Source organism: Vibrio sp. 1S139 (genome assembly GCF_041439475.1).
Classification (GTDB): domain Bacteria; phylum Pseudomonadota; class Gammaproteobacteria; order Enterobacterales; family Vibrionaceae; genus Vibrio; species Vibrio crassostreae_C.
Genome location: NZ_JBGOOD010000034.1, coordinates 1 through 52229 on the forward strand (window position 1 = coordinate 1; position 52229 = coordinate 52229).

Sequence of the window (52229 nt, forward strand, 5' to 3'; positions counted from 1 at the left end):
TTGTGGATTTAGCACTATTAGATCATATTTGTTAACAAAGTGCGATCCCGCCCTGGTTTGCTTGCAACTTTGTAACTATGGGAACATCAGCTGCAGCCCAATCTAAAGAAGTTAGTTCATCGAGATTTAACCACAATGCTTGAATATGCTCAGTAAGTACTATCTTTCGGTTTTCGACAGGACATAAATAAGCGTGCATCGTGATATGAAAGTCAGGGTAAGCATGCTCAACCGTCATGAAATAATCTACATGTTCGATATTCAGATGCAGCTCTTCATTCAACTCTCTTTTAATGGCTTCTTCTCTCTGCTCACCTACTTCCACTTTCCCGCCGGGAAATTCAAACTTCTCATGGATATAAGCTAACTTTGAAGGACCGCGCTGAACACACAAAGTTTTATCTTCATGTTGAATAATGGCCGCTACTACTTCTATTTTTTTAACCATATTCACTTGCCCCTAACTATTCTTCTTATAATTCTCAGCCTGCTCTAGCACGCCTTTGTAAACATCATCATTGGCAACTGGTGGGAAGCCGTATTTGTGTAGCAGTAAGATTAAATCCACTTTCAACTTGGCTTTGATGTCATCGCGGCCTGCCCAGTCTGGGTATTGAGCGACATTGTCTACTGTGGTTTTCATCTCCTTCGCCAGTTCGAGCATCTTGTCATCGTCGTAAGTGAAATCGTACTTCTTGCGCATGTGGTTCAAGATATCGAGGAACGCTTTCTCTTCTAGGTCGATGCCTAGGTCTTCAAACGAGCCCATTTCTTTCACGATATCAAAGATAATGTCCGTCATTTCTTGAGAGAAGGTATCGAACTCCTCGCCATTCAACACATCATTTTCACGGCGTTCGTTATACTGCTCCACCAGCGATTGGAAGCGCTTAGAGAAGTTCATGCCTTGCAGCTGGTTGACCTTTTTAAAATCACTTATCGCCTTCTCTAACAGCTTTTGAAGCAACTGAATCTTGGTGTTTGGCAGCTTAATCTTGTTGATACGAGCTAGGTAATCTTCGTCAAAAATATCGATAGCTTCGGCGTGCTCATCACCAATCGTAAAGATCTCTTCTACTCCATCGGCACGAAGTGCTTCTGCCACTAACTCACGAACACGTCTATTCATTTGTGCCGTGTCTGGTGCATCACCTTTGGTTAGCTTAAAGATGATAGAGCGCACTGCGATATAGAAGTGAATTTGGTCACGCTCTTGCTGAGATAACAATTCACTACCACAGCAAACATCATAAGCCGCCTTCATACGGCCCACTAAAGCCATGAATCGGGTTTCGCCTTTCTTGGTTTGAAGGATGTATTCTGCCGACTGATTAAGGCACTCCAGCTGCTTACACGGCTCTCCTGTGTAATAACATGACGTATCGAGCTTGTGGAACATCTGTCTTAATAGATCGAGGTGGTTCTTCACCTCAATGACAGAAAAACGAATATCTTCAAAGTTAGTCTCATCAGCCTTTGAATACATTGCTAAGGCTTGATTCATTCGCGACTTGATACCAATGTAATCGACAACCAGCCCTTTCGCCTTGCCTTCAAACTTACGGTTAACACGTGAGATGGTTTGAATCAGGTTGTGTTTCTGCAACGGCTTATCGATGTAGATAGTATCCAATTCAGGAACGTCAAAACCTGTTAACCACATGTCGACTACAATGGCTATTTTGAAATTCGACTTAGGACTCTTAAACTGCTGGTCGAGCGATTTTCGATATTCCTTGGTTCCTAACAGGCTGTACTGATCAGGATCATCGTCTTTGCCGCGCGTCATCACCATTTGCACCATCGCAAGTGGCTTTAACTCTTCTTTCTCTTTATCAGTCAGCTCGACGCCATCAATTGATAGCTTTTCCTCAAACCATTCTGGCCTTAATATTTTGACTTGCTTATAGAAATCAAACGCAATTTCACGACTCGCACAGACAAACATCGCCTTGCCCTTTATCGTGGAACCTTCTTTAACTCGCCCTTCATAATGTTCAACAAAGTCTTTCGCCAAAGCTTCAATACGGTCAGGGTCGCCAAGAATCGCGTTCATATTGGCAGAAGCTTTCTTGCTCTCTTCTATCTGATGTTCATTGGTGCCCGCTTCTGCGCACGCTTGGTAGTATTTCTCGACCTCTTCAAGCTTGCTGTTATCAAGAATGACTTTAGCGGCTCGGCCTTCATAAACAATACGAACCGTAATTTCATCATTAACAGATTCTGTCATGGTGTAGCTGTCTACTGCATCACCGAATACATCAAGGGTGGCATCGATCGGCGTTCCGGTGAAGCCAACGTAAGTCGCGCTTGGCAGAGAGTCGTGTAGATACTTAGCAAAGCCGTATGTCTCTTTCACATCGACGGCTACACCATCTTGATATTTGATCACCACTTTCTTATCGAGGTTGACCTGTGAACGGTGCGCTTCATCAGAAATACAGATGATGTTTGTACGCTCTGAAAGCAATTCGATGTCTTCGGTGAACTTATGAATGGTAGTCAGGAACACACCACCACTCTTGATGCCTTGTAGCTTATCTCTTAAATCTTGACGGCTTTTAACTGGCACCACCATCTCATCACCAATGTAATCAGAGGCATTACAGAACTGTTTAGAAAGCTGGTCATCGAGATCGTTGCGGTCGGTAATAAGTACAATGGTCGGGCTTTCAAAATCGATGCTTTTCATCAATAGGCGAGATAGAAACTGCATGGTAAAGCTCTTACCACACCCTGTTGCACCAAAGTAAGTACCGCCTTTACCACTACCGTATGGCTTACGTTCTTTGTCGATGTTGTAGTAAAGCTTACGCGCTGCGTAGTACTGCGGGTAACGACAACAGACTTTTATCTCTTTCTTAGAGGTATCAGGGAAGAAGACAAAGTTCTTCACTACATCAAGTAATCGAGTTTGGTTAAACAACCCGGCAATCATGGTGTAGAGGGAATTAATACCCTCTTTTTCGGTAGACTCGTTGCCCGTTACTTTGCGCCACGCGTAAAAAAACTCATACGGCGCAAACAGGTTGCCCATTTTGTTGTTCACGCCATCGCTGATGATGCACATCGCGTTGTAGACGAACAGCTTGGGAATATCACGGCGATAACGAACGCAAATTTGCTTCCATGCATCAAAGATGGTCGCGTCTTTCTCTCGCACGGCACTTTTGAATTCAAACACCACCAGCGGTAAGCCGTTCACATAAAGGATGCCATCAGGGATTCGAACTTGTTCATCGACACCTTCAATCTCTAGCTGGTTAACGATTTTATAGATATTGGTATCAGTCGGGTCTAGGCGATATGTTTCTAAGTAACTAACATTACCCTCTGCAACTTCTCTATCAGTATTATCTGATTTAGATTTATTCTCTAGCAACGGGACAAACATCAAGCGTAAGGCTTGTGCCAAATGTCTTGTGTCGATTAACTCAATATAGAGGTCTTTCTTTGAGCGATCTTCACGCTTAAACAGAAAGCCATTGGTTAGCCATTGGCAGAAGGTTTTATTGCTATGGTATAAATCACTGGCAGGCAACGTTGAGATCATACGAACAATGGTGTCAATTTCGCTCTCGGTTATAGCATCGCCTCGGTACTGCTTGGCAAGGTAGCGGCGTAAGTCATCTAAGATGAGTACTTGTTCTTTGTCTTCACGCGCTATTTGTTCACCCACTACGTGTGGGTAGCCTTGCTCACCCAATAGCTCAATAATGGCCTGTTCGAGTTTGGCTTCAGTAAATTTTAAGCTCATCGCCTTTTCCTACTGCTGTTTGACGTTGTTTGTTGTTTTCTAAATTGAGTTATTTAAATTTGTTTTGTAGTAACTCGGTTTCGGGCTTTGTTCCATTTTCTCAACACCGCAGATCTTGTCACCTCCGCAGAATCAGATATATTTTGAATAATATTTCTGAATTAAAGCGAACATATTACGCTTACGCTTGTACGTGGTAGCGAGTTGCGCCACCTGACTATAAAATGTCGCCAATTGAGTAGGATGCGATTTCAGCATATTCTCTAAACGTCGAAGTAACTCTAAAGCTTGATCGTAAGCCGTATTATTGGTCTGTTCGATATAAGATGAGACTGCTCGCAGATAATAATCCAGCGTATTTTCAGGTTTATCATCCACAATATGATCGGCAAGCGAAATAAGTCCTTGTATTGATATTTTATGTTCGGCAACCCATTCGCACGCTTTGTCTAATTGCTGGTTATCGATATAGAACAGAACCAAGGCATCCGTACGATCAGAAGCTTGATTATAGCGGTCTGGTTGTTGATAGGCATTGGCAAGTAGCAGTTCAGTGCGGGAGAAAAATTCAACATCATCAATTTGGTAATTGGCTTTAAACTTCGCTAACTGTTGATAATATTGAAAGCTTGGTGATTGTTCTAACAAACGGTTAGCTAATACCCATGCAGAATGGATTTCACCTAGTTCAACATAAAGACGGAATTGAGCTTGTTCGCACGCACGAAGTTCATAATCACTCGCCATTTTTTTCGCCTTAGCTAACCAAAACTCAGCTTCTAACGGCTCTTGCTCATCAATGAACATATCAACAACTTCAAGATAATCTCGACACGTTCGTGCTATTTTTTGTTTAATTTCCGCCACTTCACGCCAATCGGAGCTGTGTTTCATTAACGGAACTGCCCATGAGCGTAAGTTCCAGCTACTCTCATCTTGCGATGCTTGATCTATCGCTTGGCGGCATAAGGTTAGAAAGTGGGTGTTAGATTGCCAAATCGCTCCAAAACTCTCTTCAATCGAAGGAAATACGTCAAATTCGTAATGGGTCAAACGCTCAAACATCCACTGCGCTTTCTCTTGCTCACTCCAATTAAGCTTTGCCAGCGTCTTTGGCATGTGTTCGTTAATCATGCTTTCAATGCCATAACGATCGCCATTGGAGTCATCAATTTGCTCTAGCACCTTATTCAACCGTTCAACAAGGTAGTTGATTAATTTCCATTGATGATCGGCGTTAAGGCTTTGCATTGATTCAATGATCATGTTCAATTGAATTTCTGCTGAGTTGAAATAATCATGGCTTTCTCGCCAATCCCAGAGCTGTTCTCGCGGTAAGGCTTGGGTAACCAACTTTTTCAGCTCGCCATATACGGCTGGCTTTTCGCGTATTTCAATTTTTGTCAGCAGTGCATTCCATGTGTACTCATCTTCTTCTAGGTATTCGAGTAGCATCTCTACCATGGCCTCTTCACCAAGGCTTTGCAGGTGATTTTTTATGGTATCTCGTTCACTACTTTGGTTTAAAGCTTGTTCTTGGTCTTGTAGGCAAAGGGCAACCGCCACGCCGTGCTTGCACAGCATTTGATATTGCGCCGCAGGGCAAGTACAAGTGCCAACCAGATCGCCAGTGAAATCGAGGCTCACTTGATAATTGAGGCTGCCTTTGACCTGTGCGGTCGCGGTGTTGCCAACAAGGTTAAGCTTGCGTACTGCACCACTGCGTGAAAGCAAGATGCCTTTTTGCAAAGTGCTTGTTTCACACAGTGTCGTCAATTCAGAAATGTCGATTTCACGAGTATTAGTTGCGTTCATTATATTATGGTTCCACCTACGCTTTGCTTTGTTCTATTTCGGATTCATCTAATTCCCACCTTCGTTATCTCAGAACCGAGGCGCGAGGTATCTGAGATCTCGCTTTTCATCCACACCAAAAACGAGATTCCTGATAAGTTCGTTCCTCACTTTCTGGAATGACGAAAGGTTACTCTGCTAGTGCTTTAGCTTGCTCTACTTGCACGTTTTCTAAATCGATTTCGCCGGAAAGCAATTTAGGAAGTAGCGTGTCACGTAGCGATGCAAGCGATTCATTTTCACCAGTATTTTGAGCCATCATAGAACACAGATTCCCAACAATGGCCTCATACTTCTCGATGATGCTTTTAGGTGGAACAACTACTTTGAAATGCTTGAGCGTAGGTCCGCTCCAACTAGGGAATGTTGAGCCTGTTGTAAGGATCAATAAGTTATTTAACTGGCTTTTAAATAGGTAATTGGCAAAAGCTGGATAATCATCGGATCGTACAGAACATACACCTCTACCTAGGCAATATTCGCCATCACTTACTACATAACGACCAGTAGTTGAACCGCGAACGCATACGATGAGATCCTTATCTTTAGACAATTTTGTAGGCGCTGTTGTCCATTTTTGAGCAACAGGGTGATAAACACCAAACTCCACAGGACCGTTCACCAAAGGCGTTCCTACATTCTGGTCATTGTATGTGGTCCCTTTAGGTGACTGACCCATAATGACATCTACGACTGATGACAATGAATCAACTTCCCATCCCTCTGGAATAAAACCCAACTCAGACTCAACTAGCTTTTCTGGGAATAGCGAGGCAGTCGCAGTATCCATACCCTCTGGCTGCTCGCCATTCATTTTGGCTTTCACTGGATCGAAGTCGACAAACCATGACTTGAAAATGGCTTGCGCCATTTCTTCTAGGGTTTGGTTTATCTCATAGTTGAGGTGAATCTTATCATCCAGCTCGCCTAAAACCGCAGCAATACGATTTTGCTCTTCTAAAGCAGGAATCGGAAACAACAGACGTTCAAGAGTTTGCAGGTTTATATTGTCTTGTACACTACCAGTAGCTTGTGCCTGAATGCGCTTCCTTAACAATCGGAATACGTACTCTATGAAGTAAACATTACACTTCGATTCATCAGCTATAAATCCAATTACGCTATCTGGAAAACAAGCTGGATAAGTAAGTATCCCTGTTTCGGCTATGTTTGCGGCTATGGTGATACACATAGTACCTTTCGGCCATAACCGACTCTGAGCTAAACCCTCTTCGCTATACGTCTGAGAGTGTTGGGTAATGCGGCCTTTAGAAGCCTTTACATCACCAGTTTGAACAAATGGGTAAGGCCCACCGTACAAGTGAGCCGCATCTCGTGGACGATGACGTGAACGCCCTCGATTTACTTCACCTAGGTCGCTGAGTTTTACCTGATACCACCCTTCAGGAACGTGAAGTTCAAAGCTCATAACCTAACCCCGCTAGGTTCTTCTTAATCTCGGCTTCTAAGGTTGCGGACTCGGCAAACTGTTTACTTAGCTTTGAAGTCAATATCGTCATCTTTTCAGCAAACGGAATGCCATCATCTTCTACGTCAGCTGCGCCAACATAACGCCCCGGAGTAAGTACAAAATCATTGGCTTCAATGTCGGCAATGGTCGCTGACTTGCTAAAACCAGCTTGGTCTTGATACTTCTCTACTTTACCGTCACCACGCTCAATACGCGCTTTGAGTTCTGCGTCATCACAACGCCAAGCATGGTATGTGTCGGCAATCAGCGCGATGTCGTCTTTAGTCAGCTCTTTATTGGTGCGGCTAATCATGGTGCCCATTTCACGGGCATCAATAAACAGCGTCTCTTTTTGGCGGTTACGGAAACCTTTGGTGGTGTTCTCGGTTTTGTCTTTAGTGATAAACCAAATGCACACAGGGATCTGCGTAGTAAAGAACAGCTGCCCCGGCAGAGCAATCATACATTCAACGCGATCGTTCTCGATAAGCTGCTGGCGGATTTCCCCTTCACCGGACGTGTTTGAACTCATTGAGCCGTTCGCTAATACAAAACCTGCCGTGCCTGTTTCACTTAACTTAGAGAGCATGTGCAAAATCCAACCGTAGTTGGCATTACCTGTTGGCGGTGTACGATAGCCAGCAAAGCGCGCATCATCGGTTAGCTCTGCTTTATTACGCCAACCTTTAAGGTTAAACGGTGGGTTAGCCATGATGTAATCGGCTTTCAAGTCTTTATGCTGATCAGCAAAAAAGGTATCGGCTGCACGCTCACCCAAATTGCCTGATAAGCCGCGAATGGCTAAGTTCATCTTCGCCAGTTTATAAGTGGTCGAGGTCAGCTCTTGGCCATAAATCGCGATATCTTTGGTGCGCCCTTCGTGCTCTTTAATGAACTTTAAAGACTGAACAAACATACCGCCGGAGCCACAAGCCGGATCGTAGATCTTACCTTGGTAGGGTTCGAGCATTTCAGCTAACAGTGTTACCACTGACTTAGGCGTATAGAACTCGCCACCACCTTTGCCTTCGGTTGCTGCAAACTTGCCTAGGAAGTATTCGTAAACACGACCGACTAAGTCCTCTTCGCTCATGTCACATTCGTTCGCCAGCGTATCGATGTTTTCAATGCTATCGATAAGTGACGCCAGCTTTTTCACTTCCAAACCTTGGCGCGAGAAGTAGTTGTCTGGCAGAGCATCTTTCAAGCTTGGGTTGTTTTTTTCAATAGTCGATAAAGCGGTATCAATGATGATGGCGATATCATCTTGCTTAGCGCGTGCTTTAACAAATGACCAACGCGCATCTTCTGGTAAAAAGAAGATGTTGTCTTGTTGGTAGAACTCTTTCATCTCAACAAAAGCTTCTTGCCCGTCGTCTATCATCTTCTGACGGCGTGCTTCAAACTTGTCGCTGATGAACTTTAAGAACACAAGGCTTAATACCACGTGTTTGTATTCAGATGACTCAACACTGCCACGCAGCTGATTAGCGGTATCCCAAAGGGTCTCTTCAAAGCCTTTGGTCGCTTTTTTAGTTTTTGAAGCGGGCTTAGCTTTTGAGGCAGTTTTCTTGTTAGCGGGTGCTTTTGCCATGTTCTTAATTACTCGAATAATGTAGGACTTGGCTCTTAACAGCAGAGCCAAGATTTATTGCGTGGTATTGTATCGTAAATGCGACTTTTTGCATTGATTAAGAGTTACTTATGATAAATAAATAGCAACTAAATTTGGGTAACTTCTCCCGTAATTTCAATATGTTTTTCAACGCTAATTGGAAACTCTTCAGTACTGAAAACCACTAACTTTTGCCCAGCTCTAGTCATTGCTACATAAAGTTTACGCATTGATTCTTGCAATACTTCTTCTCTTTCCGAATCACTCAACTCTAGATTCTTAGGCTGGTTAATTATTTGACCACAACCAAGAACGAACACCGTACCAGACTCCATACCCGTACAACTATTGATATTAAGTAGCCTAATTTTGCTGCCTACGTTATCCGCTAACTCTTTGGAGTTGTTGTAGTTAATGACCTTGTTTGAACCAATACGTTTTTCAATGTCTTGCTTTAGCGACCATGGATTATACTCTGGGCTACATAAAACCATGATCTGATGAAGAGCGACTGTTCCCAACAGCACCAGGGCTGCGAGTTCGTTCAGGAACCTCTTTTTCTCATCTTGAGCATTTCGAGAATATATAATTTGGGGTTTGTGTCCTCTTGCCATTTTTTCATAGTCAGGCTTCACGTAATCTTCAGGGCTTCCTTCGAGATCATCGAGCAGAGCGTTCGCAGCGACCATTATTTCATAAGTCGTTCTGTAAGAATGATTCAAACGCTTAGTGCGCCCTCGAACATTCAAACCTACGCTCTTCCAGCTTAAACGGCTTTTTAAGAAACCTTGGTTGGGATCAGCACAAATAAATAATTGTCCCCCCGGCGTCAATGAGCGTTTAATTAACTGTAACCAAGATGGCGCGAAGAATTGAGCCTCATCAAGCAGTATGTGATCAAACTGTTCAAGAGGCTTGTCTGATAACGCAACTTCCTTAATATACAAACTCGGTAGGTATTTCTTAACCGACGACAACCGAGCAGAAAAATCAACATATAGCTGCCAAATATGTTCTCGCTGACTTTTTTGTAGTGCAAACCCACGACCCTGTCGATCGAATTCCAAGTACTCTTCTTTGTCTTTAATTAAATAGTCATTGATGTACTCTAGTTCGGACCAAATCTGCTCATCTGTTAACGATAGTTGCGTGTAAGCTTCATTTTTATCACTTAAAACGGTCTTCTTTTCTTCTTTCATATTCGCATCGCCAAATACTGGCTTAACACGCTGATGGCTTTTACTGTACTGCTTTAGCGCAAACGAGTGAAAGGTGGTAATTTCAAGGTTATCAGGTTTACCTTTAAGCCAGGTTTCGAACCTGTACTTAATATCTTCCGTCACTGGCTTATTGTGTATCGCAAGAAGGACCTTTTTTTCCGGGTATTTTTTACAATACAAAACTGCACGATTAATTAAAATCAGAGTTTTCCCACTCCCAGCGACCCCATTTATCAACCTTACTGAAATGTCTTCCTGACCTTCTTCTTCAGAATCGACAGACTCAACCATATCTAGCCTAGTAGCCAATTCTTGATCGTAATCTAAAAAAAATGGGAGCAGCTTTGCGGTATTGTCTACGGAGGTTTTTCCTCGACGAGTACTACACTGTGCGGGAATAACCGACTCCGGAAAAAACGTGCGCTTGATTCGTGAATGTGAGTCGATTGTGAACTCGGTTAGTGCGGCGTGGATTAGTTTTTCACCACGCTCAATAAACGTTTTGTTCTCAATTATTTGTACATAATCAGAGAAAGAACTATCAACTTGGAGAGAACCGTCAATTGGGAAAGTACTTTCTTCTTCCACAATCATATTATCGACGACAGCTAGATACTGAATAGGCTTTAAACCTAACGTCAACATCGAGTCATTAAACTTCAACAATTTAGAAAGACTAATACTATCTGGTTTCTCTGAATGGACTCCAACAAACACCCAACTATTGCAAGGCCCCTCAATAATACAAGGAGCAACTTGTAGAGACTCTAATAATGACTCACGAATAAAAAATTCGTCATTGAGTTTATTGAATACCTTTTTGCAATGACGTCGATGCTTGCGGTCTAAGCCTGTAATCGTATCTATATGTGCCATTAATCTACTTCCACCTTATAACAGTGACGAACCAGAGATTTATAATCTTCAATGTTTTGTCGCACCTTAGGATCATCCACCTGTTGCAGCATGCCTTCTGGGATTTCGGGACCTACAATCACCAACTTAGTCTGGGGTCTAGTAATGGCGACATTGAGACGTTCCGCTTGGAAAAAGAATTCAGCGATAGCGCTAATGTATTGCGGATCTGAGGAGCAGAATGAAACTATAATCATTTCCCGCTCTTGGCCTTGCATCCTTTCCACAGTATCCGTTACCACTAATTTTGATCCAAATATCCCTAACTTATCCTGAAGGCAAGACTTTAGAGCTTTGGCATGACCCCGAAACGGTGTAACGACACCTATCTCTTCAGCAGATAGACCCGCTTCAACAGCCGCGGTTATCAAATCGGCCACTAACGCCGCTTCTTTTCTATTTACACTTCGGGCATTGACCCCTGGAGTTTTTATGAATACAGAAGGCCGATTGCTAGAGAGGACCTCAGAATACTTGTGAGGTTTTTTAGGTAGAGAAAATGATGACAGCGTTGGTGGTCTTTTCGATTCTAATTCGCCCTTGTAATAACAGTTACTAGGCCATTCAGTTAAGGCTGGAGACATCCGATAAGTTTGGCTTAACAATACCGAAACCTTTTCATTGCCAAGAATCATCTTAGAGAAAGCCGAACTGTCCTCAAGAACGGATTGAGAAAGTATCACAGGAGGAAGCTGCTTATGATCCCCAACGAATACAAATCGACACCCTTTTCTCATTGCCATTAACGCCAATGGAACGGTAATTTGGCTGGCTTCGTCAAAAATAATGGTGTCGAATGTAAAGCTTTCAAGTCGCTCACTACAGGTAGCAAAAGGTGTCGCACCAATCACATACCCAGTGTCCGGTATATCTTCCCATTTTGATGCGTATTCAAAATGCTGAACCTTATCACTCAGTGATTTCTTACCGCCACTCGCACAAATTTTTGCAACAGGAACCCCTTCCTCTACAATTTTATTGAGTGCATTATTGATCGCCATGTGGGTATGAGAAGTCATGAAAACTCTCTGCCCTGCCTCTACAAGAAGCTTGGCGATAATACTAATAACTTTTGTTTTACCCGTTCCGGGAGGACCTTGAATACACGCTAAGTATTTAGAACCGACACCAAGCCCAACAGCTTCACTCTGCTTTTCATTTAATCCTCGAGATTCGGCATAATCCGCAGCGTCATCAAAGTCTTCGTCATAAATCGTTTCCGTATTCAAATGTCCGGAAAGCATAGGTAGCAATACGTCTCTGCCGACTTTAGATGTTGCTACATCAACCAAAGCTTTGTCATAAAACGGTTTTAAGTCCATGCCTGCAGGGTCGGCATAACAGCCTTCACTTAGTTGTGGAAGTAAGCTTTGATCTACTTTGACTTTGAGCAACCACTCTCCATCGTTTTCAGCTTCAATAGCTACTTGGTCAAATACCTTATGGTTACTTGGGTCGCCAAGATGCAAACAAATCATGTCGCCTTCTCTAAAGCGTGATTCGTTATCACCTAATACGACTTCCAGATGATTAGACCCGGAACACCTTACTGACTCTATTCGTTGAGTTTCGCCTTTTAATAGTTTTTCTTCTAAAGGTTTCTTCCAAATTTCTAGAAGGTTTTCCATGCTAGCTTCATGTTCTGCATACACAAAAGCTTGTAATTCTTTTAATACCGGAGTGAGTTCCATACCTAGCTTACCAACGTGAATTTGTACTCAAAAATGAGAATATTCATCAATACGAATAAACTATACCTTATTTTTTGAACGGCCATCACGTCAACTACACATTAGCTAAATTGTTAATTACATCCATTAGTAGACAAAGATCATCCGATATTCTCAATCAATTTCAATGAGTAACAGTGGTTTCTAAGAGGAGGATGAGGAAGTATGGTTACTGATGAAGCCTAAAATTGAATAATTTTTGGGGCTTATCTTCTGACTTTTGTTAATAAGTTCCCTAAGTTTGCATTACATAAAGCACTATGAGCAAAACATAACATGAGCATAGCCACCCCTATGGTTATACGTCACTCTCACGTTCGAACATAATTAAATCAGACACATCACAATCAAAGTACTGACACAAAGCATCAAGAGTTTTTGTGGTTGTAGTGTACCCTTCGTCTCGAATCATTTTCGCCATGGCCGAACGCTGAATACCTATTTCGGCAGCAATTTGAGCTCCAGAGATCTTCCGTCCCTCTTCCGAAGATTTTTTCTCAATAAGTTCCTTTAAGTTATATCTAATCACACATTAATTCCTAAAAGATATAATAATGTGTCTTGATAAAACACAAAAGTGTGGTTAAGCTGATTTTGTGTCTTGTTAAAACACAAACAATGGAGGTCAAACGGACCAATTATTACTTACAGCAAAAGAGCTTGCAGGTCGTATCAAATTTAGCGCCAACTATATCAATTCGACTCTGCGAGATTCAATTTTCATCGAAGGCAAACACTACATTCGACCATTCAATGGTAGAAAAATTCTCTACATTTGGGAAGAGGTAGAGGCAGAATTATACCAATCTGCATCACGTAACCTTCAGTATATTCCAATGGCTGGCGGGAGGGTGTGTCATGGGTAGTATCAATTCACGTAGCGGTAAGCTCTATCTCGACTTCCGATATGAAGGTATGCGTTGCCGTGAGCAAACTGCACTGCCTGCAACTCAAGTAAACCAACGCAAGCTACAGAAACTGCTAAATCAAATTGAAGCGGACATTCGCCTGAGTTGTTTTGTATATAGTGAGTACTTCCCTGAGTCTAAGAAAGCTCAAACATTTTTGAAACAAGACATCCAAGCTCAAAAACGCAAACAGGAATTACTTGGTAATTACAAAACGGCAGTACAAGAGCTACAAGGAATTGAAACTGTCTTGTTCGAAAGCTTCGCACAGGAGTGGTATGACGAAAACGAAGTGCGTTGGAAAGAGAGCTATAAGGACAGTATGAAGGTCTACTTATGGTCGTACCTTGTACCCCACTTCGGGCATTTAGACGTCGCGAAGATCTCTCGACCTGACATCTTAAAGTACCGTGCTTCTTTAGTGAAACCGCGTAACAACGGCAAAAAATTATCTGCCGAGTTCATTAATCATGTCATGACACCACTGCGCATGATTTTGAGCGAAGCCGCAGATCGCTACGATTTTCGTTCGACGTTTGAAAACATCAAACCACTACGTGTTGAACGCACTAATGTAAACCCGTTTGATTTTAACGAAGTGAACTTGTTTTTATCATCGGTACGTTCCGATTTTAAAGATTACTTCACCGTCCGATTCTTCACCGGAATGCGCACCTCAGAGATCGATGGTCTGAAATGGAAGTACGTAGATTTTGAGCGTGGTTTAATTTCAGTTCGAGAAACGTTTGTACACGGCCGTTCAGACACAACGAAAACGGTGGGTTCAACAAGAGACATTCAAATGTCATCTGTTGTACTTAAAGCTATAAAATCCCAATACAAAGTGACTGGTACTAAGGAGTATGTGTTCTGCAATGCAGCTGGAAACCCTTTAGATAAAGGTAACGTCAGAGACCGAATCTGGAAGCCGACACTTAAAAACTTGGGAATGGAATATCGCCGCCCTTATGAGACTCGACATACGGCTGCAACATTATGGTTAGCAGCCGGAGAAGCACCTGAGTGGATAGCTCGCCAAATGGGCCATACCACTACAAAAATGCTGTTCACAGTTTACAGCCGATATATACCAAACCTAACCAGGCAAGACGGCAGTGCTTTTGAAAAGTTATTAGATGCTAATTTAAATGGAGGAAAGTAAATGGCTTATTCACCTCTAGCTATTCACTGCACCAGTTTGTGCTGTGACATTCTTCAGGCTCAGCGTTTTCAGAAAATCTCTCATCAAGATATTGATTGGCTATACGATGAAATTTACGAACTTATCAAGCAACGTACTGAACTGTGGCCAGATAAATTCCATCATGAACATGTCTTTATTGATTCAGTCACGCGCGGTGTACTAAAAGCACTACATCTATGTAAAGACAAACCAAATAATCGAGATGCCAGTTGGCTGTTGATTGCAATGCAATCACGGATCAGTTTTTCTTTGAAGCAATTGCATTAATGAGAGCTACTCAAAAAAGAGCCAAATGAACCCATGTTTATTTGGCTCTTTTCTATTTCCCATTTTTGAACATTTCTATACTCTGCTTGAATCTACCCTCACCTACAACTGGCGCCTAGTTCACCTTGAAATAACTCATCAGCCATCACCCGTTAACAAGAACACTATAATTTGTTGCACACCCACTTCACTGGCCGCACAAAGTTAACGTTGATAACTTGAGCCTAAGTTCTATAGTAGTTTTGCATTAACCGTATTGCTGGACCCTTCAAACCGCACCAGACTCAGATTAACGAGAGCATTCTTTTTAAAAATGTGCTGATGACTATTTCTTAAATGTTCTGTTACTCCAAACTGTAGATGCTTAGAAGGTTGTCACAGCATGGTCACCACGCGGTCACAAATCGAGTTTGAGAGATATGAGTCACTTAGCTCATCCAATAATTATTCAACGGGGAGGCAGACAAGAATGATGCTATTTAAGGTACTTTCCAGAAACGCAGACACAAAAAAGCCCACGCTAGGTGGGCTTTTTGCTTGTTCAGAAAGAACGAATTTGGTGCCCGCTACTGGACTCGAACCAGTGACACCTTGCATGTCATGCAAGTACTCTAACCAACTGAGCTAAGCGGGCGATGTTCTAGTTTCTTATTACTACCATTGTGACAAACTCAATAGTTATGCAATAAAAACAAATAAGGAATGGTGCGTCCGAGTGAACTCGAATCACCGACCCCCGCCATGTCAAGGCGGTACTCTAACCAACTGAGCTACGGACGCATTCCCTTAGAACGCCAACGATGATATCCATGATAAACAGATGGTGCAAGTATTAACTGGCATCTTGCGATTCGTTTGCTCACTTTGCAATCAAAGACATAACAACATGTCGATTTTACACCCAGATTATCGTCAAACCGCTGAAAAACAAAGTTTAGTTAGAAAAAATTCTAATCCTTGATGACAACCAATTAACTAACCTAATGTGTTCAATTTGGGATTTTTGTTGTCTATACCGTTTTTCTTGGCCTTTACAGTAACCATACAGGTATAGATCAATGCCTATATTTAGTGTCAAAAATTTTGCTTGCCCATTGGGTTACCGTAGTATTTTGATCATTATAAGTGAAAGGCACGCAGAGGCTTTGTAACTCACTGAAATACATCATTCATAAAAATCACCACGATTTTGTAATCGTCGTCATCGAATTACTAGGCCGCAATGACTAAATTCGGATTTTTCATATAAAGTGGCCGGGTTATTACCAACATACATAAATACGATAGCACTCTATAGTCGAAAAACATCAGCTACAATTAATCTCCCTCAAGAGCAACAATCTATAAGCAATTCAAAACCCAACCCCACACATCATAGCTATTTTGAATACATACAGCACAGTAATACATAATGAAATTTGCATAATGGTAAAGCGCGCCTATATTCATAACCTGTAGGAATCAATAATCTAAATTCAATGCTATACGTGAATTTATGGTTTGCGATAAATACAAGTGTGAAAAATAGGGAATAAATTATGAAAAAATCACATATCGCCATTGCAGTGGTGAGCATACTATCGACATCTGCCGTATCGGCGGCGACCATTTATGAGACAGATGAAACAGTATTCAATATCGGCGGCCGCGCAGAAGTTCGAGGGAATTTCTCTGATGCGAATAAAAGTGCTGGTAATAGTAGCACCTATAGTGATAGATCACGTGTCCGCTTAAGTGTCGATGGCACACAATAAGCGTCGGACGATGTTTCCTTTTTTGGGAAATATGAATTCGAACTAACAGAGTCTGAAGATGGCGCATCAGATGATATCGGCATTAACACTCGATTCTTATATACGGGTGTTCAAACCAATCACGGTAACGTCTATTATGGCCACCAAAATAATGCCGTTACCTACTTAACCGATTGGACGGATATGGCTGAAACCTTCAGCGGCTATATCAATGAATACACGGTGTCGACTGCTGATCGAGCAAAAAATGTTTTACGTTATGAACTGACAAGCGACAACATCACCTTTCAAATTGATGGCAATTTCAATTCAGATAGTGAATCAGCACAAAGTGACGGCTTCGGTGCAGTTGTCGCCGGCAGCACTTCGATTGGGTTAGATATTGGCGTCGGTTATGCGTCAAGTGATGAAACCTATGGCGTTGGGACAGATACAGAAACTTCTGATGCCTATATTGGTGCGGTTAAGTACACCAACGATCAGGGGGTTTGGTTCGCCGCACTCTATCAATTTGGTAGTATTTCAGGTCTAGGCGTAAAAGATTCAGACTACGATTCTGCCGATGCTTACTTGGGATACTCGTTTGGTGTCAACACCGTCAACCTGACCTACAGCTACTTTGAAGCTGACGATATTGCAGATTACGACATTAACTTTATCGGTCTAGAATACGCACGTTATATTGGCGATGTGGCCTTCTTTGGTAGTTATAAGTTTAACATGTTAGACGAGGGCGAAGGTGGGCAAGGCGATAACGACGAAGATGAGCTACAGCTCGGTATGCGTTACGCGTTTTAGTCTAAACCAATCCACTTAATATTAGTAAAGCCGAGCATAATCAATGCTCGGCTTTTTAGTTTGTATAACTTATTCGTATCCAAGCGATTGAATGGAGTCCAACCGGATGCATTACTATCGATACCAACTATTCTTCAACATCGAATACAACGTTGTAGTTTTCGGTATAGGTGCAGTTTGGCTGGCGGCTACAAGTGAAGAAGCGTCGGCCTTTGTAATCGCCTTGGCTTGCCAGTTTGATGATCATTGGGCTACCACACTTCTTACAAAATCGCACTTCTTTTGATGGCTCGATTAAATCGATGTGTGCTGCCAGTAACCTCTTCAAACGGCTCACTTGGTAGCTGTGTTTAATAGATGCACCAATCAGAGGTAAACCTGCCGATTTACACACGTGAATTAGTAGCTTTTCGCGATCGACTTTCCCTTTATTGAGCTCTTTGCCGTTATCAAGTTCGATAATAACGCGGGGCTCTAGCGTTCGCGGGTCGCAAACAACAAAGTCGAAGTAACTACGTGAGATCTTGTTGTTGGCGATAAACCAATTCTTCTTATTGTTCGTCTTAGCAGGAACAAGTACGTTCGACATGCTGACTTTAGCAAACACTTCCCCATGGTTGCCCACAGCTGATTTTAGCGCATTATAGAATGTCGCCTGTTGCGCCGACATCAACGCGCCTTTCTTCTGATAAGCGTGGTCTTTGGTGTCATCGTGTTTCACCACATACTTTTGAATAAAGTAAAAGAACACAACCAGAACAATTACAACGATAAAGATATTAGTCATTTTCCAACACAATCAAGTCTGTATAGGGATTAAGAGAGTAGCTAGCGTATGTAGAAAAGCATCACCTGGCAAGCAAAAGAGCGAGAGTTGCCAACCAGAATCACGACCTTTGAGCGCAGTGCCCAACGAGAGGTCGCTCCTTCGCTAGACACACCTCTCTTATTTTGATAATTAAATCATCAATTACACTCTAGATTGATTTAGATCAATTTACCTAGATTTGTGATCAACTAGTCTGAAAAACGTTAGGCAAATGTTAATAAGGAAATTGATATGGAACTTAAACAAGACCCAAGATGTTATACCGACGTATGTGTAGATGGTAAATGGTTCCACTATGACCACTGCGGAACCCAAGCCTACATGTTAAAGGGAGGAGCTTCGGCTGTGATTGAACTCGCTAGCGAACCAGCGACAGAAGGAGAATTGGTTGAAATGCTTCAAGGTGTCGCTAAGTAACTCATTTAGAAAATGTTGATATAGATAAACTCGACATATCGCTAAGTAAACCCCACTTCTCACTCAAATTTTGATATTAGCGATCTCAGAGTGTTCCAGAAGCCATTCTTATCTCACGAAGATCAGAATGGCTTTTTGTTTCCAGATTAGCGATTAACTTTCAGCAATGATGACTTGATTCCTACCCGACTCTTTCGCTTGATATAGTGCATCATCCGCGGCTTTGAGGTACTTCTTGTAAGTATCTTGATTGAGTTGCTCATGAACAATACCAATCGACGCTCCTATCGATGTGGTTAGGTCTAAAGAGCCGGAGTGCGTATCAATGGGTGTTTCAGAAATAGCTAAACGGATAACGTTCAACTGTTGCTCAGGATCAATGGAACCAGACAGCAACAAAACAAACTCTTCCCCACCCCATCTTGCCACTACATCGTTTGTTGATAAGATTTTCTCTAAACGCTTAGCGACTTCCACCAGCACTTGGTCACCAATATCATGGCCATAAGTGTCATTAACTTGTTTGAAGCGGTCTAAATCTAGAATAGCGAGCGTATACCCAAACGACGACAAATGATGTGGCATCGGCTGAGTTAACCGTTGCTCTAAGTAACGCCTATTGTATAAGCCTGTCAGTTCGCATCTTGTTGATTGCTTAAGTAGTTCTTTGTTGGTCTTCTGGATCGAGCGTAACCTTATCAATAGTAACGTGGCGCTTATCATCACCATGATACCCAAAGCGACGACGATTCGATTCCGTAATTGCTGCTTATCTAATGTCAGCTCACCCAACTCTTTTTCTGCGTTAAGCAGTTCGTTTTCTTGAGCTAATGATGCCGTAGCGAAATCTTGCTCGAGTAAAAAGATATCACTCTGGCGCTTATCAAATAGCAGCGCTTTATTACCCTTGTAATAGAGCTTGAAGTAGCGAAGTGCGTTCTCGCTGTCGCCTCTTGAATCATAGTATTCAGCAAGTGTTCTTAAGCCGAGGACCTTCCAGCTGCGAGTCCCCACAACATCGAACATTGCAGACGATCGCTTTAGATCAGCAAAAACAAAATTATCTTGGTTCAAACCAATGTTCGCTAAGGCTCTATTTAGGTAACACTGCCCCAATTGAAGTGTGTATTTGTCCACGCCTGGGTATCTAAGACACAAGTTTGCGACTTGTCGTGCTGACTCAAAGTTCTTTTCCGCCAACAACACATCACTCTCTGCTTTTAATAGGATGATTTTGTATCGTTCACTCACGTTATCGCCATTTAGCTTAGCCGCACTTTGATATGCTTCTCGGCCTTTGACTAAATCACCACTGCGCAGATAAGCAAAAGACTCATTCACATGCAGCACGCCGATGGTAGACGCTTCGAGTAGTCCACTCTTGTAATAGAGCTTTTTGGCTCTTTTAATCAGCTTGAGCGCTTTAGGCCAGTCTTCCAAATAGATATAAAGCAGTGCCATATTTGACACTAACTTGCTGTTGTAGATGTGATGAGGGTACTTCTTACCAAGGTCTAAACCTTTATGGAAAAAGTATTGAGCTTCAGGAAAGTCATTGCGGATGTTATTGATGACACCAGCCGTGTTATAGGCCTTAATCAACAACTCTTCATAGTGGAGCGATTCTGCGATATCTATCGCTGCTCTGATTTGGATTTCAGATTCCGCTAGCTCACCCTTACTGATGTATTCGATCGCTAATTCAACGAGAGATTGGGCCTTTAGCCAACCCATATGTTCGTGTTGTGCGAGTGCTTTAATCTGCCTGACGTATTCGGAAACCGCTTCGGTATCCAACTTATGTTGCGCGAGGTTGGACAAAATCATCAATTCGTAAGCACGATAGATGGCTTTATCTTGGTCTGGGAACTTGGCTTGGAGAGCCTCAAGTTGTTGGGAAGCTAAATTAGGGTCACCGCGAGATACATCGAGAATATCGATCAACGCAGATCCATATTGAGAGAGTGATAACTCTTTCTCTGGACTATAAACACTCGGGTTTTCAGGGCGAATATGCTTTAAATCGTCGTCATAAGTTGGATAGAGCAAATACAGCCCCAGCACAATACTCATCAGCACCACGAAAAGGAATGAACCTAACACATTGTTTCTATTCATTTATCAGGGCCATTATTGATTGAATTCCAATTTTATTGACGTTTTTTTAAGAGCGGTCAAACATTATACCCGACAGATATACAGATTAAAATCCTGCGCACTGGTGGATCTGAATTGGGTTTTTCTCATTAATTAGAATAATCAGGCAACTTTCTTGATTTAACTCAGACAATCATCTACCTCATTGGCGTTATAGTGATTTTCCTGTTCCTACCTCCGCGGCTTCTTTTTGAACAAGCGGAAGCATAATGAGAATTAACAATGACCCAAATTAATGAACAACGTCTTGTAGAACATTTCTGCGATCTAGTGAAAATTGATAGTGAATCTCGTAACGAAAAAGCGATTGCTGAAGCTTTGGCTGAGCAACTCGGTGAACTAGGTTTTGAAGTTCACAAACTGGCGGTTCCTGAAGAAGTGTCTAATGGTTTCAACATCTACGCTCGTCTAGATGGCACTCTTCCAGGTAGCACAGTGTTCAGCTGCCACATGGACACAGTAACGCCAGGCATCGGCATTGAGCCAATCATCGAAGACGGTATCATCCGTTCAAAAGGCAACACAATTCTAGGTGGTGACGACAAGTCTGGTATCGCAGCTATCATGGAAGCGGTTCGTTGCATTAAAGCTGAAGGACAAGAGCACAAAACTATCGAGATTGCATTTACTGTATTCGAAGAAGGCGGTCTGTTCGGCTCTTTGAACTTCGATATGTCTTACATTCAATCTGAGCACGCAATCGTACTTGATACAGGCGGTCCAATTGGCACTATCGTAAACGCAGCGCCTGGCCAGCAGAAGATTGTTGCTAAAATCAAAGGTCGCCCTGCTCACGCTGGTTTAGCACCAGAAGAAGGCATCAGCGCAATTCAAGTTGCTGCAGACGCTATCACTAAGATGAACCTACTTCGTATCGATGAAGAAACGACAGCAAACGTTGGTATTGTTGAAGGTGGTCAAGCAACTAACATCGTAATGCCAGAGCTTAAAGTCGTGGCTGAAGCACGTTCTCTAAACGGCGAAAAGCTAACGGCTCAAGTTGAACATATGATCTCTACATTCCAAGAAAGTGCTAAGCAGTTCGGCGCTGAAGTAGAAATCGAATCAACTCGTGCTTACGATGCATTCGTTATTGCAGACGATCATCCGCACATTCTTTCTATCAAATCGGCGTTTGAGAAGCTTGGCGTCACAGCGAACACTAAACGCACTGGCGGCGGTAGCGATGCAAACAACTTCAACGCAAAAGGCCTGACAACAGTTAACCTTTCTACTGGTATGGCGAAAGTTCACACCACTGAAGAGTACATTGCAGTGAAAGACATGGTCGCAATCACTGAGTTTGTTGTGGCTTACGTAACGCAATAATCGAATCCATTAGTTAGGTAGTCACTTCTATCTAGCACAATGAAAAAAGCCGAGACATCATCACGATGCTCGGCTTTTTGTTGTTTAGGTGAACATAGAAGGTCGAACCTAAAACCCTCTACGCTTCCAGAATTGGCCTTCGTCTTTTGCTACTAGGTCGAATGTCTTGTCGGCGATGATGTTGCCTTTTAGCTCAACCGTCATGCGCCACTTTCCTAGCTTGTTCGAGACAGGAGCCCAGATAGTGTCACCTAAGTAGAAATCCCAGTCATTGTTACCGACATACTCCTCACCACCAAACGGTTCGAGCACTTCACCTTTGTCTGTGGTGATGTTTGGGTGATAAATGCAGTAACGGATCTTCTCACCTTTGGCTTTTTTGATATTCAGGATATAGCCAAACTCTACGTCGATTTCAGCATCAACGGTGGTGGTGAACTCTTGGATTTTTGGAAGATCTTTAGATTTTGAATCCCATGTGGAATAGATACCATAAGAAGTCATGTCGACCACAACAGAGCGCTTTGCCATTTCAATCGTTACCTTGAAGTTGTTCTATTAATTTAATTCTATTTGCCATTCAGCCACGCAAGCAGAAGAAGAACGAGGCTATTCTTGCCAGTCTTTCGCCATACGCTTAATTACTGAAGGTTCAATGTCGTGAATAGTGCCATATTGCTCTCGGCACACTTCGATAATTAATTCTGCTTTATATTTGAGTGCAAGTTGGCGGTAGGCTTTCATTTCCCAATGCTTAATAAAGGTGTTCGAAACAACCATATTAAACCCTTGCTTTAAGCCGTTTTCAGCTGTGTTTTGACACCACTCATGAGCTTGTTGCAGCTGCCTAGGATCAAAATGGTACTCACCTTGCTCATTCACATAATACATATCGGCTTCGACATGCAATGCATCGTAGGTTTTTGCTTTTGTTGATTTGCCAGAACCGGGCAACCCTCGAATGAGTATTAACTTCATCTGTCACTGTACAGGCTAATTTGAAAACATGAGTTTATCGTAAATAGTAACGAGTTGCTCTGATAACTGCCTCTGCTCAGCATACGAAAACCAAGTACTTACACACGACTCAGACAATCACTGAATACAATGAGACTCCCCTCGAAGCGCGTGGATTGCTTCTGATAGAAAACACAAATAATTTACATCTATCCATTTTGCATATCGACAAGCGTATCAAACTACTATAGATTTAGATGTATAGACGTCTACATATCTAGCTTAGGGAGAAAGCTGTGCCTATTCGCATTCCAGACCAATTGCCAGCATCCGATGTTCTTCGTGAAGAAAACATCTTCGTTATGCCGTTATCAAGAGCATCGACACAGGAAATTCGTCCACTTCGAGTCTTGATCCTCAACCTAATGCCGAAGAAGATTGAAACTGAAACTCAATTTTTACGCCTACTATCGAACAGCCCATTGCAAGTGGATGTAGAGCTGCTGCGCATTGATGACCGACCAAGTAAAAACACACCGACTGAACACCTTGATAACTTCTACCGCCAATTTGAAATGGTCAAAGAAAGAAACTTTGATGGATTGATCATCACTGGTGCGCCGCTTGGCTTGGTTCAATTTGAAGATGTGATCTACTGGGATCACCTGAAAACCATCATGGAATGGGCAAACAAGCACGTTACTTCAACGCTATACGTGTGTTGGGCAGCTCAGGCTGGTTTGAAATTACTCTATGATTTGCCAAAACGCACTCGTAAAGAGAAGCTGTCTGGTGTTTACAACCACGAGATACATAACCCATACCACCCTATTTTACGTGGCTTCGACGATACATTCTTGGCTCCGCACTCTCGCTATGCGGACTTCTCTCAAGAGTACTTAGCGGAACATACTGACCTTGATGTTCTTGCGACTTCTGATGTTGCAGGCGTATACCTAGCAGCAACCAAAGATAAGCGAAACGTGTTTGTAACGGGTCACCCTGAGTACGACTCTCACACACTTCACAATGAGTACATTCGAGATTTGGGTGAAGGCATGGAGCCTGTGATACCAATCAACTACTACCCGAATAACAATCCAGACAACAAACCGGTTGCAAGCTGGCGCAGCCACGGACACTTGTTGTTCTCAAACTGGCTAAACTACTGCGTTTACCAACAAACGCCTTACGATCTGGATCATTTCAGCGAAGACAACTTTACCAAAGACGATTAAGTTCTTTCTTCCGATTCACAAACACATAAACCGTGTTCAGTATGTTGTTGATAAAACGACGAATTGGACGCGGTTTTTTTATGGTGTGTGGGTCGCATTCCATGATAGATTTACGACTTCAATGGGTTTGATTTCATATGATGGGTTGGTGTTCATAAGGAGCTTCACATGCCTGCCAAGCCATCATTTTCAAATCCGATTTCGTTGTCCCGCCCTCTTTCGTTATCAAGTGTGGTACTACTTGCCTCGCTTTCCTTGGCCGGTTGTGTCTCTGTCACTGAAGGACCGCCAAAGATTGAAAGTGATCCTATCGCGATGTCTGAATCTCGAATCGAATTAGGTTTGGGCTATATGGGACAAGGCAATATGGTGAGAGCGCGTGAAAACCTTGAGCTCGCGATTAAACACGCACCTAGCTACTACCGTGCTCGGCTTTCAATGGCGCATTACTACGAACAAGTGGGTGAAGTAGATGAAGCGAGAAGCACTTACCGCAAAGCACTCAGTCTTGATTCAAGAAATGGCAATGTATTGAACAACTACGGTACCTTCTTGTGTAAACAGGGCGAATACGAACAAGCCGATAATTACTTCAATCGCGCCATCGACCAACCCTACTACTACTTGGTGTCTGCAAGTTATGAAAACGCCGCGTTTTGCGCATTTAAGGCTGGCAATACCGACCAAGCGAAGTACTACTTCAGCAGAGCGATTGACCACGATCCAAACCGCGTAAAATCGATACTACAGTTATCAAAAATTGAAGTGAGTGACGCCGATTACAACGACGCTAGGCTTCGTTTATTCAAATTCCACCAGCGTTATGGCTATCAAATTCCATCGCTTAAAATCTTGGTCGATCTCGAAAACAAAGCAGGTAACAGTGCTCTAGAGAAGAAATATCAGAGTAAGTTAGATGAGTTGCTTTCTGCTTAGGTTATATGCAAAACACAAAAAAAACGGGCTTGTTGCGTTAACAACAAGCCCGTCCGTATTTCAGCTTAATATCTTAACTAAGTGCAGCCGCTATTTTAGCGCGATCCACTCTTGTCTTTGCTCATCGTCCATAAAGGTCCATGCGATAAAGCGACTTACCTTCTGGCCTTGTGACATCTCGACGACTTTCACTTGTTTAGCTCTAAGCTTGCCAAGCTCTGAACGAACCATATCGACGTTATCTTTCTTAGAAATCAATGTCGTAAACCACAAAACTTGAGTAGCAAAAAGTTGACTCTCTCTCGCCATCTTCATAATGAAAGCGGCTTCACCACCTGGGCACCAAAGCTCGGCTTTTTGACCACCAAAGTTTAAGGTTGGTTTATCTTGCTTAGTTGATTTATCTAACTTAACTGGCTTCTTATTCATTTCTGGCTTGAACGACTGACCGGCTTTCTTAGCACGGTTCGCCGCTAGATTATCCAGTTTACGTTGTGACCCCTTTTCAGCCTCTTCAAGAGAGCTGTGGAATGGCGGGTTACAAATAGTGACATCGTAACGTTCATTATCCTTAATCACGCCCTTAAAGATAGATTCAGAGTCAGCTTGTAGGCGAGCGCGGATCTTACCTTTTAGATTAGGGTTGCTTTCCGCTATGAAGTTCGCTGTTTTGATGGAGACTGAATCAACATCTGTCCCTGTACAACGCCACTTATACTCTGTCGCACCAATGATTGGGTAGATACAGTTTGCACCGACACCAATATCTAATGCTTTCACAGACGCGTGGTTATAGGGTTCACCTTGGCCATCGCTATTAAGGATGTCGGCCACTCTGTGAATGTAGTCTGCACGACCAGGAATTGGCGGGCACAAGTAACCAGCAGGAATATCCCAATGTTTAACGCCATAGTGATGCGCCAACAAAGCTTTGTTGAGTAGCTTAACGGCCAATGGATCAGAGAAATTAATGGTGTCTTCGCCAACCGGATTCTTGATCAGATGCTCTTTTAGCTCAGGCAAGGCTGCAACTAGTAACTCGAAGTTATAGCGGCCAGTGTGCTGGTTTCTTGGGTGTAATCCACCTTGAGGTTTTTCAGCCGAGCGTCTTTTCTGAGCTGCGTTCTTGTTAAAAGCCGTTTTATTGAAAGAACCCTTATTCGATGATCCTTTATTGGTACCCGGTTTACCTCTGCTATCTTTTGCAAAAGGTCGCTTTGCTTTGTTATTGCCCGCGCCTTTAGGTGCACTATTCTTGCGGCTTTTATCAGATGTGTTCTTTGTAGAAATACGCTTGTCGCTGCTTGGCTTAGCTGTACTTGGCTTAACATCAGCTTGGTTGTCTTTTGTTTTTGCTGATGAAGTGCTGTTTTTCGACAGGCTTAGCGTCGTTCTATTTTGTGATTGGCTCATTGGGCTACTTCTTTAAATCTAAATACATCATGAATAAACGGGCATCCAACTCAAGTTGATGATATTCCGGTTCCATGTGACAGCATAGTTGGTAAAAGGCTTTGTCGTGCTCTTTCTCTTTGATATGCGCCAGTTCGTGTACCACCAGCATTCTTAGCAAAGGTTCTGGTGCATTTTTAAAAACACTGGCGATACGAATTTCATTCTTTGATTTGATCTTTCCACCGTGATTCTTAGCAACGTAAGAATGCAGACCTAACGCATTATTGATTAGGTGTATCTTGCCGTCGTAAATCACTTTGCTGATCGGTGGTGTTTTTTTCATGTAGCGATTTTTTATCTCAATCGCATAGTCAAACAGGGCTTTCTCGCTTTTTATTTCATGATTCTTTGGGTAGCGAGCTTCAAACCAAGGCACCAATTTACCCGACTCTACAAGTTGAGTAACAGGATCAAGAATGTGCTTAGAATAGCCTTGAATATAGCGTAAAGAAGGATGCATGCTGAAAGACCGTACAAGTTACACCACGACAATACGTTGTGGTCTTGAAAATTGAGCCGCATAGTGTAACTGATCACACTTTTTTAATCACCTAGGATTCGTTACACTTTAGCGAGATTCACCAAGAGAATGAAAAAATGAAACGTGTTGTATTGTACGTCGCAGACAAATGCCCGCACTGTAAAGATGCCCAAAGGTATTTAGACTCTAAGAAAATTGTTTACCGCCTGACGAATGCAAAGATGCAGCGTGGTCGTAAAGAATTACAAGCGATGGGTGCTCGTTCTATCCCCGTGCTTAAAATCGGCGATCAAGTGATGGTCGGCTGGAATCAGAAGAACTTCGATAAGATGTATAACTCAAAGAACACCTAACGTGCTCTGAGCCAGTCATACTTCTATACAACAAAGCCCGAATATCCAATCTAGGATGTTCGGGCTTTGTTTATTTAAATCTTACTAAATCACACATACCGCTTAACGAAATCAATAAAGGTTCTGTCAGCTTTCGACAAATACCCTTCCTTTCTCCAGGCCAACGATAGATTCAGTTTTACAGGGTCTTTAAATGGCACGCCTATCACGTCTTTCTCATATTCCGTCACTAAGCTCAACAGCGCGGTGATCGCAAACTCTTGTTTAACGATAGAAAGAATCATCGGGAGCAAGTTGGTTTCAAACGCAATGGTCATATCAAGATCGTACTTCTTACAGGTCGCATCAATAAAATCGCGGTGGAAATAGCCCGATTTAAACATGATCAGCTCTTGAGCAAAGAATTCTTCAAAGGTCATCGAAGGCTGTTGTGCTAGCGGATGCTCCTTACCGACAACGGCGACCATCTCAGAACTTAACAGATGATCCGTTTCCAAATCATCTGGAACGTTCTCATGATTAATTACGCCAATATCGAGTTCGCCGTTTAACAGCATTTCACGAATCGATGCGGTGCCAGCATCAATCAAGGTCAACTTTAGGTTTGGGTATTGGCTTTTAAATGCCATCACTACTTGGGGGAAAAAGTAACTGCCCATCATACTTGGAGCGCCTAATCGAACCTCGCCTTTTTCTAGCCCCTTTAGTTCATTCATCGCGAGCTGAGCATCATCAAACTGCTGGGCGATTCGCTTTGCATGCTCAAACAGTACTTTGCCCTCCTCCGTTAAAGTGACGGATTTATCGCCTCGACGAAATAGAATCAACTCTAGTGTCTGTTCTAGTTTTTTAATGGAGATACTCAATGCAGGCTGTGCGATATGCAGCGCTTTGGCCGCCTGAGTAAAATTACCAAACTGAGCAACGGCCAGAAAGTGTCGAAGAGGTTTTGATTCAAGCATGGTGATATATTTAATATATAGAGGTGATATTTTTAATATATTTCTTTAATCGCATCTGTACTGATAACTTGTTCACAAATAGCTTACTAACTTGCGCAGGCACAACGTCAATGTTTGATAAAGGCAGTCCTCAATACAAACGTATCACCCAATCATTGGCGATTGGTTCATTTATCATTTTCTGTAACCTTTACCTCTTTCAGCCTATCTTGCCGCACATGGCGGAGCACTTCCAAGTATCTGAAACTCAAATCAACTGGTTATTTGCTGCTACAACACTCGGCCTTTCGATTAGCTTGGTACCTTGGGCAATTGCCTCTGAAACCTTTGGTCGTAAACCCATTATTCTGTTCAGTCTGTTCGCTATCCCATTAATAGGGTTAAGCATGGTGTTCACGACTACCTTGTTGCAACTCGTTATTGCCCGCGCATTTATGGGCATCGCTGTGGCGGCGTTTGCTGGTGTGGCGGTTGCCTATATGGTTGAGGAGTTAACACCCAAAGCCTTTGCTGTCGCGATTGGAGGTTATATTGCGGCCAACTCATTGGGTGGAATCTTCGGACGTGTATTAGGCGGCTTAATTACAGACTATTTCGATTGGCATGCAACTGTACTGTTTTTCGTTGTCGGTTCATTGCTTGGTGCACTCTTTATTTCCTATCGCCTACCTGACCAACAGAACTTCAAACCTCAAAAAGGGCTGTTCTTTCATCACAACCGCTCCGTTGTAATGCACTTAAGAAACCGTACCTTGTGGCTTGCCATGTTGATTGGTGGTGCTAACTTCGCGCTGTTTGTTAACCTGTACTCTGTAATGGGCTTTAGGCTAGTATCCGAACCTCACTCGGTACCCGTTGGTTTAGCTTCACTGATATTCCTATGTTACTTGGCCGGTACGGTAAGCTCTAAGCTCTCCAACAAATGGACACTTCGCTTTGACCCGTTAAGCGGAATATTGATGGGCGTGTGTATTAGCTTAATCGGAATGCTAATTTCTGCAGTCGACAAAGTTCCGTTCATGCTAGCAGGCTTGTTATTGATTAGTGGCGGCGCGTTCTTCGCCCATACCCTTGCCTACTCTTGGGTAAGTCAAAAAGCACCGAGCGCTAAGGCAACGGCAACCGCTCTTTACTTAGTACACTATTACATAGGCGGGAGCTTAGGTGGTTTCTTACTCTTGTATTGCTGGCAACTGTTCGGTTGGAATGGCGTGATTGCGGGCGGTTCAATCTTCTATGTTGCGATATTTGCTTGGGTCTACCAATTAAAACAACTTCAAGTATCGGCCTCTAAACTCGCACAAGCATAAGTACGACTAAGGTTGTAACTCAATTATTGCTTTTGATTGACGTCCGTTCTGATATCCTACGCAAAATTTCATTTCGGAACCTGTTATGTCGAACACTCAAAGCACAGATCTTCAAACCATCCACGACCAAGTAAAACAGTGGTTAGAGGATGTCGTTATTGGCCTAAACCTGTGCCCATTCGCAGCCAAGCCACAACGTAATAAACAGATTAAGATCTTTGTGAGTGAAGCGAATACGGAAGAAGCGTTACTGGAAGACATCATGACGCATTTCGTAGAGTTAGATAATACGCCAGTTGCTGAATTAGAGACGACTTTAGTGGTGGTTCCTAACATGCTGCAAGACTTCTTCGACTACAACATGTTCATTGATTGGGTTGAAGCGTTGATCAAACAGCAAGACTGGGAAGGCGTTTACCAAGTGGCAACGTTCCATCCTGACTATTGCTTTGGTGGTGCGGATCCAGAAGACGATGAAAACCTAACGAATCGCTCTCCATACCCTGTTTACCATTTGATTCGTGAAGCAAGCATGGAAAAGGTACTGAAGCACTACCCTAACCCTGAAGCGATCCCAGACACCAACATCGCAAGAGTTGAGTCTTTAACGCCAGAAGAGCGTCGTAAACTGTTCCCTTACTTGTTTAGCTAATAGTTCAGTTAATCGCTAACATGATGGCTCATATTCCTGAGCGCTCTTGATGATATGGACGAGAAATGAACTGATCTCGTCCATTTTGTTTCGCAATGTACAGACACTCATCGGCAACTTTGATGAGCTTATCTAACGCCGACATCCTTTCCCCTTTGGTATCCCCTGTACTCAACTCAAAATGACACGCACCAATTGATATAGTGACAGGCTTTCGATCCAGTGTGATTTTCTTCATCTCTTGCAAAAGAGTCATGAACTTATCTTCAACATAATTTGGTGTTTTATTTGGATACCAAAGAATGAACTCTTCACCACCAAAACGCGCCACAAACTCACCCTTTTGAGTGTTATTGTTCAGCACGCTCGCCACTTTCTTTAATACAACATCGCCCATTTGGTGACCGTAAATGTCGTTAACCTGTTTAAAGAAGTCGATGTCGACAACCGCCAAGGTTCCCTTTCCTAAAGAGCCTTTTAACTGCTCCACTTCCGCATTCAACGTTTTAAACAAGCAACGTCTATTTGGCAAGTGTGTCAGAGGATCATACAGAGCTTGATACTCCAATTTCTCATTCAACTCTTTGAGTTTTCGTTCTTGCTGCCTTCTAACCAGCTCCACTTCGATCCATGATGCCATTAGTCTCATCACGTCGACATCGAACTCTTTGAACTCACGATGATAGGGTGCTGGGCTTGAAAAGTTTAAGGTGCCATAAAGCTCATCATTAACGAAAATGGGAACCCCAATATAAGACTCCAAGCCAAAAGACTGGTAAGCAGGATGCTTCGCATACTTATCGTGTTTGCCACAATGCTCAATACAGATAGGACCAATCGATTTACAGGTAATTTCGCAATAGGTTGAACGATAATCAAAAGTGTCACCGCTATTGAGTTCTACCCCTTCAGGCGTAACACAATGTTCAACAACATAAGTATTGCCATCGACTTTCGATAAGATACCAATATCAAGGTTGAAGCGTTCAAGCCCCATAATAAGCAGCTGAGCGATCTGAATATCGAAGCCCTTCCGGTAATCATTGGTGATTTGATACAAGCGACATATAACAATTTCGCTTTCACTGGCTTGGTTCATAACTGGGATCCCACTGCAGCCGAAGTTAATGGCAACATTAATATTTGGTATATTAAGAAGAGTAAAGTGTAAAAAAACATAATAATCAATTGGTTTGTATGCAAAATACCTCATTGGTCCAATGAATAAAAGTCGACTTCTTCGACTTTGCGTTAGCACCCTATTCCTAGCTTTGGTAAAATAATCCATTAACGAAACAGAATGGATAGGAAAATGAACCTTTCTCAACTAAACCAAGAAATCTACGATCACCTTTACCGCGACATTGAAGAGTTCCGCAGTACTTTTGATCTGCCGGTTGCTGCTCCTGAAACAATGGACGAAAAAGGCGATACGCTACATACCTCTCTAGCGATCGAAGAGCTAACAGAACTTGCAGAAGCTGACTCTAAAATCGAACAAGCGGACGCTATCGTAGACAGCGTTTATGTTTTGATGGGACGTCTGGTTCACCTTGGCCAAGCTAAGGTTGAAGACAACCTAGCAATCAGCTACCTGATCGACCTACTGTTGAATATTTCTAAAAACCGCTCAATTGACTTCTTACCTTGCTGGGACGAAGTACACTCAAGCAACATGAGCAAAGTATGTCGCAACGAAACTGAATATGCTGAAACAGAAGCTTTCTATGCTGAGCAGAACATCAAGCTGATGGCGGTTCAAAAAGGCGAATACATCATCGCTAAGTGTGCGGAAGATTTCGTATCGGAAGGCAAGACAGTTCGCCAAGGTAAAGTACTAAAATCTGTACACTACCGTCCTGCGAACCTTGAGCCACTAACGGCTTAACTAAGTTTACGACTGAACTAAGGTTATGGCTGTAGCTCTTTAAAGCACCAGCGCACCAAAATAGCAAACGCCACGTTTAAATAACGTGGCGTTTTATTATCTGTCAGTTAATTCTAACTGTGTTAATCGTAGCTGTGTGTTAATCGTAGCTAAATGCTATACCAGTCGAGCCATATGATAAGCCGCCACATATTCGCCATTTCTGAAAGCGAACCCTGCGGACTCTCCTTCAATCACGAAACCGAACTTCTTATACAGGCTGATCGCTCTTTCATTATCGGTGTATACCGTTAACTCTGTAGTGGTCAAGTAAAACTGGCCACGGTTTTATAAGGGAACCAGAACTGTCGCTCTGATTCATTTGGTGTTAATCCACCATTGTATTGATGTGGACGATGCTGGTTATAATAGCCAACCAGGTAATCCGTTATTGCTTGGTACGCCTCTGTAAAATTTCTATAACCATTCTTTGGTACCCATTCCGTTTTCAAGCTTCTGAACACACGCTCCATAGGACTGTTATCCCAACTGTTACCTCGACGACTCATACTTTGAGTGATTCTATATCTCCATAGCAACTGACGATATTTTTTACTCGTATAGTGGCAACCTTGATCCGAGTGGAACATGACACCAGACGGCTTTCTGCGACTCTCATAGGCCATGCTCAACGCCTTGCCAGTCAAAGCGCTATCTGGTGAGTTAGACATTGCCCAACCGATGACTTTTCGTGCGAACAGGTCAATCACAACCGCTAGATAAGACCATCTCTGTCCTGTCCAGATGTAGGTCACATCACCGCACCAGACTTGATTCGGTTCAGTCACCGCGAACTGACGATTTAACCGGTTAGGTATATGAACATGCTCCTGCTGTGTTTTTTTGTACGTATGTTTTGGTAGTTGGCAACTGACTAAGTCTAGTTCTTTCATGAGCTTACTAGCTCGGTAACGACTAAGTGGAATACCTCTCGCTGTTACTATGTCAGCAATGGTTCTCGCTCCAGCGGAACCATTGCTCAGCTCATAAGCTCGGCGAACTTCGGCACGAACAAGCACACGCTCTGAGGACAGAGATTTGTCTCGATTTACCCAATAACGATAGCTACTACGATGAACCCCGAACACTTCGCAAAGTCGTTTTACTGCATAACTCTTCTTGAGTTTCTCGATCATCGAGAACCGTTCAGGGAGTCTGACATCAAGAGAGCCGTAGCCTTTTTTAGAATTTCCTTTTCTTCTTCAATACGTTTAATTTTCTTTTTAAGATCGCGGATTTCTCTTTGCTCTGGAGTCAATGGTGATGTGTTTGGTGCCTTGCCAGCTCTTTCAGCCTTGAGTTGCCTAACCCAGCTTTCTAGCGTGGTTCTTCCAATGCCCATAGCTTCGCAGGTTTCTTTGTAGGTACGCCCCTGGTCAAGCACCAGCTGAGCGCATTCAAGTTTAAACTCTGAGTTAAAGGTGCGTCTTTCACGCTTAGTCATAATGTCACCTGTTTTAGTATCGAGATGATCATACATCACCTCTTAATCAGGTGGCCAAATTCACTATGCCACTACAAAAACGTTATATAGCTCTTGTTTTCTATATAACTCTCATCTTCTTATAGAGCCGTGCTGAGTGATTAAGACTCCGTTCCTGAATCACTTTTTCTAGGCTGATGACATTCAAAACCGCAAATGCAGACGCTAAAAAAGACACCACACTCGTCAAAAAGTGTGGTGCCTTGGTTATTACTTTAAAGCTAATAAACTAACGCTAATTAACTAACGCTAATTAAGATTAGTTGGCTGGACGCCAAACGCCCCATTTGTCATTTTCGTAAGTCGCTTTAGGGTTAGTGCCACCTTGAACCCACCATTGTGCTTTCCATGACTGGTTCGAGTAAGTCACGACTTCGCCACCAAGGTAAGTCGCTGATGAGTCCCACGTACCTGGATCTGGCGTAGGGTCTGGGTCAGGAGTCGGATCAGGATCCGGCGTTGGATCTGGGTCTGGTGTCACGCCACCGTCATCGGCAATTACTTCAAAAGTGAAGGTTTCAACACTGTCGCTTTCAATCGAGCTAGCCATAAACGATAAAGTTTCGTTTGCAGTGATGCCAGTGGTATCAACTACGATAGAAGCCGTGCCGTTATTTTGGATGCTTACTGAAGAACCTTGAGTTTGAGTCAATGTCGCGGCTTCGCTTGTTGCAATCACAACCTTATCGCCAGCATTGACTACATTGTCACTCTTCACTAGCTCGTAGATGTCACCTTTCAATGGTTCAACACCACCGTCGCCACCATCAATCAACGTTAACTGACCAGAAGCACGGCTATCTTTTGAGTTGAAGAAGTTACGTGAAGGATCGTTTTGGAAGTACATGTAGTGCTGCATTTCAGCATGCCAGTCACCAATGAAGATCGCGCCATCTTTAAACTCTTCGTGCCAGCCATTAATTTCTGAAGCTAACAAACGAGCCCAATCGTTAACGTTTGAAGCATCAATGACGATGTCGAAGCTTCGCGCTACTTCACCATACTTGTTGATGATATCGTACTTAACGGTGTCGCCAGCTTGTGGAGTTCCAAAACCTTCTGAAATGAATAGGTCGCCACGTACGAGATCGGGTTCTGGACCCGGCTCTGGTGGAGGGGTTGTACCACCTGCGATAGTGATGTCAGAACAGTTATAGAAGCCTTCGCCCGCAGCATCATTACGCTGCCAGCGAACGAATAGAATCGCATCGCCAGAGCGGTCTGAAGGAATAGTGACATTAATGCGGTACTTGCCGCCATTAACCGGAACGTTACCCTCTTCTTGGATAAGATCTAAGTCTCCCCACGCTAGGCCTTTGCTTAGGTCCGCGTTTGGTTTCGTTAGGTAGAACTCCCAGAAAGAAGGGTTGTGTGGCGCTGTCGCATTGAATACATATTCAAACGTACCAGTATTTAGCTCGGTACGAGTCCAACCAGTATGAGGCGCACCCATGCCGCGTTTTTGCGAATCGTTGGCATAACATAACGTGCCGTCAGGAATCGCCGCTTTTACAGCATTGATATTATTGAAATCTTGGACATTTTTCGCGTACTCGTTACGTTGAACAAACGGGTATGAACCCGAAATGTCTTTTGCTTGAGCACACGCAGCATTAGGTGGTGTACCCGACCAAATCCCGCCTTGCTCGTAACACGTGTTCTGACGCGCGCTTGGAAACTCAGACCAACCATGAGCATTTGCCACTGACGGCACACTCGATAGCATAGCCATACCCACTGCTATTTTTAGAATATTATTATTTATTGTTGTCACTTTCCCACTCTCTATTATTTTACCCTAAACACAAAACCAATTGGTTACTAACCAACCAGCACTGTAATTCGAAGGTTTATAGTTTCTGACTTAAAGAACAACGAAAAATATATACGTCAATTTTATCAATAACAGCGGGTTTTATATTGATAGGAATCAGCATCACACAACTCAAACAAATGCGTTGTAGATAGATGATGTTGCTTCGAATTATGACATTTCAGTATTCTATGTTGATTGAGGGAACATTATTCGGAATGAATAAAAAAGCGGCTTTATGATTAAGCCGCTTTGGGGATATAAAGGCGTTAGGTAGTAAGAAGATATTTAATAACGGCTATGCATGCCCATGCGATGTGACATGTCATCGTCCATACGACCGCCCTTCCAACCGCCGCCACCCAATAGATTAAGTACATCTCGCGCTGTGTAGTCTTCTCCGCCAAAGAAGTCATTAGACACATCGTTACGCAGCAACTGAATAGTTGGAGCTAATTCAACAGCAAGATCTTGTGGATTCGCAAACAAGGCTAAAGCAATCTGTTGTTGGCGTTTACTCAACTCACGAGAACTTGTTTCAACCTGCCCAATAGAGAAGAAATCACGGCTTCCGTAGCTCTTCACCATCTTTGCAGACAATGACTTAATCACCTTTTTGATTCTTCTTCTTTGGATGTATCTAAACATATTTGCTTCCTTTACTAACTCGCCTTAAACCCAATGAGCAGCTTAACTAATTAGTCTTTTAACCAAACAAAAGATAGGTCTGATTGTCGACTGAGATACTTTTGACTTCGGTGTTGAACACGGACTCTAGCTGCTCAGGGGTAAGCACTTGATCAGCTGAGCCTGATGCTTGAAGTACACCTTTATCGAGCAACAACACTTGGTCTGCGTGTCTTAGTGTTCTGTTCAAATCATGGTTAGCCATGATCACGGCGATGCCCTTCTCAGCCACTCGTTCGATAAGCTTGTACAACAAGGCTTCTTGAGCAATATCCAACGGAGCTGCGGGTTCGTCGAGGATCAGCAGCTTCGCGTATGGGTTAAGTGTCGGCCAAATTTGCAGGCACATTCCCGCCAAACGTACGCGTTGCCATTCACCACCAGACAGTGTCTGAATTGAGCGATGAAGTTTGTCTGCAATGTCTAGCATCTGGCTGATTTCTTCCAAAGCTGCGTTGATTTCAGCATCAAGGCCGTGTGAGGAGCTTGGCAGTGACAATGCAAGATATTGGAACACTTCTAAGTTGAAGGCTGGCCTTGCGCTTTGGCACAAGTAAGCACGATGCAATGATAAATCTTGTAAAGACAGCTCCGACAAATCCTGCCCGTCGATCTTTATATCGCCTTTGTAACCATCACCAATTCCAGATATCGCTTCGAGCAAGGTACTTTTACCGCTGCCATTAGGGCCGATAACGTGAGTCACCTGCCCTTGCTTGAGCTCAAATGATAGTGGTAATAAACGAGCGCCGACGCTCAGGCTCTTAATTTGAATCATGATTTTTAATTAACATCCAAATGAAGATAGGCGCACCGATACTGGTGGTCATCACACCCAAAGGCAGCTCTGCGGAATCTAATAAGGTTCTTGCACAGATATCAGCAAACACCAACAACGCAGCGCCAGCAACGGCAGACAAAGGAAGAAGGTATTTGTTATCAGTACCAATCGCTAAACGCAATAAGTGTGGCACAACCAAGCCAACAAAGCTGATCACGCCACCTAAAGCTACCGCGCAGCCGACTAAAATAGACACGGCGAAAATTAGACGCCAGCGCAATCTCGGTACGTTTACGCCTAACTGTGCGGCATGCGTTTCGCCAATCATTAACTTATCTAGCTTACTACCTTGCAGGCACAGCCAAATAATCACGGGGATCATCACCAACGTGAGCGAGTGTTGATACCAAGTGACGCCACCTAAGCTGCCCATCAGCCAATACATCAATAAGCGTAGACTTAAGTCATCACTAAAATAGAACGCCCATGTCACCATCGCGCCAGAAAGAATGCCTAACGCGACACCCACTAGCAGTAATTTAGCCGTGGTGAGTCGCATCGTTTTTACCATGCTCACCAGTATCACGGTGAAACAGAGCGAGCCTAAAACGGCGGCAATCATGAACAGTTCTGGTGTGGGAGCAAACGGTAAGAAGAACAGCACGATAACCATCGCCAAACTTGCACCACCAGAAATGCCGAGCACACCGGGCTCTGCTAATACGTTACCCAATAAGACTTGTAAACTTGCGCCAGATACGGCTAACCCTGCCCCGATAGCAATAGCCGCCAATAGTCGAGGTAAGCGTAAATCAATCAGTAGTTTTTGTTCTAACGTGGACAATGTGCCCAGAGGGGAAATGAAAAGATCGCCAACCATTAGGTAAATCGCACTCAGCGCGACAAGCAGTGCTGCCATCAGATAAATGGCTCTAGTCCATTTGCGCTGTTTTTGGTGAAGAAGTTGTTGGAAATCCATATCAAGCTACTTTGAAAATGTTCGCGTAACCTTACCTGTATCCCCAGATAAACTCAAGGCTCACACCGTAATGTGAACCTTGATATTTCAACCAGTTGAGCGGTTGTTTTCGTCGTTTAAACCCGAGTCGATATTAATCGTACACAAGCTGACCATGGTCGAATCGCGTTTCAACTTCACACACCATTAAGGCTGCTCGTTGACCGATAGCAACATTACGATTAGGGAACACCACCGCTTCGTTTTCATTCTTAGCCATTAACGGTTTATCACCATCATGACCGAATACTTCACCGTGCTTGAACGCGGTAAAGTTCTCTACAGAATCTGAGAACATGAAATCGAAGTCATCATGTAAACGAACAATGGTTCTGCTCACGCGATAAGTGATGGTTCGCTTAGGTAAATGCTCTGGCTCAACTTCAGCAATCAAGTTACGCATCGCCAAGTCAAAAGCCGTTAGCTTATCAAGTTGGTTCTCACCAATTCTCGCGACCTGCCCTAGTTCCATTGTCAGTGCTTGCGCTTCGAAGTTTTCAGCACTGTACCAACTGAATGTACTGGTTGGCGCATTTGACAACAACACTGCTTCCACGTGCGCACTGTTAATGAAATCAAACAGCTCTTTACTGCGTACTTCGTGGCGAACTTTAGGGCTCACTGCAAACGAGTAATGCTTAGATAAACGGATTGCACAGTGCAAATCTAGATGCCAACGAGTGGCAGGTTCCGTTTCTTTGTAAAACTCAGTCACCAAGAACTTCAAGTTCTTCGCGATATCCACTTCTCGATTGCTCTCGTACTGCTTTTCATCAAACAGACGATTCATGTTCACATCAAGAAAACGAGTATGCGCGTTAGTGGCTTCTGGGTGAGCTATGATAAACAAGCATCTCGCGTTTACTACTTGGAAACCTGTTTCAATATCCTCAATGAGCTTATCGATCAGCTCCATTGGTGAAGTTTCGTCGCCATGAACACCGGTTGAAAAAATGATGTTCTTGGTTTCAGAATTAAAATCCGCGGGAATCACTTCCAAGACACCGCGTTGATGAAGCTTAATTTGAACACCGTTACTCAGTACGGTCTGTCCTGCCAACACTTCTTGCTCAAGATCTAGGCTGTCAAAAAGAAATGATTGGCGAAAGAGGGTCTTCGTCATGCGCTACTCCTTAATTGCACGGCCGTATGTTAATAAATTGTACATAGAAATTGTGTTGCTAGGATCGCACTTATCAACAGAAACTCCGTTATCACTCACAAATACTACCCATATATTTTTATATTACCGGCTGACTTTACTAACCGACATCTGTTCCAAATAACTTTCTCTATTTAAAGAGACTTTTGGTTGTTTCGGCTTATCTCAGGTTATGCCAGCAAGATAAGAGCCACGTAAGCTAACACAGCTCTTACCTGCTATGAACAGATTGAGATCAATTAATCTTCCTGATCGAGCAATCTTTCAAATTCATCGATTTGAACTTTGACCATGTCGATGCTTTGTTGCCAAAAATCAGCTTGAGTCAGGTCCATTCCTAAGTGCTTTTGAACGACTTCTTCCGCCATCATGCTGCCCGTATCACGAAGCAACGAAACGTAATCGCCGTAGAATTGCTCACCTTTCGCATCGCGCTGAGCGTAAACACCTTTACTGAACAGGTAACCGAACAAGTATGGGTAGTTGTAGAAGCTTACTTGAGAGATGCTGAAATGCAGTTTGCTCGCCCAGAAGTAAGGGTCAGCTTCTGTCATTGCATCGCCATACCACTCTTTCCAAGTCGTTTCCATCAAGTCACACAGCTGCTGAGCCGTTAGCTCGCCTTTTTCACGCTGCTCGTAGAAGGCTTTTTCAAACTCAAAACGAACGGGAATGTTCACCATTAATGCCAAAGAAGAAGAAAGCTCTTCCCACAGCATTTCAAGTTTCTCATTACGTGTTTGTGCTTGTTTTAACAAATGGTCTCGAACGATATTTTCAGCAAAGATCGAAGCGGTTTCTGCCAGCGTCATTGGGTAGCGTGTTTGACACAACGGCATGTCTTTCATCACCCAGTTGTGGAACGCGTGGCCTAACTCGTGTGCCAATGTCATTAAATCTGAGCGGCTACCGCTCCATGTCATGAACACAAGCGGAGTGCGTGTAGCAGCAAACTTGGTGCAGTAAGCGCCTAAACGTTTGTTGGCTGCTGGTGCGGCATCAATCCAACCATTATCAACCATCAAAGCGACAAAATCAGCCATCTCTGGATTTACTTCAGCGAACGCAGTTTTGATCACGTCGATCGCCTCATCAAATGGGTAAACCTTAGATTCAGCGTCACCCAGCGGCGGCATCGCAGCTAAGTGATTCCAAGGCTTCATTTCATCGAGCCCGTGAACTCTTGCCATTAACAAACCTGCTTTCTGACCAACAGCTCGATTAGCTTTCGCTACCGACATCATGGTGTCTAGCGTTTCTGGCACAATGCGGCTGCCGTGTAGGCTTGGATCTAGGAAATGCACATCGCTAATCTTCGAACGCTTTTTGTTTTCAGTCAGTCGCCAACCCGCCAATGCATTTAGAATCGAAGCAAAAGACTCTTGGTGCGTTTTCATCGCACCTTGAACCGCGCGCCATGCTGGTTCTTGTTTGTCGAATTCGCTGCCGTACAACAGGCTCGCGGCTTGTGAAAAGCCTAGGGCTTCCTCTTCACCGTCCAGCTTTAGCGACAGTTTTAAAGATCCGGTTAGGTTATCGTATAAACGACCCCATCCGTCACGACCATCAACCTTCATCGCTGCCAATAACTGCTCTTCTGCCACACTGAGTCGGCTGCTTGCTAATTTACGTGAGCTCTCAATCGCAAAGCGTTGACCTGCTACGTCCGCACTCTCATGCTCTAATACTGCATCAATAAACTCTGGTTCTGCATGAATTAGTGTGTCTTCGTAAGGGCTAAATGCTTGAGACATTTCAGAGTTCAGTTTGGCAACTCGACCAAGCAGTGCTTTGGCTTCTGTGTGCGTTGCGTCTACCGATGCGTGGCAGGTAGCGAAGGTGTTGATCGTGCTTAGTAGCGTGCCAGCCGCTTCAGAAGTCTGAATCGCGTTTTGCATCGCTAGAATAATGTGACGCTTTTCAACGTGTAGGTTCAACAGCTCAATGCACTGCTGAATGAGTTCAATGTCCTGTTCGATTTTTGCATCATTAAGATCGCTATAAGCAATGCTTAGATCCCAACTTGGTGTTGTCATGACTAAATTCCTTTCACGTAGGTAGTAATACCAATCAGGTATAGCGGCTGTGAACGCCGCTTTATACTTCTATTTATATTTCTATTTCTATTTCTATTTACAGTTCTAATAGATTGTTAATTCTTAAAACTGTGTATTTTTAACACTCAGAGAACAGGCAGGCCTATCGCTTTGACGCTGATAAAGCTCTGTGCAAACTGAGTGACTTGAATATGGGTTATTGATGCATTCTCTATCGATAACTTCGAGTACAAGCTCGGATTTTTCCAATCAATATCAAGGCAATGCGCCAATAACATTCGAATAACGCCACCATGAGTAACCAACAATAGATTGTCACTTGGATTGTTCAAAAGTTGCGACCAAGCTTGAGTTACTCTGTCATGGAAGCTCTGTAAACTTTCCGCACCAGTCAGTTGATGATTTGCGGGATCTTGCCAAAAAGTGTCTAACATCGCCCACTTGTCTTCAAGTTCATCAAATGGGACACCATCAACTTCACCGAAATTCATTTCTTGGAAATCAGGAGCGACTGACAAAGGCACCGACATGCGCTCTGCATACAAGCTCGCAAGATCACCACATCGTCTGAGTGGCGAGGAAACCACACTATCAAAGATAATGTCTTGTTTAGCGAGAGCTCCACAGATCTGATATTGAAGATCAGGGTTGACCAACACGTCTGACAATCCGTTAAGTGCTGCTTCGCCTTCGACCTTGCCATGTCTTAATAAATAGATGTTTTTAGTTGTTCCATTAACCATGTGTGCGACCTAGCCTTGAGTATCAAGCAAGTGATTAGATGGTTTTAAGCTCAGTGGTAATCCTGCTGCAACCAGCGTAACGCGTTCAACGACGCGAGCTAGTGCTTGGTTCATGCGTCCCGCATTGTCTACAAACAAGCGCGACACTTTACCCAGCGGCACCACACCTAAGCCGACTTCGTTAGACACCATGATAATTTGCGCTGGGCTTTGCTCGACGCTTTTGACCAATACTTCAACCACGGCTTCAACCTGTTCATTGGTTGCATCATCACCCAGTTCAAAGATGATGTTGTTCAACCACAATGTTAGGCAGTCAATCAGCACCACATCGTCTTTCTCAAAAGACTGCAGTTTTTCGGCCAATTCGACGGGTACTTCATGCTCAATCCACTGCTCGCCACGACGTTGTTGATGGTGCGCGATTCGTTCTCGCATTTCGTCGTCCAAATAAGTGGCCGTTGCAATATAGTTAAGGCGTCCATTTGAACATGCTTCAAACGCACATAATGCTTGTTGCTCTGCAAAACTCGACTTACCAGAACGAGCTCCACCCAATACCAGATGGCTGTTTCGCTGACTTGCTTGATTAATTTGATTAGCTTGAATAGTTTCATTCGTGTTGGTCATAGGAAGCCGTTATAGAAAGCCATTGTAAAATGCAGTAATGAATACAAGGTAAGTCAGCAACTCCATTAACTGTTGAGCCGCACCCAAGCAGTCCCCAGTAAAGCCGCCAATTCGAGCCGTTAACCACGTTTTAAAACCTGTTCTGAACAGATAGGCGACGACAGATAAAACCAAAGCGAATTCAAGACCAAACCACAGGCTAGGCAGCACGCCTACCAGCAACAAGAAGACAAGTTCGCCTTTGGTTTGCTTGTTGGCCAATGGTTTACTTTTACTGGTATCTAAATCACTGACATAAGGCATGTCGTAAATTAGCGATGCAGCAATCGCGCGGCTAAAGGTATAACTGGTCACGATTACCATAAACAGTCCCGTCATGCTTATGAGTTCATTCAACAGCACCCACTTGCCAAGCAGAGCCATAATCAGAGCAGACGCACCATAAGTACCGATTCGACTGTCTTTCATGATGGTCAAACGGCGTTCTAGGGTCATGCCGCCACCAATGCCATCGGCCATATCAGTCAAACCATCTTCATGGAATGCGCCAGTGAGCATCAGGCTAAAACTCATCATCAAAAAGATCGCTACTGCACTCGGCAGTACCACATCAAGTAGCAAGAACACACCGCCACACAGAACACCAAGCAACAAACCAACCGTTGAAAAGTAGCGACCAGAACGGTTCATTCGCTCTGTAGAATAGGGCGTGTTTTTCGGCATTGGCAAGCGAGAAAAGAAACCCATCGCCAGCGCAAAAAGCTCCCACTGATAAGTAACTCGATCTTTCAACGATCTTTCTGGTGCATCACTCATTAAACCGTGACTCCAGCACTTTCGAAGCTCGCCATGTTGTTATAGAACTCGGCTGCCGCACGAATGATTGGCATGGCTAGCGCAGCACCTGTGCCCTCGCCTAATCTCAATCCAAGATCGAGCAGTGGCTCAGCGTCGAGCAGCTCTAACAGAATTTTGTGTCCTGACTCTTCTGAGCGATGCGCGAAGATCATGTAGTCTCGGCAACTTGGTTCAATTAAAGTCGCGACATACGCCGCAACCGACACGATAAAGCCATCGACTAATACTGGGGTTTTGTTTTGGTAAGCGCCAAGGAAAGCACCGACCATTTGAACGATTTCATAGCCACCGACTTGTGCGAGTACCTCTTTAATATCTTTAACTTCATTCGCATCTAAACCTTTGCAACGCGCGACACCTTGCTCAACCACAGCCACTTTACGTGCAAGCTGTTCATTGTTGATGCCAGTGCCTAGGCCAACACACTCCGCTGCAGCACGATTCGCTAATGCACTTAAGATCGCTGATGCGCTGCTGGTATTGCCGATACCCATTTCACCAAACATGATGATATTGGTGCCATTCGAAATGGTTTTAGATACAAGATCTGTACCCAGTTCAATCCCACGTTCAACCGTTTCTAAACTCATTGCCGCTTCATTGGCAAAGTTATTGGTTCGCGTACCCAAACGCTGAGAGATCAACATGTCACTGTCTGATTCCACAGGCAACAATATCCCCGTGTCGACTACCGTGATATCGATATTATTCACCGCACAGAAGCAATTGATCGCCGCGCCATCGCTTAAGAAGTTCAACACCATCTGTTGTGTTACCGCGCTTGGAGCAATACTCACGCCTTCGTCAGCAATGCCATGGTCGCCAGCAAAAATGATGATACTTGGCTTATTCAATTCGATGTGTTCAACCGCAGCTTCTTTGCCTTGGCTCTGAATCAAAGCCAGTTGATGTGCGACTTTTTCGAGTAAACCAAGGGCACCGAGTGGCTTGGTTTTTTGGTCAATTCGGTGTTGGATGTACTGCGAGTATTAGGTATCTAACATAGTTTTTAAAAACGCTTATTCTGGGTACGTTGATTTAGGGACTGCTACTTAAGGATTGTTACTTAGGGCGTGCGACAGAAAACACATTGGAAAGCGTCGCGTATTCACCGCCACCAAGGCGAGACAAAGGGTCCAATGCCAACGCATCAATCTTAAGACGTTCACTCTCTTTATCGATCACGTCTTCGGAAATGTACACGGTTTCGACTTGAGCAAAGATGAGGCTTTGTGGCACCTCTCCAACCTCTTTTACTTCGTATAAGGTGCAGCCAAAAGCGACCGCGCACTCTTTCACTCTCGGTAAAGAGAAGCCTTCAAATTCAACCAGCTCAATGTTATTCGCGGTGACTTCCGAATCACCATGTTCAAGGGTAGCTGCTGTCGCCGTCATGGTTTCGGCAGAACTTGAAGAAGCAATGTGAATCACTAGCTTACCCGTTTCTAGGGCATTACGAGTGGTATCTTTGATTTCGCCGGACGGCTTCTTCCCAACCGATAACATCAGTAACGGCGGATTACTAGAAACAGGCGTGAAATAAGAGAAAGGCGCGAGGTTGTACTCTTGGTCAGAAGATTCCGTCAATGCCCACGCAATCGGGCGAGGAACAACGGTTTGTGTCATCAGGTGATAAATCTGAGTGGGAGCAAGAGTATCAAGCTTGAGGTTCATAGCACGTCCTTGGTCTATGTGAATTACGACTCAGTTTACGTGTTAAGCAAGGCTGTATCTATGGCTATGTGGCAGAAACCGCAGAGAGTGTTCTTAATTTAAACAGATCACACTGGTTTTTCTCAGATTGACAGTCAAATTGACGAACCCTAAAACACAAATAATGCTGATAATAGATTTATCAATAACTTACATTTTGGCATCGTTTATGCCTTAACTAAATTACTTATTAATCTCTCCATTGATAAGTACCCATACAGTGAATGCCCACAACACTGACGCTACACGAAGAAAGACAATCGATTGAAAGACAAAACAGAACAACGATTTAGGAGGTGTAATGATTCCAAATTCAAGTAAAAGAAAACCAAATAAATCAAGTAAGAAAGCTAGCAAAAAGGTAAGGAAAATCCCACTGTCCTTTACCTAGTAAGAAGCAAGAAAAGTAACAAAGCCCGTCGCCCAGCGGGCTTTGTTATGTTTAACGCCTAACTTAAGTTTCAAACCGCATTTATCTTTCCCACCGCCATTATGTTTCATATCGTACTTATGCTTCAGACCGTACTTATGCGTCGAGCCAAACTAAATCATCTCTTTTTCCATAAACAGGCGACTCCCCACATACTACTGACCACTCGTTTAACAAACTTTTATTCGCTTAAAATTCAAACACTGTTTATATTAAACAAGCACTTGTGGAGTGAAGAAGGGATTAAAATGAGCATTTCTGGAGACAAAACATCGGTCGTGGTGGCTGGTGCAACCGGGTTAATTGGTCATCATGTGATGAAGTTGCTCATCGATGAACCCGTCGTTGATCATATCTATGCCCTATCTCGCCGAGCGTTAGATTCACAGTTTGATTCCAACAAGCTCCACACACTCATTCACAGCGACCTGCAAGTTACCAGTTGGGATGACACGAATGCGACGCCTAATCTTGGCGTTATCTGCTTAGGTACGACTAAGAAAAAGGCAGGATCAAAAGAAGCGCTTCGCAAAATCGATGTGGAACTGGTTAGCCAAGTCGCACAGTCGATGAAGTTTCTTGGGGTTCAACGCGTAGCGGTCGTTTCTAGCTATGGCGCTTCACCAGATTCTTATTCACACTACCTTCGTTGCAAAGGGCAAATGGAGCAAAACTTAAAACGTATTGGCTTCAAGCAACTTTTCATCGCACGTCCGGGGCCGCTGGTTGGGGAACGTGATGAACCAAGAGCCGATGAAAAACTCCTGCAAAGCATCTTTCCTTTAGTCTCTCCCTTTATGTTTGGTCAGTTCAAAAACCTACGCCCTATTCAAGCGGAAGACGTCGCGAAGGCAATGTTGTTCCGATTATTCGAAAATAATTTCAAAAATACCGAAATTTACTCTTCAAGTGACATGCTCAATTTATTGGCAAAATATCGCTAAAAAGCTCACCTATTCATCACAATGTTGAATATCCACCCATACCATTGAGTGGATATTACTAATCGTTCTAATAAATTACTTTTCCTTATTTTACGTTTTGTAACAGAACGTTATTTTAGCAGCAGTACTGACACCTATACATCTAGGTGCCTAATTGATTTAGAGTTATTCATAAGGAAAACAAATGTCATTTTCAGCTATCGCTGCCTTAGCGGTATTCACTGGTATCCTCTTTTTTCTCTACGGACAGCAGAAAAAAGAAAACACACTTTCTCGCCTCGTTTTACTCGGTTTAGTATTTGGTAGCGCATTTGGTCTTGGTCTACAGCTGTTATTTGGTGAAGGCAATCCGGTCATCAACGAAACACTAGACTGGGTAAATATTGTTGGCCGTGGTTATGTTGGCCTACTGAAAATGGTGATCATGCCATTAGTATTGGTTTCAATGATTGCAGCAGTAGTGAAGCTTGAAAAAGGCGGCTCACTGGGCAAGATTTCTGGTATCACCATTTCTGTACTGTTAGCAACAACCGCGATTTCTGCGATTGTTGGTATTGTTGTAACGCAAGCATTCGGCCTGTCTGCTGAAGGTTTAACAGAAGGCGCTCGCGAAACAGCACGTATCGCAACACTTGAAAGCCGCATCGGTAGCGTTTCAGACCTAACAATTCCACAAATGCTGATCAGCTTTATTCCGACTAACCCATTTGCAGACCTAACGGGGGCTCGCTCTACGTCTATCATCGCGGTTGTTATCTTTGGTGTGCTAACGGGCATCGCTGCTCGTAAAGTGATGGCAGAGAAAGAAGAACTAGAATCTCCAATCCGTACTTTCGTTGAAGCGTCACAATCTATCGTTATGCGCTTAGTTAAGATGATCATGGCACTAACGCCATACGGCATCGCAGCGTTAATGGCGAAGGTAGTTGCAACATCAAGTGCTTCTGACATCCTCAGCCTACTGGGTTTCATCGTTGCATCTTACGTTGCGATTCTACTGATGTTCGTCGTACACGGTGTGTTGGTTTCTTTTGTTGGTGTAAACCCGAAAGAGTACTTCCAAAAGATCTGGCCTGTACTGACGTTCGCTTTCACGTCTCGTAGTTCTGCAGCAACAATTCCACTGAACGTTGAAGCTCAAATCACTAAGCTAAACGTGCCACCAGCGATTGCTAACCTGTCTGCCTCTTTCGGTGCGACGATTGGTCAAAACGGTTGTGCGGGTATCTACCCTGCAATGCTAGCAGTCATGGTTGCGCCTACAGTTGGCATCGACCCAATGGACATCAACTTCATTCTGTCTCTGATTGCTATTATCACAGTGAGCTCATTCGGTATTGCTGGCGTAGGTGGCGGTGCAACGTTCGCGGCGCTTATCGTACTTCCTGCTATGGGCCTTCCTGTAACGATTGCAGCACTGCTTATCTCTATCGAGCCACTTATCGATATGGCACGTACGGCGCTTAACGTATCTGGTGCAATGACAGACGGTACGATCACAAGCCGCCTATTGGGTAAGAAAGACAAGCAACAAGATCTGGAACAAGCGAACGCTTAATGGGTTCGATTGATTCAATCACTTGGGTCTCGTTAAGCAAAAAACCGATGCACATGCATCGGTTTTTTATTATCTGTTACTTCTAACTTCCATTACTTCACGAGCAACAGCTTAGAACACAAGTTGAATGACTTTTTCGGCAAGTGCTTCATCGTCGTCTTCACTTAATCCGCTGACACCAATAGCGCCAATCACCTGCCCATTTAATTCAATGGGAACACCGCCTTTAAAGCCAGTGATCTTTGGGTCAGTCCAGTAACTTAAGTCTTTACCAGTTTCTCTCGCCCAAGCACCTAAGTTACCGCTTGGCTGTCTATCTCTTGCAGATGTATAAGCTTTGTTCTGTGCTAACAATCCGGCTTGAACACTCACATTATCCATGCGAATAAACGCCAGTAACTCACCGTGCGTATCACACACGCTCACCGCGATTGCTTGTTGATTACGCTCAGCAATGTCTAGAGCGTTAGACACCAGTTGTTGCGCGATCTTTTGATTCAACATATTCATTCCTTATGGCAGTGCTTGACCACGTGAGTACACGTATAGGTTGTACCACTCTTCACGAGACAGGTTTATCTGAGTCGCGACTGCCGAAGCTTTGATTCGCTCTAGATTTGTGGTGCCAATTACAGGTTGGATACGAGCAGGGTGACGAAGCAAAAATGCCAACACAATCGCTTCACTTTCTACGCCATATTGGTTCGCTAACTGAGCCACGTAGTGCGCTGTCTTTTTCACGTTTTCATGTTCTGAATACAAACCTTGCTCAGCAAATCGGCCTTGTGCCAAACAGCCCCAAGCTTGCAGTTGGATGTTATTCAATTGGCAATGTTCAAGAGTGCCTGCGGCGAAGTCTGATTGATGGTGCCCTTGCGAGTTAATCATCACCCCATCATTCAACCAATCCAATTTGGCTAAGCTCATCTCAACTTGATTCGCGACGATGGGTTGCCCAAGCGCAGATTGCAGGTACTGAATTTGATGGCTGTTCATGTTCGACACACCAAAATAATCGACCTTACCTTGCGCTTTTATGTTCTCTAACGTTCTTGCTAGCTCATCGAGTTCCATCAAAGGATCAGGGCGGTGCAATAACAGCACATCAAGCTTTTCAGTATTCAATCGATTGAGAATACCGTCTACCGATTGGCCTACCCAATCAGCCGAGAAATCATAACGACCAACATTGCCCTCGCCTTCAAAACGAATCCCACACTTAGATTGAATGAACATCTGTTCACGCAGATCAGGCGCTTGTTGTAATGCTTGACCAAAGGCTTGCTCAGCTTTGCTGAAGGTATAGATATCCGCATGGTCGAATAAGTTAATGCCCGATTCTAGTGCGGTGCCGATTACGCTTCGTGTTTGAGCAACATCCGCACTCGTCACTGGATTATCATTCCAGCCACCACCTAACCCCATGCAGCCATAGGCAATTTGCCCAACATTCGGTAGATAATTTGATAATGGGATACGTTTTTTGTCATTCGTTTTGTTTGTAGATTCAGTGCTGTTCGTCATATCGATTCTCGCTTAGAAGATTTGCTGACCAGAAATATGCCTCTATCATATTGTTCTTTTTAAAAAACAGAATATGCTAGTTACGAAATGATTGTTTGATATGACGAACAATAGATTGGTAGGAACGCGCGAATGAACGAACACAAAATAATAGAACGACTGATCCTGTTTGTAGAACTTGCTCAGCAACTCAACTTTACCAAGGCAGCCGAAAAGCTCGGTATCTCTAAGAGCTACCTTTCTGAACAGATCAAACGTTTAGAGAACGATTTACAGTGCCCGCTTTTGGTCAGAACCACTCGCAGTGTTCGTTTAACCCAAGAAGGCGAACGCGCGTTACAACAAGGCTTAACGATTCGCTCGCAAGTCTTACAGCTTGAACGCAGTGTTTCTGAGCAACACGACATCGTCAAAGGCCTATTACGCCTCACTGCGCCAAAGATGTTTACTGAGGTATATCTATTCGATATCTGCCAACAGTTTAGGCAGCAATACCCTGAGATTCGTTTCGAGATAAACAGTAGCTACACCAACTTTAATCTCAATCAAGATGATATCGATATCGCGTTTCGTGCCACCAATACGCCACCTGACAACATGGTGGCGAAACACTTGATTAGCTATCAACATGATTTAGTCGCGACTCCCGGTTATCTTAACCAATTTGGTCGCCCTACCAATGTGAGTGACTTAAGTGATCATCAATGCTTAGCAACTCTGCACCAAACCGAGTGGCCTTTAAAATCGGTAAATATTGATGTGTCCGGCTGGCTTTCAAGTAATGACAACCACCTGCTTAAGCAACAAGCTATGGCAGGCAGTGGCATCATCCGTATTGCAAGTTACTACGTTGCGAAAGAGGTCGAACTGGGAGAATTAGAGCGAGTGCTGCCTGATGAATGTCTGCAACAAGGCAACAGTATTTATCTGTTCTATCCGCAAGTTATTTATCCGGCAAAGAAACACCAAGTGTTCGTTAAATTTGTTCAGCATTACTTTGAAAACTTGAGAGCTTGATAGTTTAAGATCTTGAAAACTGGAGAGCTCGATCATTTAAGAGCTTGAAGATTTGGTAGTTTAAGAATATGAAAGCTGAGTTAACGAGTTGAAGAAACGGAAACCGATGAACAGATAAATCAAATAACACGAAATAAGGTTTAAATAACCCTCTTGATTTATATGCCTATATTTAAAATGGGATTATCGAACAATAATAAAGCGATTTTTCGAATGCTCTCATCGATGATTGTTCTTGATAGAAAGAAATCGTGCATTTGTTCAATAATACAATGAGTTACCTATGAATGATTAACATAACTGATATATGATGCACCGCTTCAGTATGTCACATCATCTTGGCACCAGTTCGATAACAGGATCCTCATGAGCTTTATTATATTATTACTTCTTCTGCTATTCGTAGGCTTTACACGTTTACTTCAGTGGCGAAAAACCTCTCTGTTTTTATCTCTTGTTCTTATATCGTCATTTGTGCTGATTGGTTCAGGTTTAATTCCTCGTTATTTACTGAACGATCTGCAAGCCGATTACGAAAATAAGCCTGATATCCAATGGTCTGACAATAACGCCATTGTTCTTCTGGGTGCGGGAACGCAGTTAATTAAAAGCACGCAAGAGTTCGAGCCAGCCTTTTTCTCTTTTGGCCGAATCAGTGAAACCGCCAGCCAATATAAAGATTGCGCCAAAACCCAAACCACATGCAAAGTGATCATCAGTGGTGGCGATGCACAAAATAACGGTGTTGCCGAAGCAGAAGTTTATCAGCAACAATTGCTGAGACTTGGCGTTCCGATGGGTGACATCATTCAAGAGCCAAATAGCGTCAACACTTGGAAGAACGCTCAGCTCACTAGTGACCTAATGAAGCATCATAAATTCGACAACATTGTGTTGGTTTCATCTGGCCTACATATTCGTCGTAGCGAGCTCTACTTCAACCACTTCGGCTTGAATGTTATTCCAGTGAGAGCCGACTATATGGCTGCTCAAATTTCATGGTTGCCATTGTGGTACAACTTTGCGGTCACAGATTTTGCTTTGCATGAACAGATTGGCTTTGCTCGTTACAACATTTACAACTTTATGGGTTGGAACAGCAAACGCGAAAAACCAGGTGATGCTTAATCTCTTCCAATTAAGTTAACTCGAACAATAAAAAATGCAGCAGCAATCGAACGGTTGTTGGCTGCATTTTTCGATCTTGCTTATCACAACATCCCTCCTTATTTGGCTTACTCAGTACTTCCCCCTCCTTTACAGGGCGGGATCGCACTTTGTTAACAAATATGATCTAATAGTGCTAAATCCACAA

46 protein-coding genes, 2 tRNA genes and 1 pseudogene are annotated in these 52229 nt (G+C 43.4%); 16 read left to right on the top strand and 33 right to left on the bottom strand.

Annotated features, from left to right (window positions below):
* Positions 1-31 precede the first annotated feature (31 nt).
* The 8 genes from ACED46_RS12785 to ACED46_RS12820 form a co-directional block, all read right to left on the bottom strand.
* Entirely contained in the window at positions 32-448 is a 417-nt protein-coding gene (locus ACED46_RS12785; protein WP_371721600.1) for a (deoxy)nucleoside triphosphate pyrophosphohydrolase, read from the bottom strand.
* A gap of 12 nt (positions 449-460) precedes the next feature.
* Positions 461-3757 (bottom strand): type I restriction endonuclease subunit R, encoded by a 3297-nt coding sequence (locus ACED46_RS12790; RefSeq protein ID WP_371721601.1) that lies wholly within the window; start codon positions 3755-3757, stop codon positions 461-463.
* A 132-nt stretch (positions 3758-3889) separates the two neighbouring features.
* Positions 3890-5572 carry an SWIM zinc finger domain-containing protein gene (locus tag ACED46_RS12795; RefSeq protein WP_102398486.1) on the bottom strand — a complete coding sequence of 561 codons (1683 nt, stop codon included), beginning with the start codon at positions 5570-5572 and terminating at the stop codon, positions 3890-3892.
* A gap of 169 nt (positions 5573-5741) precedes the next feature.
* Entirely contained in the window at positions 5742-7040 is a 1299-nt protein-coding gene (locus ACED46_RS12800; protein WP_371721602.1) for a restriction endonuclease subunit S, read from the bottom strand.
* Entirely contained in the window at positions 7030-8676 is a 1647-nt protein-coding gene (locus tag ACED46_RS12805; RefSeq protein ID WP_371721603.1) for an N-6 DNA methylase, read from the bottom strand. The genes ACED46_RS12800 and ACED46_RS12805 overlap by 11 nt, the downstream gene beginning before the upstream one ends.
* Before the next feature lie 128 nt (positions 8677-8804).
* Positions 8805-10793, bottom strand: a complete 1989-nt coding sequence (locus tag ACED46_RS12810) for a UvrD-helicase domain-containing protein (protein ID WP_371721604.1) — start codon at positions 10791-10793, stop codon at positions 8805-8807.
* Positions 10793-12523 carry an AAA domain-containing protein gene (locus ACED46_RS12815; protein ID WP_371721605.1) on the bottom strand — a complete coding sequence of 577 codons (1731 nt, stop codon included), beginning with the start codon at positions 12521-12523 and terminating at the stop codon, positions 10793-10795. The genes ACED46_RS12810 and ACED46_RS12815 overlap by 1 nt, the downstream gene beginning before the upstream one ends.
* Positions 12524-12860: 337 nt before the next feature.
* A complete protein-coding gene (locus ACED46_RS12820) occupies positions 12861-13091 on the bottom strand; it encodes a helix-turn-helix transcriptional regulator (RefSeq protein ID WP_136980188.1) in 231 nt (76 codons plus the stop codon).
* 329 nt (positions 13092-13420) lie between these two features.
* On the opposite strand from ACED46_RS12820, the gene ACED46_RS12825 reads away from it, so the two are divergent.
* Positions 13421-14632: an Arm DNA-binding domain-containing protein gene (locus ACED46_RS12825; protein ID WP_371721606.1), complete on the top strand. Its 1212-nt coding sequence runs from the start codon at positions 13421-13423 to the stop codon at positions 14630-14632.
* The gene (locus tag ACED46_RS12830) at positions 14633-14941 is read left to right on the top strand and encodes a hypothetical protein (protein ID WP_102321029.1); all 309 of its coding nucleotides are present in this window, start codon (positions 14633-14635) and stop codon (positions 14939-14941) included.
* A gap of 557 nt (positions 14942-15498) precedes the next feature.
* Here ACED46_RS12830 and ACED46_RS12835 read toward each other — a convergent pair.
* Both ACED46_RS12835 and ACED46_RS12840 read right to left on the bottom strand, forming a co-directional pair.
* Positions 15499-15575, bottom strand: a tRNA-Val gene (locus ACED46_RS12835).
* Between the two features lie 69 nt (positions 15576-15644).
* Positions 15645-15721, bottom strand: a tRNA-Val gene (locus ACED46_RS12840).
* 758 nt (positions 15722-16479) lie between these two features.
* On the opposite strand from ACED46_RS12840, the gene ACED46_RS12845 reads away from it, so the two are divergent.
* Positions 16480-16695, top strand: coding sequence for a hypothetical protein (locus tag ACED46_RS12845; protein WP_371721607.1), 216 nt, complete (start codon positions 16480-16482; stop codon positions 16693-16695).
* Positions 16696-16878: 183 nt separating this feature from the next.
* Positions 16879-17493, top strand: a complete 615-nt coding sequence (locus tag ACED46_RS12850) for a hypothetical protein (protein WP_371721608.1) — start codon at positions 16879-16881, stop codon at positions 17491-17493.
* A 127-nt stretch (positions 17494-17620) separates the two neighbouring features.
* Here the strand turns inward: ACED46_RS12850 and ACED46_RS12855 are convergent, their stop codons facing one another.
* Positions 17621-18280, bottom strand: a complete 660-nt coding sequence (locus ACED46_RS12855; protein WP_017065541.1) for a DUF2726 domain-containing protein — start codon at positions 18278-18280, stop codon at positions 17621-17623.
* Between the two features lie 273 nt (positions 18281-18553).
* Here ACED46_RS12855 and ACED46_RS12860 point away from each other — a divergent pair, with 273 nt between their 5' ends.
* Positions 18554-18739: a hypothetical protein gene (locus ACED46_RS12860; protein WP_017059179.1), complete on the top strand. Its 186-nt coding sequence runs from the start codon at positions 18554-18556 to the stop codon at positions 18737-18739.
* Positions 18740-18892: 153 nt separating this feature from the next.
* Here the strand turns inward: ACED46_RS12860 and ACED46_RS12865 are convergent, their stop codons facing one another.
* Positions 18893-20857, bottom strand: coding sequence for a diguanylate cyclase domain-containing protein (locus ACED46_RS12865; RefSeq protein WP_371721609.1), 1965 nt, complete (start codon positions 20855-20857; stop codon positions 18893-18895).
* A 261-nt stretch (positions 20858-21118) separates the two neighbouring features.
* Between ACED46_RS12865 and ACED46_RS12870 the strand changes: the two genes are divergently transcribed.
* Positions 21119-22225, top strand: coding sequence for a M20/M25/M40 family metallo-hydrolase (locus ACED46_RS12870; RefSeq protein ID WP_017059177.1), 1107 nt, complete (start codon positions 21119-21121; stop codon positions 22223-22225).
* Positions 22226-22333: 108 nt separating this feature from the next.
* On the opposite strand, the gene ACED46_RS12875 is transcribed toward ACED46_RS12870, so the two are convergent.
* Positions 22334-22756, bottom strand: coding sequence for a DUF3859 domain-containing protein (locus ACED46_RS12875; RefSeq protein WP_371721610.1), 423 nt, complete (start codon positions 22754-22756; stop codon positions 22334-22336).
* Between the two features lie 78 nt (positions 22757-22834).
* On the bottom strand, positions 22835-23203 hold the full coding sequence (locus ACED46_RS12880; protein WP_371721611.1) for an ATP-binding protein: 369 nt from the start codon (positions 23201-23203) through the stop codon (positions 22835-22837).
* A gap of 275 nt (positions 23204-23478) precedes the next feature.
* Between ACED46_RS12880 and metA the strand changes: the two genes are divergently transcribed.
* Both metA and pilW read left to right on the top strand, forming a co-directional pair.
* Positions 23479-24420 (top strand): homoserine O-succinyltransferase, encoded by a 942-nt coding sequence (gene metA, locus ACED46_RS12885; RefSeq protein WP_017066439.1) that lies wholly within the window; start codon positions 23479-23481, stop codon positions 24418-24420.
* Positions 24421-24588: 168 nt separating this feature from the next.
* The gene (gene pilW, locus ACED46_RS12890; RefSeq protein ID WP_371721612.1) at positions 24589-25356 is read left to right on the top strand and encodes a type IV pilus biogenesis/stability protein PilW; all 768 of its coding nucleotides are present in this window, start codon (positions 24589-24591) and stop codon (positions 25354-25356) included.
* A 90-nt stretch (positions 25357-25446) separates the two neighbouring features.
* Here pilW and rlmF read toward each other — a convergent pair whose 3' ends face one another.
* Complete coding sequence (gene rlmF, locus ACED46_RS12895) at positions 25447-26769, bottom strand: 23S rRNA (adenine(1618)-N(6))-methyltransferase RlmF (RefSeq protein WP_371721613.1); 1323 nt, start codon at positions 26767-26769, stop codon at positions 25447-25449.
* 4 nt (positions 26770-26773) lie between these two features.
* Positions 26774-27271, bottom strand: a complete 498-nt coding sequence (locus tag ACED46_RS12900) for a YgjP-like metallopeptidase domain-containing protein (RefSeq protein ID WP_371721614.1) — start codon at positions 27269-27271, stop codon at positions 26774-26776.
* Between the two features lie 137 nt (positions 27272-27408).
* On the opposite strand from ACED46_RS12900, the gene ACED46_RS12905 reads away from it, so the two are divergent.
* The gene (locus ACED46_RS12905; protein ID WP_016786183.1) at positions 27409-27645 is read left to right on the top strand and encodes a glutaredoxin family protein; all 237 of its coding nucleotides are present in this window, start codon (positions 27409-27411) and stop codon (positions 27643-27645) included.
* 89 nt (positions 27646-27734) lie between these two features.
* Here ACED46_RS12905 and ACED46_RS12910 read toward each other — a convergent pair whose 3' ends face one another.
* Positions 27735-28607 (bottom strand): LysR family transcriptional regulator, encoded by an 873-nt coding sequence (locus ACED46_RS12910; protein ID WP_017066171.1) that lies wholly within the window; start codon positions 28605-28607, stop codon positions 27735-27737.
* A gap of 110 nt (positions 28608-28717) precedes the next feature.
* Here ACED46_RS12910 and ACED46_RS12915 point away from each other — a divergent pair, with 110 nt between their 5' ends.
* Both ACED46_RS12915 and ACED46_RS12920 read left to right on the top strand, forming a co-directional pair.
* The gene (locus ACED46_RS12915; RefSeq protein WP_371721615.1) at positions 28718-29917 is read left to right on the top strand and encodes an MFS transporter; all 1200 of its coding nucleotides are present in this window, start codon (positions 28718-28720) and stop codon (positions 29915-29917) included.
* Between the two features lie 85 nt (positions 29918-30002).
* Positions 30003-30569: a DUF1415 domain-containing protein gene (locus tag ACED46_RS12920; protein WP_371721616.1), complete on the top strand. Its 567-nt coding sequence runs from the start codon at positions 30003-30005 to the stop codon at positions 30567-30569.
* A gap of 28 nt (positions 30570-30597) precedes the next feature.
* Here ACED46_RS12920 and ACED46_RS12925 read toward each other — a convergent pair whose 3' ends face one another.
* Positions 30598-31668, bottom strand: coding sequence for a diguanylate cyclase domain-containing protein (locus tag ACED46_RS12925; RefSeq protein ID WP_065584219.1), 1071 nt, complete (start codon positions 31666-31668; stop codon positions 30598-30600).
* 213 nt (positions 31669-31881) lie between these two features.
* On the opposite strand from ACED46_RS12925, the gene ACED46_RS12930 reads away from it, so the two are divergent.
* On the top strand, positions 31882-32457 hold the full coding sequence (locus ACED46_RS12930; protein ID WP_371721618.1) for a nucleoside triphosphate pyrophosphohydrolase family protein: 576 nt from the start codon (positions 31882-31884) through the stop codon (positions 32455-32457).
* Positions 32458-32613: 156 nt separating this feature from the next.
* On the opposite strand, the pseudogene ACED46_RS12935 reads toward ACED46_RS12930, so the two are convergent.
* The 13 genes and pseudogenes from ACED46_RS12935 to ACED46_RS12995 form a co-directional block, all read right to left on the bottom strand.
* Positions 32614-32754 (bottom strand): annotated as a pseudogene (locus ACED46_RS12935) (GNAT family N-acetyltransferase); the annotation flags it as partial.
* 8 nt (positions 32755-32762) lie between these two features.
* A protein-coding gene (locus tag ACED46_RS12940) for an IS3 family transposase (protein WP_371721619.1) occupies positions 32763-33940 on the bottom strand; the annotation gives its coding sequence in 2 pieces (ribosomal slippage) (positions 32763-33682 and positions 33682-33940; 1179 coding nt in all).
* A 298-nt stretch (positions 33941-34238) separates the two neighbouring features.
* Positions 34239-35705 carry a lytic polysaccharide monooxygenase gene (locus ACED46_RS12945; RefSeq protein WP_136974872.1) on the bottom strand — a complete coding sequence of 489 codons (1467 nt, stop codon included), beginning with the start codon at positions 35703-35705 and terminating at the stop codon, positions 34239-34241.
* 375 nt (positions 35706-36080) lie between these two features.
* Positions 36081-36440 (bottom strand): DUF6559 family protein, encoded by a 360-nt coding sequence (locus tag ACED46_RS12950; RefSeq protein WP_371721620.1) that lies wholly within the window; start codon positions 36438-36440, stop codon positions 36081-36083.
* A 58-nt stretch (positions 36441-36498) separates the two neighbouring features.
* Positions 36499-37257, bottom strand: coding sequence for a vitamin B12 ABC transporter ATP-binding protein BtuD (gene btuD / locus ACED46_RS12955; RefSeq protein WP_136978782.1), 759 nt, complete (start codon positions 37255-37257; stop codon positions 36499-36501).
* Positions 37244-38239 carry a vitamin B12 ABC transporter permease BtuC gene (gene btuC, locus ACED46_RS12960; RefSeq protein ID WP_017096955.1) on the bottom strand — a complete coding sequence of 332 codons (996 nt, stop codon included), beginning with the start codon at positions 38237-38239 and terminating at the stop codon, positions 37244-37246. The genes btuD and btuC overlap by 14 nt, the downstream gene beginning before the upstream one ends.
* Before the next feature lie 133 nt (positions 38240-38372).
* Positions 38373-39401, bottom strand: a complete 1029-nt coding sequence (locus tag ACED46_RS12965; protein WP_371721621.1) for a succinylglutamate desuccinylase — start codon at positions 39399-39401, stop codon at positions 38373-38375.
* A 278-nt stretch (positions 39402-39679) separates the two neighbouring features.
* The gene (locus ACED46_RS12970; protein ID WP_371721622.1) at positions 39680-41476 is read right to left on the bottom strand and encodes a M3 family oligoendopeptidase; all 1797 of its coding nucleotides are present in this window, start codon (positions 41474-41476) and stop codon (positions 39680-39682) included.
* Positions 41477-41622: 146 nt separating this feature from the next.
* A complete protein-coding gene (cobC, locus tag ACED46_RS12975) occupies positions 41623-42240 on the bottom strand; it encodes an alpha-ribazole phosphatase family protein (RefSeq protein ID WP_371721623.1) in 618 nt (205 codons plus the stop codon).
* Between the two features lie 9 nt (positions 42241-42249).
* A complete protein-coding gene (cobU, locus tag ACED46_RS12980) occupies positions 42250-42870 on the bottom strand; it encodes a bifunctional adenosylcobinamide kinase/adenosylcobinamide-phosphate guanylyltransferase (protein WP_371721624.1) in 621 nt (206 codons plus the stop codon).
* A 9-nt stretch (positions 42871-42879) separates the two neighbouring features.
* Positions 42880-43686: an adenosylcobinamide-GDP ribazoletransferase gene (locus tag ACED46_RS12985; RefSeq protein WP_017066160.1), complete on the bottom strand. Its 807-nt coding sequence runs from the start codon at positions 43684-43686 to the stop codon at positions 42880-42882.
* Positions 43686-44705, bottom strand: a complete 1020-nt coding sequence (gene cobT, locus ACED46_RS12990; RefSeq protein WP_371721630.1) for a nicotinate-nucleotide--dimethylbenzimidazole phosphoribosyltransferase — start codon at positions 44703-44705, stop codon at positions 43686-43688. Before cobT ends, ACED46_RS12985 begins: the two co-directional genes overlap by 1 nt.
* Positions 44706-44790: 85 nt before the next feature.
* Positions 44791-45402, bottom strand: a complete 612-nt coding sequence (locus ACED46_RS12995; RefSeq protein WP_371721625.1) for a flavin reductase family protein — start codon at positions 45400-45402, stop codon at positions 44791-44793.
* A gap of 717 nt (positions 45403-46119) precedes the next feature.
* On the opposite strand from ACED46_RS12995, the gene ACED46_RS13000 reads away from it, so the two are divergent.
* Both ACED46_RS13000 and ACED46_RS13005 read left to right on the top strand, forming a co-directional pair.
* A complete protein-coding gene (locus ACED46_RS13000; protein WP_371721626.1) occupies positions 46120-46815 on the top strand; it encodes an NAD-dependent epimerase/dehydratase family protein in 696 nt (231 codons plus the stop codon).
* A 184-nt stretch (positions 46816-46999) separates the two neighbouring features.
* Positions 47000-48373: an L-cystine transporter gene (locus tag ACED46_RS13005; RefSeq protein WP_371721627.1), complete on the top strand. Its 1374-nt coding sequence runs from the start codon at positions 47000-47002 to the stop codon at positions 48371-48373.
* A gap of 111 nt (positions 48374-48484) precedes the next feature.
* Here ACED46_RS13005 and ACED46_RS13010 read toward each other — a convergent pair whose 3' ends face one another.
* Entirely contained in the window at positions 48485-48877 is a 393-nt protein-coding gene (locus ACED46_RS13010) for a heme-binding protein (RefSeq protein WP_017066157.1), read from the bottom strand.
* A gap of 9 nt (positions 48878-48886) precedes the next feature.
* Positions 48887-49897, bottom strand: a complete 1011-nt coding sequence (locus tag ACED46_RS13015; RefSeq protein WP_371721628.1) for an aldo/keto reductase family oxidoreductase — start codon at positions 49895-49897, stop codon at positions 48887-48889.
* A gap of 132 nt (positions 49898-50029) precedes the next feature.
* On the opposite strand from ACED46_RS13015, the gene ACED46_RS13020 reads away from it, so the two are divergent.
* Both ACED46_RS13020 and ACED46_RS13025 read left to right on the top strand, forming a co-directional pair.
* Positions 50030-50914, top strand: a complete 885-nt coding sequence (locus tag ACED46_RS13020) for a LysR family transcriptional regulator (protein ID WP_371721629.1) — start codon at positions 50030-50032, stop codon at positions 50912-50914.
* Between the two features lie 366 nt (positions 50915-51280).
* Positions 51281-52042, top strand: a complete 762-nt coding sequence (locus tag ACED46_RS13025) for a YdcF family protein (RefSeq protein ID WP_017065514.1) — start codon at positions 51281-51283, stop codon at positions 52040-52042.
* Positions 52043-52229: the final 187 nt, after the last annotated feature.

Coding starts and splice junctions, on each gene's coding strand:
- ACED46_RS12945 (WP_136974872.1), bottom strand. CDS start 35,705: ATGCTATCGAGTGTGCCGTCAGTGGCAAATGCTCATGGTTGGTCTGAG.
- ACED46_RS13020 (WP_371721629.1), top strand. CDS start 50,030: ATGAACGAACACAAAATAATAGAACGACTGATCCTGTTTGTAGAACTT.
- ACED46_RS12995 (WP_371721625.1), bottom strand. CDS start 45,402: ATGAACCTCAAGCTTGATACTCTTGCTCCCACTCAGATTTATCACCTG.
- ACED46_RS12915 (WP_371721615.1), top strand. CDS start 28,718: ATGTTTGATAAAGGCAGTCCTCAATACAAACGTATCACCCAATCATTG.
- ACED46_RS12920 (WP_371721616.1), top strand. CDS start 30,003: ATGTCGAACACTCAAAGCACAGATCTTCAAACCATCCACGACCAAGTA.
- ACED46_RS12865 (WP_371721609.1), bottom strand. CDS start 20,857: ATGAATAGAAACAATGTGTTAGGTTCATTCCTTTTCGTGGTGCTGATG.
- ACED46_RS12785 (WP_371721600.1), bottom strand. CDS start 448: ATGGTTAAAAAAATAGAAGTAGTAGCGGCCATTATTCAACATGAAGAT.
- cobC (WP_371721623.1), bottom strand. CDS start 42,240: ATGGTTAATGGAACAACTAAAAACATCTATTTATTAAGACATGGCAAG.
- ACED46_RS12795 (WP_102398486.1), bottom strand. CDS start 5,572: ATGAACGCAACTAATACTCGTGAAATCGACATTTCTGAATTGACGACA.
- ACED46_RS12970 (WP_371721622.1), bottom strand. CDS start 41,476: ATGACAACACCAAGTTGGGATCTAAGCATTGCTTATAGCGATCTTAAT.
- rlmF (WP_371721613.1), bottom strand. CDS start 26,769: ATGAGCCAATCACAAAATAGAACGACGCTAAGCCTGTCGAAAAACAGC.
- ACED46_RS12950 (WP_371721620.1), bottom strand. CDS start 36,440: ATGTTTAGATACATCCAAAGAAGAAGAATCAAAAAGGTGATTAAGTCA.
- ACED46_RS12880 (WP_371721611.1), bottom strand. CDS start 23,203: ATGAAGTTAATACTCATTCGAGGGTTGCCCGGTTCTGGCAAATCAACA.
- ACED46_RS13010 (WP_017066157.1), bottom strand. CDS start 48,877: ATGTTGAATCAAAAGATCGCGCAACAACTGGTGTCTAACGCTCTAGAC.
- ACED46_RS13015 (WP_371721628.1), bottom strand. CDS start 49,897: ATGACGAACAGCACTGAATCTACAAACAAAACGAATGACAAAAAACGT.
- ACED46_RS12870 (WP_017059177.1), top strand. CDS start 21,119: ATGACCCAAATTAATGAACAACGTCTTGTAGAACATTTCTGCGATCTA.
- ACED46_RS12790 (WP_371721601.1), bottom strand. CDS start 3,757: ATGAGCTTAAAATTTACTGAAGCCAAACTCGAACAGGCCATTATTGAG.
- ACED46_RS12850 (WP_371721608.1), top strand. CDS start 16,879: ATGGCTGAAACCTTCAGCGGCTATATCAATGAATACACGGTGTCGACT.
- cobU (WP_371721624.1), bottom strand. CDS start 42,870: ATGACCAACACGAATGAAACTATTCAAGCTAATCAAATTAATCAAGCA.
- ACED46_RS12905 (WP_016786183.1), top strand. CDS start 27,409: ATGAAACGTGTTGTATTGTACGTCGCAGACAAATGCCCGCACTGTAAA.
- ACED46_RS12855 (WP_017065541.1), bottom strand. CDS start 18,280: ATGACTAATATCTTTATCGTTGTAATTGTTCTGGTTGTGTTCTTTTAC.
- ACED46_RS12845 (WP_371721607.1), top strand. CDS start 16,480: ATGAAAAAATCACATATCGCCATTGCAGTGGTGAGCATACTATCGACA.
- ACED46_RS12860 (WP_017059179.1), top strand. CDS start 18,554: ATGGAACTTAAACAAGACCCAAGATGTTATACCGACGTATGTGTAGAT.
- ACED46_RS12805 (WP_371721603.1), bottom strand. CDS start 8,676: ATGGCAAAAGCACCCGCTAACAAGAAAACTGCCTCAAAAGCTAAGCCC.
- ACED46_RS13025 (WP_017065514.1), top strand. CDS start 51,281: ATGAGCTTTATTATATTATTACTTCTTCTGCTATTCGTAGGCTTTACA.
- ACED46_RS12815 (WP_371721605.1), bottom strand. CDS start 12,523: ATGGAACTCACTCCGGTATTAAAAGAATTACAAGCTTTTGTGTATGCA.
- ACED46_RS12830 (WP_102321029.1), top strand. CDS start 14,633: ATGGCTTATTCACCTCTAGCTATTCACTGCACCAGTTTGTGCTGTGAC.
- ACED46_RS13000 (WP_371721626.1), top strand. CDS start 46,120: ATGAGCATTTCTGGAGACAAAACATCGGTCGTGGTGGCTGGTGCAACC.
- btuD (WP_136978782.1), bottom strand. CDS start 37,257: ATGATTCAAATTAAGAGCCTGAGCGTCGGCGCTCGTTTATTACCACTA.
- ACED46_RS12900 (WP_371721614.1), bottom strand. CDS start 27,271: ATGCATCCTTCTTTACGCTATATTCAAGGCTATTCTAAGCACATTCTT.
- ACED46_RS12985 (WP_017066160.1), bottom strand. CDS start 43,686: ATGAGTGATGCACCAGAAAGATCGTTGAAAGATCGAGTTACTTATCAG.
- ACED46_RS13005 (WP_371721627.1), top strand. CDS start 47,000: ATGTCATTTTCAGCTATCGCTGCCTTAGCGGTATTCACTGGTATCCTC.
- ACED46_RS12930 (WP_371721618.1), top strand. CDS start 31,882: ATGAACCTTTCTCAACTAAACCAAGAAATCTACGATCACCTTTACCGC.
- ACED46_RS12875 (WP_371721610.1), bottom strand. CDS start 22,756: ATGGCAAAGCGCTCTGTTGTGGTCGACATGACTTCTTATGGTATCTAT.
- btuC (WP_017096955.1), bottom strand. CDS start 38,239: ATGGATTTCCAACAACTTCTTCACCAAAAACAGCGCAAATGGACTAGA.
- ACED46_RS12925 (WP_065584219.1), bottom strand. CDS start 31,668: ATGAACCAAGCCAGTGAAAGCGAAATTGTTATATGTCGCTTGTATCAA.
- ACED46_RS12800 (WP_371721602.1), bottom strand. CDS start 7,040: ATGAGCTTTGAACTTCACGTTCCTGAAGGGTGGTATCAGGTAAAACTC.
- ACED46_RS12910 (WP_017066171.1), bottom strand. CDS start 28,607: ATGCTTGAATCAAAACCTCTTCGACACTTTCTGGCCGTTGCTCAGTTT.
- ACED46_RS12965 (WP_371721621.1), bottom strand. CDS start 39,401: ATGACGAAGACCCTCTTTCGCCAATCATTTCTTTTTGACAGCCTAGAT.
- ACED46_RS12810 (WP_371721604.1), bottom strand. CDS start 10,793: ATGGCACATATAGATACGATTACAGGCTTAGACCGCAAGCATCGACGT.
- ACED46_RS12825 (WP_371721606.1), top strand. CDS start 13,421: ATGGGTAGTATCAATTCACGTAGCGGTAAGCTCTATCTCGACTTCCGA.
- pilW (WP_371721612.1), top strand. CDS start 24,589: ATGCCTGCCAAGCCATCATTTTCAAATCCGATTTCGTTGTCCCGCCCT.